Origin of the sequence: Providencia sp. NPDC089933 (assembly GCF_049545585.1) — a bacterium.
Taxonomy (GTDB): domain Bacteria; phylum Pseudomonadota; class Gammaproteobacteria; order Enterobacterales; family Enterobacteriaceae; genus Providencia; species Providencia huashanensis.
In genome coordinates this window covers 16,526-57,196 of sequence record NZ_JBMWDT010000022.1, presented here as the reverse complement: position 1 = coordinate 57,196, position 40,671 = coordinate 16,526, and the positions used below count along the sequence as shown (strand labels likewise).

The window sequence follows — 40,671 nt, the reverse complement described above, 5'->3', positions numbered from 1 at the left end:
AGCGACATCTGTATTTGCGTTGATGATTTTACTTATCGCTGCAGTGATTTTCGGGGCTGCAATATTAAATGAAGAAGATAAGTCAGAGGTTGTGAATAAAGGGGAATATTACTCAACAAAATGCCAACTCATTGAAACCAATAACGATAATGGATTATTTCAGTCAAATACCAATAAGCTCAAGTGTGGTGATGTGATTGAAAATGTCACTGTGAGTGATTACAAAGAAGCCATTGAAGCCTACCAGAACAGCAATGTACAGATGAATAAGCTAAATTAAAAGTTAATATGAAACGCAAATTAAAGATTAACTGGCTAGGGCGCTGCGTGGTATGTGGCAGTGAGAACAGTATTGTCGAAACCGAGTTTGGCTCAGAAGATTTCCTATTTGAAAAAGATAAAATTACCTGTGCAGGCTGTACTCATCAAGGCCTTGTAGTCGTTGAAAATGATGTTGCCTATGCAATTTGGAATACCCCTGAAATCAGGGAAATACCCGAACAATGCGAAGAGAAGGATTAAATTCATTTCAGCCTTCGGGTTCGTATTCAGTCATTCTATCCCATTCATTTAATTACGTACCTGTCACTTTGCTCAATTTGATGACTTTAATCAGTGAGATTACGGAGATATTTAATGTTTGATAAACACGAGACAAATCAATCGGTAGTCAATAACTCAGCCCATAACCCAAGGCATTTAGTGAAAGTTACCGATAGGGATGGCAAGGTCACAGTATTTCAAATTGAACGTATTCATATGATTTCGACCTTTAATGGTGGTGCGTTTATAGATTTGATAACCGGCAGTTATATTAAATTAAACCTATCCGTAGAGGAATTATTTGACCAAATTCAGTCTCACTTGGAAAAAATTCCAACATTGGATAATTAAGCGAATGGAGTAATCTCCTAATGACACTTTTAACTCAAATTACTCAACCGCATTTTTCAACTAAAAATACAATGACCGACATTGCGTTGATGATGAAAAGACAGCATATCCTCAATAACTATCATATTTCATTTTCAAACGAACTCGGCGAATGTGTTTGTCAGGCGTTATATAAAAATTCCGTTCTTGGTGTTGCAAAGGTTACCAGCCACACGGATATCGCACATATTCACAGTATTTCGATACACCCTTTTTTTCGGCAAGCAGGAATTGGACGAAAAATGATAGAACGTATCGTTAATGAGTTTTCTGGGGCGTTCACCACAGCCATTGCAGGGCGTGCGACTGACAACCTGAGTGTGAGCTTTTTTAGGGCGTGTGGGTTTGATGTTCAAAACAGTGGCGCAATAAAGCGGCGGCTTTCTTACGATAAAGTTGAGCATGCAAAAACCTTTTTAAACAAACGGTTTTACGATGTCGTAAGAACAAAAACCTTTACCCTTGAAAAGGCAATCACCACATTTTCCGATGAACAGAAAGTCCAATTGATGTCTGAAACGGTAAATTGGTGGCTCTATCAAAATAGTGATGTGGATATTCACATCATCAATATTGAGTCAGTCGACAATACGTCACCAGAATGGTTGTTGGCGAATAAAAATAACCCATTCTTTGGGGTTCGAGTCTGGTATCGGGTTAATAACCTGATTTAAATAGATAACGCTATGACCAATCCAAAGGAATATGTATTTCAATTAAAAGAGATGCGCACTTTTGAAAATGATGTTTATCGGAGAAATTCATGAAAATAATACCTAATCTTAAGTTGCGTTTAAATAAAAAACGAATGCTTCGAGATTATCGTACTTCTTATGTTCAAGATGGTGATAGCGGACTATGCCGAGCTGTTTACGAGGACTTTGTGTTAGGGAAAGCGGTTGTCTCAATACAAGGAGATGAATTATATCTCCACGATATTGTTGTTCACCCTCTATTTAGGCGAGAAGGTATTGGCAGCATATTAATAAAACGCCTTATTAACCAGTTTATAGACAGTGAAGTGCTTTGTTTTAAAGGAAAAATTGAAGATGAATCGATTTTAAGTTTTTACACGAAGCTAGGTTTTACCTTTGATAGTAATAACATGATATATCGCTCTTTAGAGGACAATACAGTGGAACAATTCATTAAATTTAAAGATTTTAATCCATTCACACTCTCGATGGAGCCCGATGGTTATTTTAGTGAGCAATTAGCGTGTGAAGCACTGAATTTATGGTTTGCAGAGAATAAGGCTTTGAATATTAAAATTATCAATATCGAAACAAAAGAAGATAAGTCATCCAGCTTTATCATGAGGACGGGACGATCGTTTCAAGGTATTCGCGTGTGGTATACGACAGGAATATAACATGCTCCCCAGCTTAAATTTAATTCTGCACAATCGTTAGAACCTTATTTATCACACAAATTGCATTATTACCCGTTACTTAACTTTGTTTCATTGGAGGGTGTTATGGCTAGCCTCGAGGAACGACTGTTTCAATTTAAAGTGATGCGTTGTTTTGTGATAGTTAATTTGTGCATCGTTGTCATTAACCTCATGGGATGCCTAGTTGATTATTTTACTTTGTCATTCAGGGATATTCCCTATATTTCTATATTGGTTTCCGTCAGTGCAATTATCGTCGTATTGATGATTGGTGACGATAGAAAAGCCAGCTTTATTTCAGGGAAAGTCGGATTTCCTTCACGCAAGAAAATGGTCCTATTTATCATCAAATGTCTTAGTGTTTATGTGTTTTTCTTTTCCGTAGGACTCGCCATTAGATTCAGTTAACTCACGTTTTTTATTCGATATTTCTTGTTGTTCTCTTCTTTTTACCCACTTCGTATTCAAAAAGGTTTAATTATGAAAAAGCTCCTCATTCTAGGCGTATTAACCCTGCTCGCTGGTTGTACTGCGGGCATGAAAGATTCCTTTGATTGCAATGCCACGGCGCAAGACAGCTGTATGACGATGGAAGAAGCCAACCAAAAAGCGGCACAGCAAAATGTGTCTTGGAACCATCCTGCTAATGGGGAGGGCACATCCCAAAAGCGAGCTGAGCTGCCGCGGTTAGCGCCGTTGGCAACACCTACCATACCTGTTGTAACAACTGCGTCTCCGGCTCAAACAGTTCGGACTGTGGTGCAGGATAATCGCGCTTCCTCACAGACAGTGAACGCGTTGGGGGCATTTGAAACAACATCCGCGCCCATAAAAAAATCTGTTCCGGCTAATTCATTACCTCCGATTTCACAGCCAACCCAAACGTGGTCGGGTTGGGCCGATATTGGTATGGCGCCCCCAGTTCGACTTCCCGCGAGTACCGCGCGATTATGGATATCTCCGTGGATTGATGAAGAGCAAAACTTTTATCAACCGGCCGTCGTTTCCTTTGTCGTGAAAGAGGGCCAGTGGAAGGAGCAGTTACAATGACCCAAAAACGTGGCTTCTTGCAAAAATTGAAGCAACTCGGCAATCCCCATGCAAAAGATGCGGGTGAATCCCCGTTTATGGAGAGTTTATTCAAAGGACTCCTCTCTAACTGGAAACAACCTGATGGGGCACGCAAAGCCCATGAAGCACTGGAAGAGATGGACTATCCCTCCTTTAGTAGCGTCTTACCCTACCGTTATTATGATGCTGATTCAGGGCTTTTTATTAACAAAGAAACAGCGGGCTTCGTGTTGGAATGTGCCCCCTTGATTGGTGCGAACGATAAAATTGTCGATGCACTGGATTATTTCCTGCGCAACAAACTGCCACGTAAAACGCCACTCACCTTTTTGTTGCTCGGCAGTAAATGTATTAGTGGCATGTTGGATTACGGTCTTAGGGACTTTAGCTGGGATGGGGAGTTGGCATCAAAATTCAATGCCATTACTCGCGCTTACTATGAAAACGGGGCGATGAATGGTTTAGCCAACAAGCAAGGTTTGCCATTAACATTGCGGAACTATCGCCTGTTTGTCATCTATGCCGAACCGGTTAAACGGGCGGATGCGTTGACGCTGCAAAACTTGAATCAAACCTTGAGTGTGGTGCAGCAATCTCTCCTCGGCGCCAGTATCGGTTCGGAGCGATTGGATGATAAAGGCTTAATCAAGTTGGTGCGGGAAATGGTGAATTTTCGCCATCACAATATTGCCGAGCCCTCCGATGAAATCGAACCGTATGAAGAACTCAACGCGCAGTGTGTTGACCGTTCGTTCGTTATGGAGTTGAAACCCGAAGCCATGCATCAGAGCTTAATAGATGAAAAGGGCAAAAAATCACATACGCGGATACTTAACTACAGCCTAGCCAAAAATCCGCAGCGGTTTGCACTCTGGCAAGGGGGCGATAATCTCAGCAATTTACTCGACCCTGCCGCTTCCGTGTCATGCCCGTTTGCCATTACGTTGACGTTGGAAGTCGAAGATTTAGTCCGAACCCAAAACGAATCGATGACCAAATCAGCCACCTTTAATAAACGTGCAGAATCCAAGTTCTCCAGTTGGGTGCCAGGTGTGAAGCAACAGGCAAAAGAGTGGACCGATATCCGTGAACGGTTAAGTAAAGGGCAATCAGCACTCACGCGTTACAGTTATGGCATTACGTTATTTTGTGAAGATGATGACGATAAAGCGCTAAACGCTGAAATGGCGCTCATGAATACCTTTAACAGTAATGGATTGACACTCACGCCCCCCAGTTTTATGCAGTTGCGCAACTACATGGCCTTGTTCCCGTTTGTCATGCAAGAGGGCTTATGGGGAGACATGAAACGCTCAAGTGGCACACTGCGAGCAGAGTCTTTCAACGTAGCCAACTTGCTGCCCGTGGTCGCCGATAACCGCATTTGTCGCAGTGGGTTACCTATTCCCTCGTATCGTAACCAGTTGTCTTATCTCGATATATTTGATGATGATTCGGGTCTCGGGAACGATAACTACAACATGGGGGTGTGTGGCACCTCGGGGGGCGGTAAGTCCTTCTTAGTGCAAGCCATTATTCGGCAAATCCTTGATAGCGGTGGATGGGCGTATGTGTTGGATATGGGCGCATCCTACAAAGGATTGTGTGAAAGTGTTGGGGGTGTTTACGTTGATGCGCGTGACCTTAAATTCAACCCGTTTGCGGGGGTCGTCAATATCAAAGAAGCGGCAGAAAGTATTCGCGACTTGCTATTGGTGCTGGCCAATCCGTCAGGGGACATGGATGACACCTCTAAATCTATCTTGTTGAACGCGGTTCAAGATGTTTGGGAGGGGGCGGCACCGAGTAAACGTCAGGGTAATGCGGTGCTTATCGATGATATTTCAGAGTACTTAACGTGGCAATTAGAGCACGGTGTTTTTGAAGACGCTGACTCTGTGCGCAATAAGATGCACGAAATTGTTGTTTCATTACAAAAATACACGACTAAGGGGCTGTACGGAGAGTATTTCAATAGCCCTAATCCTGCCCTTAATGACAATGTGCGGTTTACCGTACTGGAAATGGGCGGTCTGCAAAATAAACCTGACTTGTTAGCCGCCGTCATGTTTTCCATGATGATCTTTATTGAACAGCGCATGTACTTATCCCCACGGGACATTAAAAAAGCCGCCATTATCGATGAAGGTTGGAAACTACTCGACAGTGAAAATAGCTTTGTCGGTAACTTTATTGAAGGGGGCTATCGTACCGCCCGTAAACATCGTGGTGCTTACATTACCATTTCTCAAGGGATTGAGGATTTCGATGGTGAGGATGCGAGTGTGGCCGCGAAAGCCGCATGGAGTAACTCGTCGTACAAAATTATCTTGCGTCAGAACTTGGAGTCGTTCCGTAAATATAACCAGAAAAATCCTGACCAGTTCAACGTGCTTGAACGTACCGTGGTGGAAGGCTTCCCCTCGGCAAAAGAGGCGCACTTTAGTGCCTTTATGTTAAGGGTGGCAGGACAAGTGTCTTATCACCGCTTGTTGATTGACCCCATCAGTCGCACCTTGTTTTCCACCGATGGGAAAGACTACCAGTTCCGTGAAAATGCCGCGGCACAGGGACTTTCCCAGCAAGCCACGTTATTGGCGTTAGCCCAACAAAAATTCCCAAGAGAAATGGAGGCCTTATCCCAATGGCAGAGTCAAACACGACATTAGTCGATAACACGCAAAAAACGCCCGCACGGGGCACGAGCCGTCGGCGTAAAGCCTGCTTGAAGGCGATGAGTTTTTTTATGGTGATTGCGGTGGTACTGAGTTTCAGTATTTCGGTGTTCGTGGTGCGCTGGCTTGCCCCCGTTACCGTCACTTTCGACATGGCGGGCACGGTTAACCAATATCAGCAACAAATGGCCATGCAGTTTAACGCCGAAAATCCGCTGAGTGAGCAACAAATCGCCGATGCCACTCACCGTTTTCAAATGGCGCTCAGTGACAGTTTATCGGAGTACCAACAGACGCATCAGACCCTGATTTTAGTCACGCCTGCGGTGGTGATGGGCGCAGAAGATATCACGGTCGATATTCAAGCCGCGATCGCCGACAAAATGGCGCAATAAGGGAGGGCAGATGAAGCGAATTCGACAGCTTACGTTAGCGGTATTGTTCTGTTTACCCTGCCTTGTTACTGCCAAAGATCTCGGTGTATGGGGGGATGTCTATCCCGTTCAAGAGCAAAGCATGTTGGACTTTATCCAGGGGCGGTTAAAACAAATGGAGGGTACAGGGGAAATTGCGCAGATGCAGCAAGATTTTAAAGATCGTGTGATTGAAAATACCCTGCGTCCACCGCCTGTGGATTGGCTCAGTACCGATACGGAAGCACATACGCTGTGGTACGACCCGACGTTTACGGTTCAAGGTGATTATGCTGACCACAATGGTGTGATGTTTGCCCGTCAAGGCGACAAAATAAACCCGCTGAGTCACGTGGCACTCGGGCAAACCCTGTACTTTTTAGATGCAGATGATCCGCGCCAAATCGCGTGGATGAATGCACAGCAGCCCGCGACCTTGCGTTATAAAGTTATTTTAACCAACGGCAATATCAAAGAGGCGACGCAGGCACTCAATACCCGCGTGTACTTTGACCAAGGGGGCAGTTTAAGTCGTCAGCTCGGGCTTCAGTACATTCCGGCGGTGGTGACGCAAGAGGACGACAAACTCAAAATCGTTTCAGCCGCGATGCAGGAGGGGCGATGAATAAATTTACCCGTTGGCTATTGAGTGTGTGTGTACTGGGTTATGTAACAGTGACAACACCAGCTAAAGCCGATGCGTTATGTGAGGGAAATTTCGTTAACCCGATCACCGATATTTGCTGGGATTGTTTGTTCCCGATGACCATTGGCAATGTGCCTGTATTTCCAGGTGTGGCACCGGATACAGAAAACCCCTCGATGCCGATACAAATTTGCCCGATGGGGATTTTATACCGCATTGGTTTAGCGATTGGCTATTGGGAGCCATTTGCCCTGACCGATGTGACCCGCTCACCGTATTGCATGGTGAATTTGGGCGGCTTTAACATCAATGTCGGTAAAATGGGCGGGGGTAAAGGTACGCAAAATGACCCTGCCACTCAAGGGGCATTCTACCATGTGCATTGGTACAAATACCCACTGACCTATTGGCTCAATATCATTACCTCGGCAGGCTGTTTAGAGCGCGGGGATATGGATATCGCCTATTTGTCGGAGCTAGACCCCCTGTGGAATGACAGTTCGTTGTCGTCAATTATTGCCCCTGAAGCGTTTGTGTTTGCCAATCCTATCGCGCAAGGGGCGTGTGCTGCCGATGCGATTGCCAGTATTGGCAGCAAGCCCTTAAATGCGCTCTTTTGGTGTGCCGGTTCACAAGGCAGTATGTATCCGTTTACGGGGTATACGGGGAATGAATTTAGTCCGCAGGCTTCCTCGGTTCTGCTGTCTGAGCGCATGGCGTTTAAGTTACATCGGCAAGGGTTGGTGATGAACAGCGTCGGGAAAAATCAGGAGGTGTGCTACACCTATCCGTCGCCGATTATCCCGAAAGACCGTTATCGCTATCAAATGGTGAATATGTACCCGGATACCGCGCAATGTCACCCTTTTGGTCGTTCCGTGATGCGCTGGCAAACCGGTCATGCTTCACCCAACAGTCGTAAAAACTTCGGTTATCTCATCTGGCGTAAACGTAACTGCGTTTTCCTCTAATACGAGGTCCTTTTCATGAAATCCGTTTTCTTTTTATTCGCAAGCGTGCTGCTTGCGCCTGTTGGTTATGCCTTAACGGATGACCAACAGTTTTTAGAACAGCTGCGCGACCAAAGCGCGGCCATGCTCGAACAGTCCTTGCCGCCGGATGGCTTTAAGCCACCGGAAATCTCGGCCAAGGATAAAGCCTGGATTGATAGCTTATTAGCCAAACAGCAGCAAGCGCAGCAACAAGTTGCCGATGCGGCTAAAGCTCAAACGGCTAGGGAAACCCCATTTATCTATTTTGTGTCGTTTTCTATTCCTGAAGCCGGACTCAAACAGATGGTGCCGGAGGCGACACAACTCGGTATTCCCACCTTGATTAATGGCTTGATTGACAATGACTTTCGTAAAACGGCCAGTGCCGTGTTTGAACTGACGAAAGACAGTGGTGAAGGGGGCGTGCAAATCGACCCGAAAACCTTTGCACAATACGGCATTACCCAAGTCCCCGCACTGGTGGTGCGCTGTGAGCAAGGCTTTGATGTGATGTACGGCAATATTCGTTTGATATCAGCTATTGAGCGAGTTGCCAGCAGTGGCGATTGTCGTCAGGTTGCTCAAGATTGGTTGGTATCGAGGGCGCGGCAATGAAACGGTTATTGATTGCATTATGTGGTGTGGGGGTTTTGTCATTGGGGTTTGCGGCCAATGAGTATAAAGCGGGGTCGGAATTTGCCAGCGGCCTAAAAAACAAAGGCACAGACACCATAAAGAACACCAACCCCGCCAATATCATTCCGAACTATACCGCTAATCCATCCGAAAGTGGCTATTACGGCGGTGTGACGTCAGGCGCGGCCTCGGGGCTGGAAAATGCAGGTGTCAAGGCGATGAATGATACGGATGCAGGGCAAGCTACGATGGAGGTCATGAAAAATCGCCCGCCAGATAAGTTGGATTTGGACGCCCCATTCTTAAAAGCGGGCATTGATATGCGGGAAAAAGCGGAGTCAGAAAGCGGGCAAATTACGGTGCCTTGTCAGGATGTGACGCTCGATAAAACCGAAATCACGTCACACCAATGTGAGCGAACCCCAGCGGCCAGTTTAGCCTGTACTCGGACGGCGAAAATCACCTGGGAGGAGGTTGAAGGGTGGGAAAACCAAACGATTGTTGTGCCGCCCTCTGATTTTGCTTACCACTGGCATGGTGACCGATGGTCGTTTTCTTTTAAATCCCCCGTCACAGGCACCATTCAAAGTGCAACTTTAACACTGAACTCAGGGTTTTTATTTAATCAGCATGTCATTTTTATGAATACGACGTTTCAAATGTTAAATGCAAGTCGCTATACATTAAATGCACGAAATATGGCATTGAAAGAGGGGGAAATTATTGCCTCCAATCGGATTTGTGTCGGTAACAATGGCGAATTGTGCCGAGTGGGTATTCAAGAATTGGTCTATCAAGCTTTTGCGTCGACAAAAACCGCGACCTTAACCTTAAATATGATGGTGACGGTCAAAGTTAAAACGCCATCACCAAAAATTGAATGGGTTGAACATTGTCCGTTTGATAAGTCCGAAGAAGTGAAAGTGGAAACCCAATGTACGGAAAAAGGGAGCACTAAAACGGTCACGGTGGGCGGTAAAAAATACGATGTTTATAGCGAGTGTTGGCAGTACACAGATTATTACGCCAAGCAGTCAGCAGACAATGGCAGCTGTGGTGACTACATGAAAAATCCCGCCTGCACCATTGTGAAAACCACCTGTATTGAATCTGTTGGTAGTACCTGTTTGCGTGAGCAAGCGGTGTTTTCCTGTGAAAAAGGGCTGACGGGAGGTGGGAAAATGTGCGGTGTTGAACTGATTTGTGCCAGCGGCGAGTGTGACCAAATCAAGAATGACAAGGCGAACAGTTTCCAAAAAGCGGTATCGGCGTTAGCCGCTGTGGCTGCTGCTGGGGAAGATGTGGCAGAGCTCAATGACGTGAATGTTAGGGCTTTTACAGGCCAGCGTTATACCTGTCGTAAAGCGGCTGCGGGGTTTAATAACTGCTGTAAAAGTGGCGGTTGGGGGAGTGATGTGGGGCTGGCGCACTGTGACAGTGAAGAAAAAGCCCTCGGTAAAGCCAAAAGCCGCAATCTCACCATTTATGTCGGCTCCTATTGCTCAAATAAAGTCCTCGGGGTGTGTCTTCAGAAGAAAGAAGCCTACTGCGTGTTTGACAGTAAATTGGCTAAAATCGTGCAAGAGCAAGGACGTGGCGGGCAGTTACGCATTGGTTTTGGTAGCGCCAAAAACAGTGACTGTCGCGGTATCACCGTTGATGAATTGCAGGCCATTAACTTTGACCGACTGAACTTTGCGGATTTCTATTCCGATTTGGAATCGGGCACCGATATACCGGCTGACCAAGAACTGATTGACCGCGTAAAAAATCAAATCGCCAATGGCCTGCAAGGGCAAGGGGGGCAAGGATGACAAGACGGATTTTGATATTGTTCGTCAGTCTGGTGATATCGGGAAGCGTGTTAGCCAACCATAGCGAACAAGCAGAAACGCGAACCTATGTGGATGAACCTATCGTCGGTTGGCACTGGTATAACGAACCGCAACCCGAAGAAGAGAAAGAGCCGCCAGAGCCAGAGCAAATCCCGCTTTCGACGTTATCACCGACCTTACAAAAAAAGGTCATGCAAAAGCTAACCGCAGAAGCGTTAGACACTGCGATTATGCAACCAACCCCTGAGAATGCTGCGAAATTCGTGGCACTTCAGGGGTATTGGCTCAATCAATCTGGAAAGTTTGAACGCTCTGTGCAAAAAGCCCTGCTGCTACATCCTGCACTTGATTACAACTTAGAGCATTCCTTTTATAACAGCACGGTGCCTCAGCAGCTTTCTACATTACGCAATAAAGAAAAACAGGCTATTTCGCAGTTAGCGTCGCAGTACGGATTGTTTTTCTTCTATCGTGGTGGTGAGCCGTTGGATAACCAGTTAGCCAGTGTGGTGGCGCAGTTTGCTGAACAACACGGGGTTGTGCTTATCCCGATATCGGTGGATGGTCAGCGCAGCCAGCAATTGCCGAACACCAAGCCAGACAACGGGCAAGTGGCAAAAATGCAAATCACCCATTTTCCTGCCCTGTTCTTGGTTGACCCGAAAAACGAATCTTACCAGCCGTTGGCCTACGGTTTTATGACGCAAGATGCGCTAGAACGTCGCTTTTTAGATATTGCGACCGATTTTACCCCGAACTATTGAGAATAAAATGATGGAAAGAACCTTAAAAGCTCGATTAATTGAGAATGCGTTATTGTATGTCGGCATTGCGCTCATGATAGCGGCCGTGGTGTTTTGGGGCTTGATTGAAGTGTTACTGAAGGTGCGTAAAGCCAGTATCACTGACGATTTACTGTTAACCCTTCAATGGGTACAAGATATGGGGACGGTCTTTATCTTTGCCGTCGGTGTCGCAGTGGGTGTGGCCGGATTTTTGTATGCGGCTGTTCGTGCCTGGCAAGCTTTTCAGGGGGGAGGAAATAAGGAGAAACACCCATGAGAGCGTTACTTTTTTCCTTTTTGCTGTTTAGTTTCAGTGTGGCTCAGGCCAGTGTGATGGATGAAATTGCCTCGCTAGAGTCCCATAAAATGGAGGCCAACTCTCAATCTCACATTAGCACTGAAGCATCCAAGCTTGAAACTGTTATTCCCGCCAAACCGCCAGTGAAACCGTATTCGTTACCCAATGGCAACGTGGTGAATTTGAATGATTATACGTTGGTCCTTTTTATGCAGTCGAGTTGTCCGTATTGTCATCAATTTGACCCACAACTTGCGTTGTTATCTGCACAAACGGGATTAAGTGTCTTTCCGTATACGCTCGATGGGAAAGGGGATATGGCTTTTCCGAATGCCATTCCCGCGCCACCTGAGGTCGTGCAGTCTTTTTTTGGTGCGGGGTTACAAGTCATCACGCCCACGGTTTTTTTGGTGGACGTGAATACGCTACGCACTTATCCCCTTTTGCAAGGGCTGACCGATATGCAAGATGTGATGAATCGGGTTAACAGTAACTTAATGTTAGCGACGCAATAATCCTTTTTTATTTTGTTCTACCCCGTTTTATCCCACTTTAAAATTCAATGCCGACACGCAGCAACGTTGCGGGGAATGGCACTCAATAAGGTTTACCCACAATGAATGATTTAATTACCCCTATTCTATATTGGAATAAGGCGATAAACCCTGCCTATGTGATGTGTTGGCATGTTGATATTCAATGCGGAGGTCACAATGCGTAAAGGACTCATTGCTGTCATGTGCTCGGCGTTATTCAGTCACACGGTGGCGGTTGCCAATGTGAACAGTGATATGAACAATTTCTTTAATAAATTGGGATTTGAAGGGAATGCGACCGATGCTCGGGCGTGGCAGGGGCAAGCCGCAGGTTATGCCACAGGCGGGAATTTGTTTATCCGAAATCAAGTCAAACAGCTGCAAATTGCGTCATTTACCCCGCCATCACTTAATGCAGGATGCGGAGGAATTGATGCCTATTTAGGTTCATTCTCTCATATTAACGGTGAGCAGCTTCAGCAGTTTGTGAAACAATTAATGCAAAACTCCACGGGTTATTTCTTTGACTTGGCGTTGCAAACTACTGTTCCGGAATTAAAGTCGGCTAAAGATTTTTTACAACAATTAGCTTCTGATGTGAATAGTATGAATATTTCTTCCTGCCAAGCTGCACAAGGTATTGTAGGCGGCTTATGGCCAACTAATACTGTTCAATCACAAAAAATTTGCCAAGATATTGCAGGACAAACCAATATGTTTTCGGACTGGGCGGCATCGCGTCAGGGGTGTACTGTTGGCGGGCAAATGAATAACGCCTTTAATCGTGCTCCAGATAATATGAAAGATCAGGTTATCCAAAATAAAAATTTGATGTGGGAAGTGCTTAACAGTAACAAGATGTTGGATGGGGATAATGAGCTCAAAGAGCTGATTATGAATCTTACTGGCACCTTAATTTTTGGAAAAGATAATCAGGTTACGACAACAATACCCAAGGTTAATCGGCAAGAGCTGATTAAGGCGTTAATGTATGGAGGAACGATTAATATTGAAGGATGTGTCTCGGTCAATGGTTGTTTAGAGCTTAAAAAGAAAACGGTAACAGTCACAAAAGCAAATGGCTTAAATTCTTTGGTATCGAAAACCATTAGTCAAATACAAGGCAAGTTAAAAGACGACACAGCGTTAACGCCTGCGGAAAAAGGGTTTATTCAAAGTACGTCAATTCCAATTTTGCGATATTTGGTCGACCCGATGCAACTCAATCTAAATGTGTCAATATTACCTGCGCTGTCAGATTACATCGCGTATGACATTTTACTTCAGTATCTTTTAGAGCTGATTGACCAAGCCAAAATAGCAATGGCTAATCGAAACTTCCCTGAAGAACCGATGAAATTGTTACGAGAAAACGTTTCAGAGGCGAGCCGACAATTAGAAGACTTACAACGTCAAGTTGATGTGAAAGCCAATGTGTTAATGGAAATGGAGCGGCAGATGAGCTACTTGCGTCAGCAGACATCTAGTCAACTCCAAGAACGTTACCAGCGTAATTATCATTTCAATATGTTTACTCCAGAACAAAAATCAAATCAGGGAGGGTGATGAAGATGGCGTCTATCGATACGGTGTATGTTTTAGGCGGTGGTGAATACATGATGCAGGTCTTCAATGGTGTAGCGGCGATTGTGGGTTCTTCATCGTGGGAATCCATGTTCCGCATTGCGTTGTTAATTTCCGCTGCCTCCTTCTTTGTGGTGTATCTGCGAGGGCATGATCCGAAGGAGGTCATCAAGTTTGCCGCTTACATTATTTTGGTTTCCAGTGTACTCCTTGGGCCTAAGCGTTCTGTGCAGATAATCGACCGAACCGACCCCACAGGGGTTTATCTTGTCGATAATGTTCCGCTCGGGTTAGCTGCCCCTGCGCATATGATAAGTACCATTGGTACGAGTCTAACGGAATTGTATGAGTCAATTTTCCATATGCCTGACTCATTAAGTTACAGTAAAACGGGCATGTTATTTGGGGCAAATTTAGTCGGAAATGTCAGTGATGTCATGTCAGTGAATGGTGATATAGCTGAATTGATGAGTTTATACACCAAAAACTGTGTCATCGGCGACATCTTAATTAACCATAAATACTCATTCCAAGAATTGATGAACAGCCGAGACCCTTACACTGTAATTTTTCGAAATCCAAGCCCGCTTCGTGGTGTAATGGTGCCAGAGGGTAATAACGAAGCTTCACCTGCGGGTTTTTGGACGTGCCAAGATTTAGCTAAAAATGTACTGATGAACGCGATTAACACAGATACTAGTTCAACAGGGCAAACATGGCAATATACTGTTAGACGCATCTTTGGTGGACGCCCAAATTCGGATGTGCTTTTTGCTTCGATGCTTGGAGATAGTTACAATTATTATTATTCAGGCAGTGAAACAGCCAGTCAATTAATGCGTAGCTCTGTTGTGAGGAATGCACTTAAACAAGGGATTGCAGGGTACAGCGCACAGAGTGGCGATACGGCTAGTTTAGTGAATTTAGCCTCTACATCATCGTATAATAAAATGCGGCTTTCATGGGCCACATCGACAACGGTGGCGACCAATTTTACGCCGTTGTTGTATACCATTTTGTTTTCGTTAATTGTGGCATTGTTCCCCATTTTTATCTTGCTGATGACGGTTCATGCACTGACGACGCGCATGTTATTTAACTACATCATGTCGATTATTTATCTGCAATCCTGGGCACCGATGTTCGCCATACTCAACCATGCAACGAGTTTTTATTTGCGCGGGCAAACCAATGGATTGGATTTCAACCTAGCAAATCAGGCCCATATTCAGCAAATCCACAGTGATATCGGGTTAATTGCGGGTTGGTTAACGTTGTCTATTCCGTTTATTGCCATGGCGATTGTGAAAGGGTTAGGTCCTGCCGTCGCGCAGGCAGGAAATTATCTCGGTACGGCCATTAACAGTTCGGCTTCAGCAAGTTCATCGCAAGCCGCAGATGGAACGTGGGCGTTTAATAATATGCAGACCGACAATGTGGCAGGCAATAAGTGGGATACCAACTCGAGTTTCCGTGATGGCCAAATGTCTCGCCAGCTCGCTAGCGGTGCAACGAACACGGTGACCAGTGGCGGTCAAGAAATCATAGATACCAGCGGTGCAATGTCACGCTTACCCGTTTCCATTAAAGGCAGTGAGGCGATGGTGAGTTCGTTACAGCAAAGTGCTAAACATGCACAGGCAACGGCTGCGCAAGCAATGAGTGCTTTCCAAAGTTCGGTCAATGTGGCAACCAATCAATTAGCTCAATTTAGTAAAAACTTTGGTAACAGCGCGACCGTATCATCTATTACTGATAAGGGATCAAGTAGTAACGAAAGTGAAGGATATAGAAAAATTCAAAATGCGGTGGACTCACAACGAAAAGCGGACAACAGTAGCACAGAAGATGCACTCACTAAATTAATCAGTAATAGTTTTGATAAATCGAAAACTATTGGAGCTAAAGGTGAGGCTGGATTTAGTTTTGGTCCATTCGGTGGAACTAATGCATACATTGATGGTAACGCTAGAGATACAGATAGCAAAAATAGTAGTACACAGGAGCGTGACGCGCGTAATCAAGATGCAGGCAGTGAGGAAAGCGCTCAACGGACACGGGAATTTAATGAAGGGCTAGAGTTACTCAATAGCAGTAAAATATCAGACGGTACAAATCGTCACGATAATGAGGCTAGCTCGGAAATCAGTCAGCTCAGTGCAACGCTGAATACAGCTAAAAATCAATATGAGCAGTATTCTCGCAGTACGACCGAAAGCCAAGAGTACAGTGATATGGCCAGCTATGTGACGAATAATAGTGCGCAGATTGACAGTAACTTAGACCAAGAGTTTGCTAATTATGTACGACAAGCCGTGCCAAGTCGCGCTGATGCGATATTAAGTAATACGAGTGATTTAGCAATAGCAAGAGAACGTGAAGCGTTGGCAAAAGATTTTATTAATGACCGACTGCTTCCAAATGTTAAAAATGATTACGCACAAAATCGGGCGAGTGTCGTTACCATGAATAAAACGGCATCAGCGGGAAATATCCCATCAGGAGGTAGTCTAAAAGCTGAATATGATGGGCATGTGCAGGATGTTAATTCGCTCAGTCAAAATGCCGGAATAAAACATGACACTGCTCATAAAGTCACCGAAAAAGAAAAGGAATATCAAGATAAAATTGGTACAGTAAAAGAAAAAATAAACCAAGGTTCGGTGGGAATTCAACAACGTCATGATGAACTCAAATTAAACCACCAAGAAAAAATACAAGAACATGAAGTGAAAATGGAGAAAGAAAAGGAAAAACACATGGACACAGGGCTGATTACGGATACTCGGAGAGTTGAAAAGACACCTGATTCTAATGGTTTTATGAGTCAAAAAGATTATTATAAAAAGAATAGCGATTAAGAGTGGTGAAAACATGAAAAAATATCTTTTAATAAAAATATTTATAGTGTTTACTATAAATATTTTGTTTTTATTAAAATATCATAATGATGGGGACTATTTTTTGATAAGCTGCCTTATCATAAATTTTATTTTGTTTTTTTCTTTTTCTTTTTGTTATTTGTATAAAAATAGCTTTTTTTTCATATTTTTGAAAAAGTATATTGGTGTATCTTCATTGTTTTTAATAGTAGGTGCTATATTTGTTAGTATATATTATAAAGAGAAGAGCAACGACATAGGAATGCTTATCATATTGTTTACATTAAGTGATGTTGCATTTTTATTGTATTTCATTTTTCATGAGTATCTATATAAGAAACTAAAACTTATAAAAATAAAGAGGATAGCTAAAGAGATAAAATCTGATATGACTTTTAATAAATTGTCTAGTGATTTTTATTATCGAAAGTCCGATAGTAGTAATGAGCTAAAAACACCATTAAACAATCCTTCATCCGGCTTACCAATGATAAACAGTGGCATTGACATTGGCGGAAATGCTTACGGTTCACATCACAAGAAATAAGAGGATTATTCAATGAACAAGTATGTTAGTTTTGGTGTTTTATTTATTGCTTTTATATTATCAGGGTGCTCTGCTTTTACGGCAAATAAGGATAGCCGATATAATAATACTTTATCTTATGGTTCCAGCATAAAAATGGCAGAGTATCAATGTTATAAGTCATTAGGAATAATAAAAAATGGGGATTATAGTGAGACAAAAAGTGGAATTTTGGAATTCTATCCTAAGACCAGTTGTGCATTAGATGGATATCACTCTAGGATGTGTGAGCAGATGGGAGGAGAGATTGAAAAAAATGTAGAATATTACTGGTGTGTAGTTAACTCAACCCCCATATGGGGAGCTAATGATTTAATTATAATGGAAAAACATAAAGCATCCTTACAAGAATGGACCCTATATCTTAAAAAAAGAAACTATAAGACTAAAAATGAAATAACCAAAATATATGAATTGGATAATGAAAAAAAGGATAGTGAAAATACCTATTTTAATGAAAGGCTAAAGGGTGATTCTCATTTGATATCCAAAGTGAAAATTGGTGATAAAGTTTGTAAGATTGACAGTGAAGAAAGTCGACATTATATATCTAATCCTAATAAATGGATTTTCTATTACGGGTTTGTTGAAAAAATTGAGGGGAATAAAGTTTTAATCAGATATTTAGGTCACGGCAATAGTAAATTAACTATTAATGATATGGACAATAAAATAATCTGGGAATTGGCTCAAGGTTGGGCTATTTGCGAGTAAGGATAATTCTAACGCACTTCGTTTGTTAACGGTCTACTCCCCTAAATAATAAATTTTTCAGGGGAATAGACCCTCTCATTTCAAGAGGTTTCCAATGGCGGATGAAATTGATATTTCTCAAGCTGAGAGTGAGTTTTTGCTGTCTTTAAGATTGAGTCAACGTGCACAGTATCAAGGTAAAAGTGCAAAAGTTTGTGTCGAGTGCGGTGAGAGTATTCCGCTTGCACGCAGAATAGCCTTAACCGGTGTGCAACATTGTGTTAGTTGTATAGAGCGCCAAGAGTGTTCTCGCCTAAGATAATTACGTTTTTAAATTAACCCTACCTACGTTTAATATCGAATTCTAATTTGAGGTTATCATGAATAAATCAACACTGAATAAAGTGGGGATAGCATTGTTATTATTTTTATTTTCCCATACTTCTTTCTCATCAACATTAAAAGATGATGATACATATATCCCCAAATACACTGATTTTATTTTAGAGTGCAGTGATTATATTGTCGGTGAAAAACACCCCAATAATGCAACCGAAAAAAATCTACCGATTTATTTAAGCTACCACCAAGTCTCGGAGTCGACTGGTCGTCAAATAACGGAAGAACTGATGAAATTAAAACGGTTTTTACCGAAATTGAATTTACCCGCTTTTCTGAATGGTAGAGATCGTGAATATGCGATTACATTTTGTGCGGTTGTGACGCATGATAAAATCAAAGCGTTAGAAAAATCACTCAGCATTAAAAAATAACCCCTTTCGTTTTTTATCTTATATGTAGGGAGCACGTCTCTCTATATTCTCTTTATTTGACAGAGTGATCTTATTATGAGTTCAACCAAGCATATTACGCAGGGTGGACAAGTCTTTAGCTATATGCTCGGCATGTTCATGCAGGTAAATAAACGGATTTCGTTTTGGCTCGTTAATTTTTATTTAATTCTATTACCCTTAATTTTTTATTTAAAAGTCCCTCTACAAGAAATTAAAAATGGCGGTCTGTATTGGTGGCTGTATTTCACGTCGGCGGGCGAGAAAGCCTTATATCGAGTTCCGCCGCTTTATGATGTGCATTTTGATGGCCAACTCTTTCGATTTACGTCGGCCAATATTTTAAAAGATCCCTACATGATGTACGCAGGCGACATCTTTCTGCAAGAACTCTGGCTCTCTTTTGTATGGGCCTCCGTATTTGTCGGCATTCTCGCCTTTGTTATTTACCGTTTTTTGCATCGTTTAGGTCAGCGTCAAGCCAAAGACGATGTGATTGGAGGACGGACATTAACTGAAGATATTAAGCTCGTCCGCAATATGCTCCATGCTCGCCGTGAAGCCTCCCCGATTACCTTTGATGGGCTCCCGTTGAAACTCAACAGTGAAGTGCAAAACATGTTGATGCACGGTACACCAGGGTCAGGAAAATCCAATGCGATGAATAAGCTGCTTATTCAATTAAGGCAGCGGGGCGATATGGTGATTGTGTTCGATAAGGGCTGTTCTTTGGTCAAAAAGCACTATAACGAAAACATCGATAAATTACTCAATCCATTAGATGAACGTTGTGAAAATTGGGATTTGTGGCGAGAGTGTCTCACAACACCCGATTTTGACAGCATGGCGAATACGCTTATTCCCCAAAGTACGTCAGAAGACCCGTTTTGGACAGGCTCGGCGCGCACTATCTTTACAGCGGTATCCGCTAAACTCGGATCTGATGATAAGCGCAGTTATAACAAGTTATTGCGGACGTTATTGGCCATTGATCTCAAAACGTTACGCGCGTATGTGGCGGGGACGGAAGCCAGTAACTTGATGGAAGAGAAAGTAGAAAAAACCGCGATTTCAATCCGTGGTGTTCTGACTAACTACGTCAAAGCATTACGCTACCTGCAGGGGATTGAGCGCAACGGTAAAGCGCCATTTGCGATCCGTGAATGGATGAAAACCGTCAATGAGAAAAAGGCGCGTCACGGCTGGTTGTGGATCACCAGTAATGCCCGTCAACATGAATCCTTAAAACCTTTAATTTCCATGTGGTTAGCACAGGCCGCCAACTGTTTACTGGAAATGGGGGAAAATCCGGAGCGTCGTGTTTGGTTTATCTACGATGAATTAGCCTCACTGCATAAACTCCCTGAATTACCGCAAGTATTGTCTGAAGCCCGTAAGTTTGGAGGATGTTTCACGCTTGGCTTTCAGAATAAACCGCAGCTGGACTATACCTACGGCCGAGACTATGCCGATGCGATGATGGATTTACTCAATACCCGTTTTTTCTTTCGTTCACCGGATGAAAATGTGGCGAAGTGGGTACGTGACCAGCTCGGGCAAGAACGGATCAAACGGTTCAGTGAGCAATACAGTTACGGTAAAGAGACGGTACGTGATGGGGTTTCGTTTAATAAACAGCAAGAAGACAGCGACTTAGTTAACTACTCCGATGTGCAATCGCTACCGGATTTGACGTGTTATATCACATTACCCGGCCAATATCCTGTTGTTAAACATGCAATGCGCTATGAAAAAATCAAACCCGTTGCGGCCGAATTCACGGCTCGTGCGATTAATGACAGCTTAGACCAAGAGATTGAAGCTGAAATTAACGAGCGATTAAAAATGGGCGCTATCCCTGACGGTGTCAACCAGGTCATTGATAGCTTGATAAGTGGTCAGCCGATTGAATTGCCTGTTGAGACCACACCCAATAATACCGCTACAGGCGTTGAACAACCTCAGTCTATCGTTCAACCAACACCGAATTCAACGACGCCCAAAAACAGTCAGATAGCAACGGGAACCGCATCATCCGAAAACCTAACGGAAAGCCAAGGGGGGCGAGAAGTGGTTGTTGATAATTTGCGCGTCAACACCGATACGGGGGAAGTGTTGGGGGCGACCACGGAGCACGAAGAAAACCCACAAGACCTGTATGACAGCTATACACGCATGCGGCAAGAAGAAAAGGAAATTTTAGGCCATCCCAATGTTTCACATTCAAAACAGACTAACCGTAATGATACTCATGATGAACCGGAGATGTGGTGATGCTGACTGTTGCACCGATTGCCAATAATGCGGCAAATTATTATACCCATGAAGACAATTATTATTTTCTCGGCAACCTTGAAGCCCGCTGGATGGGTGAAGGAGCTAAATCGCTTGGGTTGGAAGGCGAGGTCACGAAAGACCAATTAGGTGAAATCTTGGAAGGGCGTTTACCCAATGGGCAAAGTCTTGAACGCATGGAAAACGGTAAAAATGCGCACCGTGAAGGGCATGACTTAACGTTTTCAGCACCCAAAAGTGTCTCGGTATTAGGACTTGTTCTTGGCGATAAGCGTATGATTGACGCACATAATCATGCCGTCGAGGTCGCCCTGAAAGAAGTGGAGAGCCTCGCGTCAACGCGAGTGATGGTTGACGGAAAAACTTCGCTGGAAATGACCAAAAACTTGGTTATCGCGGCATTTAACCATGATACATCCCGCGAGCACGACCCTTTAGTCCATACGCATGCCCTTGTGATGAACATGACCGAACACAATGGCGAGTGGCGCACGTTATCCAGTGATACACAGCAAAAAAGCGGCTTCAGTGAGGCGGTTTATGCATTGCAAGTGTCATTAGGGCAAATTTACCGCCATGCTTTACGAGAGCGAGTCGAAAGCTTTGGTATGCAAACTCATGAAACGGGAAAAAATGGGTTATGGGAAATCGTGGGTGTGCCTGTTGTGCCTTTTTCGCAGCGACATTACCAAATCATGGATGCGGTGGGGCATGAAGCTTCACTCAAATCCCGGGATGTGGCCGCCCTCGATACGCGTCAAGCCAAAACAACCCCTGAAAAAAGTGAGTTGCTAACTGACTGGTTTGACCGCTTGGATAAAAATGGCTTTGGCCCTGAAGAACGTAAAGCGTTTTACGCTGAAGCCGAGCAGCGCCTTGCCAAAGGCCAGATGGGTGATGCCTCTCGGGATATACAGCCCGATATTACCCGCGCTGTTACCGATGCGATTGCGTTACTCAGTGATAAGCAACTCAGCATGACCTACAGCCAAGTGTTGGCTAAAACGCTTGGGGGATTGGAAGCCCGTGCGGGCATGATAGCGCATGTACGTGAAGCGATTGATGTGGCGATTGAACAGCGTCAACTTATCCCCCTGGATGAGAAAAAAGGGTTGTTTACCTCGTCCATTCATTTAATGGACGAGCTGAAGCTGCAACAAATCGCCACCGACATGAAGCAACATAACCGTACCGTCAGTTTTCAGGCGCGGACAGAAACCCTCTCGCCAGTCATGGAAAAAGTGGCGGACACCTTACCCAATATTGCGATTGTGGCCAGTCAAGGGCTTGGTAAAGCGCAGCGAGACGGGGTATTAGACGGTGTCACGATGGCCCAATCACAAGGGCGTGACGTGGCGGTAATGACCCTTGATGCGACCAGCGGTAAAGCGTTTGCCAATGATAATCGCTTTGCCACTGTGCCAAAAATGACGCTGGGTGATGGTCAACCACTCAAGCCCAACAGTACCTTAGTGGTGGCTAATGCGGAAAAACTGTCATTGAAATCGGCCTTATCTCTACTGGAAAATGCTCAATCTGCCAATGTGCAAGTACTCATGATGGACAGTGGCGGGCGCAAAGGTACGGGGAACGTGTTAGCCACCTTGCAAGATGCGGGGGTTCCGCGCTTTCAGGGCGAATCTTCCGCTGTCTTGACGGTGAAAACAGCACATATTCCCGATAAAAATCATCGTTATGCGGCACTGGCGGCGGATTATGCACAGCTGCACAGCGACATGAAACCCGTGGTTGCGCAGGTCAGTGGCGTTCGGGAGCAAAAAATCGTGACCGATACCATTCGCCAAACGCTCACCGAGCGCGGGATGCTCAGTGAAAAAACGGTGACGGTGACACAACTCAAACCCGTGTGGCTCGACAGCCATTCACGCAAGCAAATCGACAGTTATCGTGAAGGCATGGTGATGGAGCGTTGGAATGCGGATAAAAAAGAGGTTGAACGTTACACCATTGACCGTGTGACGCCTGAAACTCGGTCGGTCACGTTGCTTGACAGTCAAGGGCAAAAACAGGTGATGAAACCGCATCAATTTGATGGCCAGTGGAGTGCGTATCAGCACCAAACGATGGACATCAAGCAAGGCGAGCAGTTAACGATATTGGCGAAGCAAAATAAGCTCTCTGCACGTGACAGGGTCACGGTATCGGGCTTTATGCCTAATGCGATAATGGTTAATTTCAACGGGAAAACGCATCGCATTGATGTACGGGACGGCGTCAAAGCCGATTATGGTTATGTTACCGCGCCAGGGCAACAGGCTAACGATACGGGCACGGTGTTATTGGCCGCCTCTGCGCGTGATACACAGCCCACCTTACTCAATACAGCGGCACGCAGTGGGGAACATATTACGGTGTATACGCCACTCGATAAGGTGGAAACCGAGCGTCGCTTATCGCGTTCGCCAGTCTATCAGCAAGCGCGGCAGTTAGCGGGGGTTGAAGGGGTAGACAGCAAAGCCATTGAACAAGCGGCCGATAAAGCCACGGAAGCGTTATTGTCTAAGCCCGAAAAAGCCCTGCAACAAGGCATGGAATTAGCGCAAGAGAGTCAGGTTTTTTTCTCGCGTATCGATGCGATTGCCAAAGCGTTGCCGTTACACGCCTCGCTCGACAGTCAATCGCTGGGGAAAGCCTTTGACCGCTTAGTCGCCCAAAAAGCCATCATCCCTGTAACCAGTGGTAAAGGTGCCGCCCAGCAACATTACGTGACGGCCAGTACGTGGGAGATGGAAAAGCAAATCCTGACCACCATTTTAGCCGGCAAAGGAACACAAACCCCGCTGATGGAGTCTGTCCCTGATGCCGTACTGGAAGGGCTAACGGAGGGGCAAAAGGCAGCGACCACATTGATTTTAACCACGCGTGACCAATTTGTCGGCATACAAGGCTATGCCGGGGTGGGGAAAACAACTCAGCTGAAGGCTGTTCTCAAGGCCTTGGAAACACTCCCTGAGACGCAGCGACCGGAAGTGATAGGTCTTGCCCCCACACACCGAGCGGTGGGGGAAATGGCCGCTGTGGGGGTGAAATCACAAACCTTGCATGCCTTTTTGATGGATGCGAATCAACGCCAACAGCAAGGGGAAGTGCTGGATTTTAAAAACACCCTGTTTTTAGTCGACGAAGGTTCGATGGTCGGTAATAAAATTATGACTGAGGTATTAGACGTGATTGGCCGAGGTGCCGGGCGAGCGCCAATTTCAGGGGATAGGGCGCAGTTATTGTCGGTGGACAGTGGTACACCGTTTTCCCTCGCGCAAGATCGTTCAACGCTGACGACTGCGGTTGTGAACGAAATTGTGCGGCAAAGACCCGAGCTTCGTCCTGCGATTGAAGCCATCATAGCCGGTAATATTCAAACTGCGATGGATACGATGAATCGCGTGACGCCGGATGTGGTTCCCCGTCGCGCGGGGGCGGAACACCCCGAACAGTCGGTGATAAATTCAGGCGACAAGGTCATCACACATATTCTCGATGACTATCGCGGGCGAACGGCTGAAGCCCAAAAAGAGACACTGATTGTGGTGCAAACCAACCGTGATAAAGATGAACTTAATCGCGGTATTCATCAAATTTTAGTCGAACAAGGGCAATTACAAGGGGGAAAAGACGTCCCGATATTGGTGCGTGAGAGTACGCGAACTGAATCCTTGCTATCAACAGCGGGAATGGCGGCACATGCGGGTAAAATTGCCCTCATTCAAGAACAGTACTATCGGATTGAAGTGACCCGAGAGGGCGTCAGTGATGGCGTTGTGACCCTGGTTGATGAACAAGGCAAAGGGCATTTACTTTCGGCCTTTGAAAGTAGCTTGCGAGATATTGGTATTTACCGCCAAGAAACCCGTCATATCGCCGCAGGGGAAAAAATCAACTTTACGCGCACAGACAAAGAGCGCGGACGCGTGATGAACAGTGACTGGACGGTTAGCGAAGTGAATGAGCACGGGCACATTACCATTACCAAGGGCGATGAATCGCGCGTGCTTGACCCGAATGGCGAATTGACAGACCAACATCTGGATTACGGCTATGCGGGCACGGCACACAAAGCCCAAGGAGCAAGTAGCCTATATGTGATTGTCCTTGGGGGTGTCGAGTCAGGACGACGTATGCTGGCCACCTTACGGGATGCATATGTCGCTTTATCCCGAACTAAAGCCCATGTCCAAACTTACAGTGATGACTTGGATAAATGGACAAAAGCCATTGAGAACCCCGGGAACCGAAAAACCGCCCACGATGTGTTGTTAGCTGAACAAGACTATGCCGCCAAAGTGGGTAATCAATTGTTTGACCATGCGAAACCCCTTAATGATACGGCGATTGGTCGCGCTTTAAGTCGGCAAATGGGGTTGGGCGAGTCCCATGAAGGGAAGTTTGTTTACCCGTCCGCCAAGCACCCCGAACCGCATGTGGCGTGGCCCGCTTTTAATGAACACGGTAAAGCCCAAGGTACGGTATTACAAGCCATTGAACTCGACGGGGATAAATTGCAGGGGCTTCGTGTTGAAGGGCGCTTACTGGGAAGTGAACAGGCGCAATTTATTGTCGTCAAACCGAGTCAAAACGGGCACACCGTGATTGTGAACAGTCTTGAGTCCGCCTTTGAGACGATGGCACAGCAACCCGAACAGGGTGTGGTGGTGCAACTCAATCCTGATGAACGTTTACACACGGCCATGATTGAGAAAATCACGCAAGGGGAAGTGGATAACGCCTATGCGAACCCGAATGCCGCGCAAACCGATAAAGCGGCCAGTGACCCGAAAAACCTGCAAACGCCAGAGGAGCAGGCGATGGATAAAGCCTTAAAAGAGGCTGAAGCTGCCCTGCGTCAACAAGTGAACAACGACACTAAGGCACCCGAACTGAACGAGGACGAACTGCGGCAAGTGATGGCGCAAGAGCGTGACAATTTACTGAAAGGTGAACATGACTTAATGGAGGCCAAAGCCAGTGTCATTGAAAAGGCTGTTCAACTTGAGCGGCAACATCAGCAGCAACAACAGCGGGAAGCCTTGCGCCAGCAAGAGCGTGAAATGGTGATGGAAAAATCCCGTGACCGTGAATTTGGTGATTAAGGATGTGAATTATCGATGGAAAAGCCAGTTACATCAGCCAAAACCCAATGGGCGTTTGTCGATTTAGAAAATGTCCCGCATTTAGATCCGATAGCGTTTGAGCAGTACCAACAGGTTTTTGTTTTTGTCGGCCCCAAGCAAGTTAGCCTCAAATTACCCGTACAAACAACCACGCGCTATATCCTCAACATCATTAAAGTGAGTCAAGTCAGCCAAAATAATGTGGACTTTCACCTTGCCTGGTACTTAGGGCAGGCACATGAGCAAGCGGATAAAACGTGTCACTTTACTGTATTTACCAACGATAAAGGGCTGATGCCATTAGTGAATACGATAAAACAACGCGGGCGATCTTGTACGCTGCAAGGGGTCATCCAAACCAAGCAAAAACTCACACTTTCGCTTGATGAGACCAAAAAAGTACTCAAAACACCTTTTTTTCAACGTAATAACGGTTTTCCGAAGCAACTTACAGGGTTGCGTCGTTGTTTAATCAATATCGTAGGCGCTGCTCGAGCACACACAGTCGAGGCGCATATTGCGAACTTGGTGACACTGAAGGTGATTTCTTATAATGGTGAAGCACTGGCTTGGTATCTTGCTGGGCTTGCTAAACACCGTAAATAACAGCAGTTAACCGCATTGATTGTTGGCGATTTCCGCCAGTTCTATTTAGTTTTCTCTCGCGTCAAACCTCAAGTTTTATCACAAATTTTGTGAATAAATCGCGTCTTTATCGTGAAGACGTTGCTTGAATGCGCATAGAGTGCTAAATTAGCCGACAATTGATGTGAATTTTGTGGTCGCCACGCCGAAAGGTGGCAAAAGAACTGGGAGTAGAGGCTTTTTACTCGAACCCAGAAATGGAAAACCCCCGAAATCTTCTCTATCTTGGCGGATGCGAAAGATTATCGGGGGCTCAACCAGCAAATCCGTTAGGACATTGTTGACTTCCTAGCGGGGAGTATAGAATTATGTGCAAAAAAATTCAACTCCTTCCGTACAACATAAGTGCGGAGAAGCATGAATAATGCGATATCAAATCCTGCAATCCCTTGTTCCGTCGGCAAAATTCATCGGCATTATGCGCCAAAATTTTTAGGGCAATTACCGAAATTAGTGCCTGTGCGTCGCTTTGCGGCGGCGTTAAAGCGTCACGATTGGAACCGCAACCCCCATATTTACCAACTGCGCTACAGCCGAAAGCAGCGGATATCCGTGCGTTCAGAGCGTCGGGAAACCTTTGATGCGTTAGCGATGGCCATGATCGCCTATGCGGATTACAACCCCGAAAGTGATGCGTTGTTCGAAGTAATGTGCTCCGTGGAAAAGTTGGCGGAGTTATGTGGACAGTTGTATCGCTATGACAGTGGTCGTAAAAGTTATGACCCCATCCTCCATGCTTTGCGCGACTGGGAACAAGCCAACCTCATTGTGATTGACCGCGATTTTGACATCGAGGCCAAACAATACAAAGCCATGCGTATTTGGATACGGCCTGAATTTTTCCATGGACTCGGATTTTCCGCGTTAGAACTGCGGGAAGTGGTCGCCAGTTTTAGCCGTTGGATGGAAAAAAAGGGATTAAAAGAGAGCTACCAAAAACGCTACGCCCAACATGTCTTGCGACTTGCGCGCGCGAATGTGGCATCACTGGATACTAAGCACAAACTTCGCAACCTACTCAACAAGCTCAAAACCCTCGTGGTTGGGAAAGATGAAGCGCTCAAACAAGAGAAGAAACATTTAGCCAAGGCCCTGAAAGAAAAGAAAGCGTTAGCCAAAAGCCTTGAAGCGCCAGAGAGTCCTGAACATGCTGCCTGGCGTCGCTTTGAAGCTTGGAAGGTGACGCAGCCTATTGCGGCCGTCATGGCCTTTGAGCGGAAAATGAAAGCCTTGTATCCGAGTGTTCAAGGGCAGGCTATTTACCTGCATTACCTGGAACACTTACCCGACTCCTAATTCATCCACCCTAAATTTACCGCCTTGACTGGCGGTGGTTTCGTTCGCCCTAAATCTGGATAGCGTGTTTTTTGAACAGTAAAATCGTTATCTCAATCTCTCCATTCATCTCGATGATGATTGTGGAAACATTTTAGCTGAATATTTACCCCATTAACTTCGAATGGGCTTATTCTCTGCAATTAACTTCGAATAATATTCGTGTTTTATAGTTAAATTCGTTTTTAGGTTCTGAACTAAACGTCCTTTTTAATAAAAGGAGTTGCGGCTCTGCTTTTTCAAGCCGCACACTCTAAAGAGATAAACCCAATAAAGCCTTCGCTTACAAGCCATAAATGGCTGTCGCTCAGATTACGGTGTCAATATCGTGCCGTTGCCCCCGTAAAGCTGGCCTTCGGCCACCTTAACGCGCAGCTACAGCCGTTCATCGAGGCTACGCCTCTTGCCCGTCTCACTGCGTTTTTCAAAGGGTCAAATAAGCAAAATGACGGTGTTAGTTTCAATCGGCTCAACCAGGACAGGGGGGAGATTGGGGTATTAAACAGCACGTAACCGCTCACGCGGGTCTCGACGGCCCTAACCCCTATTCGTTCTTTGTGACTATTTTTGCCGTCTACAGCCCTACGGGCGGGTGATTTCGGTTATATTTCATGATAATCTGCGATTAATGCATTGATGATAAACACGATTTTGGTGTGAGGTTGGAATGGAACGCAAAACACTGACGTTAAAACGTCCGGCGACAGAAAAAGACTCGGAAAGTACTGAACCGGTTATTCAACGTCGCCGTAAACAGGTGGTGGTTAATACACAGCGTAAACCCCATAAACCCGCCAAAACAGCGCCAACTCAATCGACTAAAAAAGTAACCCCTGCGAAAAAACAGAAAGCGGTTGTCATCCCGTTAGAAAAGAAAGTCATTCCGCCAACGCCACCAAAACAACATCTGCCGTTAGAGGAGGCGATTGCCAATATTTCAGCCTATTGGCCACACCTTTTTCCCGATGGACAACTTCGACCCATGGCAGTGGGGACACGAGAGGCCTTATTTGCGGACAAAAAAGTCCGTGAACTGCCTATTTCATATAAAAAATTGAAACGCAGCCTGGCGGCCATTAGTCACAGTGTCAAATACCGCACGACGATTATGCCTGGTGCAGTACGCTATGATAAAGACGGCCAACCTAACGGGGCTGTCACGGAATCGGATGTGGCCGATACGTTAAAACGCATACAAAGACTCGCTAAACAACAATTACGAACTGCATGACAAAGACAATCAATTCTCCGATTTGCGTTGGAGAAAAAAATTAGGCACTGTTGCAAAATTTGAATGACTCATTAAGTGTCCTGATTTAGTTGCGCAGAACACCTTAAAAGAAAGGATCCTTTACGAATCCTCTATATTTATTTTGAGGAGTCTGATGTTATTTTTTTCTTTTCTTTTGAGTGCTTTTAATAGCCATGTATGATGTTTCATATAAAGTTAAAAGCTTCCCCATCTGCCTATCTATAGCGTCATGTTTTTCGGGGCTTCTTAATTTTTGCAAAAGTTTAGATATATATTTCGCTGGCAATTTTATAATTAATGAATTATGAGATTGATACATTTCTTTTGTCCAATCTAAGTCTTTTCCTGATTTCAAATTTTCACTTTCCTCTCGGTTAATTATAAATCCTAACTTACCATATGGACCAGTTAAATATGATTGCAATTGCCTATACTCAGATGGGCCTAATTCTTCAAAGTTCTTAGCATCAAAAATAACTTGTCTTGTTTTATAATCTTCCAAAACTCTTTTCCAAAAATCTGACTTTCCGCCATTGGTACCTATGATATCTCTTCTCTGAACAGCATTACCGTTTGGATGAGGTTTTATATCTGTAAGATGAGATGCAAATACTATTTTTAAAGCATCTAAGCACCAGTGTTCAAATTCATTAGCTCCTTCTTTTCCTGTTGGAATCTGATCTAAATGAGTTGTTATTTGTCCTATTGTTTTATTTCTAATTGCTGAGTTATCGGAAATAATGTTGATATCATATTCGTCATTTATTTCCTCTGCTTCCTCTGGAGCTAATGCATTACGTTTTAGGTTTAACCCAAGCCAGTAACACGGATGAATTAATAGTTTTTCACTATTTTCAAATCCTTTATCTGGAGTTCTTCCATCATGACAGAATGAATAGGATGAGGTGTTTTTATCACGAATACCAACAAAACCTACGCTATATAAACTTTGCAGAATTCCACTTGCTTTTAGCAACTGTATTTCAGATATTATTTGGGGATCTTCATTTTCTTCTATTGATTCGAAAGATGCTTCTATTTTTTTTAAACATGTATATACCGTTAGTTCTGGTTCGATGCTACGAAATGCGCTAGTTATAACTTGTATCGAAGGAAATATTTTCTGATATTCTTTCCAAAGATCTTCAAGCCGAGCCATAGAAATAGACCTAGCAGCGTATTCAAGATCAGTACTGATGATTGTTTCTCTATTCTCTCTAAATGCTGAGAAAAAAGCTTCATTTAATAATGATAATAAATCTCTGGGACGATAAAGAGTAAATTGCAAACAGCGCTTAAAACCATTTCGCCCTTTAAGGTCATCAGCAGTACACCTATCCCAAACACGTTGATCTTTCTCAATATCAAGATTAAATGCGACTTTCATTCTTTTAGCCGATAGCATTAAAAGTTGTGCCCAATCCCAGTGCAGTCTTATGACCTGCCCCTCTATGTTTCTAGAATAATCTGGATCTTCTTTTGACAACGATCTAAATATATTGTCTCTTAGGAAAATTATTGGCCTAATACATTTTGCTTTTTGATTCAATTCAATTGAGGCGTATGCAAGACCCGCAATAATTCCGATCCCTATATTGTCAGGTTCATATGCCTCATCAAGCTTATCCATTAATATAACGACCTTTCTATCTGATCGTTCAAGAAGAGAAACTATCTTATTTTCTATTTCTGAAATATTTAAATTAAACTGAAGATCACCAATTGACTCTTCAGGATTTTTTTCATCCAAAAATTCTTTTGCTACAAGCCTACACTTTCTTAAAATATCACCTTGAACAGAACGCCATTTATTCAAATGTTGATTCAATAGTGTTTCCGCTGTAATTTGAGATGATAATTTATAATGGGATGAGATGTAAGATGCTATTTCCATTAACATGGCGTATCGCCATAATAACCTTGTTGCTGCTCTTGCTAAATTGAATGAGCCTGTGAATGGTTTTAACATCGATCTAAAACCAATGATTTGAGTGTCGTCTGGTGAAAAGCTTAGGATTAATATTTTCTTATCTTTCCTCCAGTGTTCATTCAATTGAATGAATAAGGCACTTTTACCAGTTCCACGCCTGCCGACAACAACAGTCCTATCATCTGTTTCTATTAGCGTCCTAAAATCAGCAGTTTCAACAAAAGCATGAATTAACATTTTTTTATCATTCTCTGCTGTTGTATCACCAAACGGATTAGACTTCGAAGTAATATTACATTCCATATTCAACCTTTTATGTTAGTTACTCTTATTTATCAGGGGCTTGTTGCCAATAATTAATTATCATGTTTTTTTGCCCAATATCTATAGAGTATTTCATACTAAAACCGTCTTTACATTGAATAATTGATTTATAAAGGCAGCTCGCTCCTGTAACCAATAGAAATTCGGGCTTGATGGTTAGGAAATTGGATGAACGATTTAATGAGTCTATAAGGATATGTTTGGTAGCAGAGTCAGTTAAAAGGTCTCTATCGTATTTAAATTTAACCATGCTAACGCGTAATCGCACTATTTTTAACCAAAAACTAAAATAATAGGCACACTGATCCTAGACTGCGGTTTGTAGCCATCGCTTTTTAGCTATTTTATCCCGCCTTTCTGACAGTAAAGTGACCGCGTGTACACCAGTGATGCATTCCGGCGTTGCATGAACGAACACAATGTCGTTTCTAGCATGAGTCGTAGAGGATATTGTTTGGATAATGCGATGACAGAACGCTTTTTTAGAAGCTTGAAGTCAGCGCGAGTTAATTACAGGAGATATCAAACACGTCATCAGGCAATAGCTGATATTATCGATTACATCGAACCGTTCTATAATCAAAAACGGTGACATACTAAACTGGGTAACTTATCCCCAGAACAGTATGAGCAAAGAAAACTTAAAACAGCCTAACTGGGTGTACAAGATTTTTAGACCCTTACAACTGTGATTATCTCTATGTTGAATACACGACCCATTTATTTGCCTTGCTGAAATTGACCATTCTTGGTACCTTAGTTATCGGAGCTGGTTGCCAAGGCTGTAAGTGACCTAAAAGACAGCAATAGAACTACCTGCCAATTACAGTTGATCTTTATTAACCTGCTGGCAAGCGTAGTGACTTAAACACTTACCACTACCTTTAAAGTCCGGCATTGTTAAAACAGGATCACTACTATGAATATCAATCTCTCAAAACTGTGTGCAGATTTCCTGCGTCAAAATCATGCTTCCCAATCCACTGAAAAACTAAAAGCTTCACATGCAAGAGAGCTGGTTGCAGCATATTTTGGTTACAAGAGCCATGCGGCACTTATGGCCGAGAAGACCTACTCACAGGTTCTGCTCGAAAAGGCATATATCTTCACTCCTAATATACCGTTGATGAATGACAGACGCTCGAAACTCAACGGTTTGCCAAATGACCTTCCCCAGTCAATCGACATCGCCAAACTTCTATCAGACATGCTTGCCGATGAAGGGCTATGTGGTGGAAATGTCTGGATTGACTCGGAGCCAAAGTATTGCAAACCTACTCAGAGCAGACTGGCAGCGGAGCTTGGCATAACAGACGAAGATCTTGAATCGCTGGAATGGGACACTAAGGAAAACAGCAGTGATGACGGTTTGATTTATGACTTTGTGTTGACCTTTGACAAAAGCTGTCCGTCTGAGATTTTGGATATGATCCAAGGATTATCGGATAATTTGACGATCCGTGTTTCTGCAAATGCGTTTGACAACCTTTATCCGGATGAAAACACGTATTATAAAGTACCTAATATTAGTAGCAAAGATCAAGACAGTGAAGGTGTCTGAAGCACAATGGAAAGAAAACGTACGCTAATTAGCGTACGTTTTTTCGAATGGTTGGCAGTTATCGCAGCTACTCAGTCACTGCCCCACTAGGTGAAATGCGTATTGTGAATCGAGTCTTTGGTGTGTAGCCCATTCCGAGTTGAAAAACTCAATCTCATCACTTTATTTGCAACAAGCCCCTATTTTTAGCCACCTTTTTTACGATAGTCAAATTAACTATACTTATTTTGGCTATAACAAATGAAAATTGCTCGCATCTATGAACGAGTCAGCACATCCGAACAAGCCCTTTTATAGAATGCTGATTATTTTTGTTGATAACGTAGTTGAATTCGACAGACTTGTGAACGACTATAGCCAGTAGCCTCAGCGGTTTCTCGAATACTCAGCCCTTTGTATTTTCGGTAATAAATCACTTTCTCATGACGCTCTTTATCCGCCTGCTTTCCTTTGTATTTACCTAAAGTTTGGGCACGTTCGATACCTTGTTTTTGTCGTTCTCGGCGACTGATCCAATCTTTGTGTGACATAGCCGCCATCAAATCAATCAACATGGTATTAATAGCAGAAAGTACAGCTTGTGTGATAGGGTCGCTCTGTGTGGGATCTTGGTTATTTAAGGCTTGCCAAGATGTTGGAATATCGAGGCTGACAATCCGTAACTCATGTTGCTCTATTTGTTTTTTTAATTTTAGCCAATCGGTATTGTTTAATCGAGTGAGCCTATCAATTTGTTCAACTAATAAAATATCACCGTGTTGACTATCACTGAGTAAACGTGAAAGTTCAGGTCGCTCTAATTTTGTGCCACTAATATGCTCGCGATAATAATTTGCAATTCGTCCTCCTCGTGCTTCAACAAAATCATTTAGCATATTTTTTGCTCTATCTGCATATTGATCTTCAGAAGAGGCTCTGAGGTAAGCTCGTATGAACATTTTTTCACCAATCTATCGCATTTAAATTATCTCATTAAAAGTATCGCATATAGGTTATAGCATTGATAGTGAATTGATGGTTTTTAGTATATCTCATTGGAGTATACCCTAAAGCTATAGATTGAATTGACTTGAATTTACAATATAGGTCAACTAAAATTTTTGTGTTAATAATTAACACAGAGGTAATTCTATGGCTCGTACAACAAGTGTAACAATCGGAGCTCAACTAGATGAGTTTGTTAATCAACTCATTTCGTCTGGAAGATACGGTTCAACAAGTGAAGTCGTTCGCTCTGCCCTACGCTTACTTGAGGTTCAAGAAAAGCAAACGGCAGCATTGAAAATGTTAATTGATGCCGGTGAACAAAGTGGTGAGTCGTCGTTAACACTCCAAGATATCGCTAAGAAAGTGAAGAACGCTCATAATGTATAAACTTTCCAATTTAGCGGCTAAAGACTTTGAAGGGATATTCGAGTATACCCTCGTGAATTTTGGTGTTAGGAAAGCGGGTGAATACACCAAAAATTTACACGATGTATTAGAATTGATTAGCTCCAATCCATTGATAGGAATCGAGTGTACAGAAATTGCAGTTGGGGTTAGGCGTCATAACCACTCTAAGCATGTAATTTTTTACCGATATAGAACGGATGATATTTTTGTTATCCGAATTCTTCATCAACAAATGGAGCCACTAAAACATTTTTTATTTTGACGAGTTTGAAAAGTAAGTTGACAAATATTTTAATAGCATTATTTTCATGCTGAAGATTAAAGTACCCTCTTTAGTTTTATCAGAAAGATAACCTAAAAAAGGTACTTATATTAATATTTAGCTATTATTTATTAATACAGCATTACATTTTATCATCTTTAGCCATGCTGTCATTAGCCATGCTGTCATTAGCCATGCTGTCATTAGCCATGCTGTCATTAGCCATGCTGTCATTAGCCATGCTGTCATTAGCCATGCTGTCATTAGCCATGCTGTCTTTAGCCATGCTGTCTTTAGCCATGCTGTCTTTAGCCATGCTGTCTTTAGCCATGCTGTCTTTAGCCATGCTGTCTTTAGCCATGCTGTCTTTAGCCATACTGTCTTTAGCCATACTGTCTGCATAAGAAGCTGCAGCTGTCATACATAACGCACTAGTTAAGATTACCAATATTAATTTTTTCATAACACATTTACTCTCTATCAGTTTATTTATATTAATACTACCATTATAACTATGGGTTATTGATTAAAAAATGATTACAAATTTGTCATAAAGCGAGGAGTAAGAAATATGGGCTTGTTGCAAATAATAAATTTGCGCATTTTTCACTCAGCGCTAAGAAAGTGAAGAACGCTTATAATGTATAAACTTTCCAATTTAGCGGCTAAAGACTTTGAAGGGATATTCGAGTATACCCCCGTGAATTTTGGTGTTAGGAAAGCGGATGAATACACCAAAAATTTACACGATGTATTAGAAGTGATTAGCAGCAATCCATTGATAGGAATCGAGTGTACAGAAATTGCAGTTGGGGTTAGGTGTCATAACCACTCTAAGCATGCAATTTTTTACCGATATAGAACCGATGATATTTTTGTTATCCGAATTCTTCATCAACAAATGGAGCCGTTAAAGCACTTTTATTTTGATGAGATTGACCTGTAAACTCGAAAACTTCAGTTAACTCATTTTTTATAAATCCCTTCTCATTAACTAGCTTAGTTTCTTTAAACGTACCGTGTGGAACTGGTTCTCTTTAAGTCGCTTTTTATAAGGAGTCCGTACGATATTGCTTAGTGCATAGACTGGTCCCTTAGATATCCAGACAGTTGGTATCACTTAAATTAGTGATAATCTTAATACTAGTTTTTAGACTAGTTCTTGGAGATAACATGATTCGAGATATTAGGCCCTTAACGCAGAAAACGACGTTCCCCATAAGAAAAAATGGCCATTGTTCAACAAAGCTTTGAGTCAGGTATGAGTGTTTCCATGGTTGCTAGACAACATGGTATCGCGGCAAGCCAGCTTTTCCATTGGCGTAAACAGTATCAAGAAGGAAGCCTAACCGCGGTAACAGCAGGTGAACAAGTTGTTCCTGCCTCTGAGCTAGCCTCAGCAATAAAGCAAATTAAAGAACTACAACAGTTGCTCGGAAAAAAAACAATCGAAAATGAACCTCTTAAAGAAGCAACCGAGTATGGACGAGAAATAAATTTGATAGTGCCCGTACTGCAGTACGTAGTTCACAAAGTAACGGTATTGCAGAAAGCTTTGTAAAAATCATGTAGCGAGACTACATAAGTTTAATACCAAAACCTAATGGATTAACGGCAGTCAAGAATCTTGCGGCAGTCTTCGAGCATTACAATGAATGGCATCCTAACAGTGCACTGGGTTATCGTTCTCCGTGAGAGTACCTGCGGCGTCGAACTCATAATGAAATAAGTAAAAAAAAGAGTCTGGAAATATAGGGTTAAATACAGTGCAGATAAGGTATACCTAAATTGCACCAATGAATTATTATCGTTTGATATCGATTGTAGAGGATGTAAAAAATAGTTAGCAGTCAGGTTTGTGCCAAATGCAGACATTCGTATCATTCACCAAATCTTATGCCTTGAAAATATTCAACCCTGTCCAGAATGCTGCCGGTGCCTGTTACACGGATACATCCAAATTAATTGAAAACGCAAATATTAACTTTACGGTTAAGTATCCAATATATTGATTAATGTCTTTTTTTAGCAAGTTTAGATAACTAACAAGAAAGATTAATTTCATGCGCTGAACAGAAGTTTTCTATAAAATGTTAGGGGGCTCTAAGATCTGTGATTTACATGCTGAATACATGACCAACTTTACCTATAACATGTTGTAAGTTATGAAAAAGCGATGTAGTGTTTCATACATTAAATTTACGCATACTCAAAGCGTGCACATCTATTTCTAGCATTAGTTGAATGATAAGGAAGGTTTTATATGACGGATCTAAAACATAATCGTGGTTCCGAGTGGCGGAAATGGGATCTTCATATACACACCCCTGCATCGTTTCATTGGGATGGACAACGATTTAATTCTGAACCCGACTGTCCTGAGAATATAGCTCTTGTCGATGAAATGATTCGCACCTTAAATGCTGCTGAACCAGCTGTATTTGCGATTATGGATTATTGGACATTTGATGGTTGGTTTGCACTTAAGCGTAGACTCGCCCAAACAGATGCTCCTAAGTTGGAAAAGACAGTTTTCCCGGGTATTGAGTTACGGTTAATGGCTCCAATGAAAGGACGGCTGAATGCTCATGTTTTGTTTTCTGACAAAATTGATGACCAAGAATTAATAGACTTCAAATCAGACCTTCTAATAGAGTTTCCCGGTCAATCTGCTAGAAAACTTTCAGATAACGCATTGATAGAATATGCTCGCTATGTTTCAGCCGAAAAATTAAAGCATCACTCCTTGGATAAAAATAAAATCATAGAAGATAATACTTATGCTTTGATGGCAGGTTCAATAATGGCTGAACTAAATTGTGATAGCTATAAGCAAGCTATTTCTAAAGTCAAATATAATCGGGCAATTGGTTTTATGCCTTTTGATACCAGTGATGGACTCACTGATATCAAGAGAAATGATCACTACGCATACGTATTAGGTCTATTTAAATCATCCCCTATTTTCGAAACGCGAAATATTAGTCTATGGGAAGCATTTTCTGGAATAAGGACAAATGAAAACTCCCGTTGGATTGATGAATTTCAATCCGCACTTAACAATATCCCGAGACTGGCGGTATCAGGAAGTGATGCTCACTGTTTTGTAGGGGAGCTTGGCAATAATGATAAACGAGGTTATGGAGATTATCCATCTGGAAAAGTCACTTGGATTAAAGCCAATCCAACTTTCGAGGGGCTACTGCAAGCAATTAAAGAGCCTGCCAAGCGTTCGTACATTGGGGAGCAGCCTCCTAAAATTAAACTTCTCAATTCTAATAGAAGTCTGTTTATTGATAAAATAGAAGTAAACAAAGTTGTAGGATCTACTCTTAATGATGAGTGGCTCAATAAAACTGATCTGAGTTTAAATCCTGATTTAGTAGCAATTATTGGAAATAAAGGAAGTGGTAAAAGCGCGTTGGCAGACATCGCCGCCTTGCTAGGAAACTCAAAGCAAAACCACCATTTCTCATTCTTGAAAGAGAATCGTTTTAGAGGAAAAACAGGCGAGCCAGCTAAACATTTCATGGCTAAGTCTACATGGATTGATGGTCAGAAGATGGAAAAAAACCTAAATGATAACCCAGCAATCGAAAGTGTAGAGCTAGTTAAATATATCCCCCAGGGACATTTTGAAGAGCTTTGTAATGCTCATGTATCAGGGAAATCGGACGCGTTTGAAAAAGAGCTTCGTGCTGTAATATTTTCTCACGCTGATGATACTGTTCGTTTGGGGGCACTTGATTTTGATCAGTTAATAGAGAAGCAAGAGCACTCGCTAAGAAGTCGTATTGAGGCATTAAGAAGCGAATTACATCGTATTAATCAGCAAATATATTCTATTGAAAAGCAAATGCAGCCCGAAATAAAGCGCTCAATAGAAGAGCTACTTTTACAGAAAAACAGGATTCTGGAAGAGCACTACAAGACAAGGCCTGAAGAGGTATCCCAGCCAAGAAGTGAATTGTCAGAGGAGCAAAAATCTGCTTCTGATAGTCTTGTTAAGATAGGGAACGATCTAAACTGCATAAAAGCAAAAAAAGAAGAAAATTATAATGAATTAAAAAAGTTAGCAGCCAAGAAAAAAGCTGGTAGAAATATCCGTGAAGGTATAGATGTAGTTAATCAGTCAATACAACAATTCATCACGACATTTAATGACGATGCTGAATTATTAGGATTAGATATAAAGGAAATAATTACTCTGAGAATACATGAGCAAAGGATAGCAAATGTCGATAATATTGTGATCGCTCGAGAAGCCGAAGTCAGAGCTGAAAATCAAGCTATTGAAGAACGTGAGCAGGCACTCTTATCGGCTCGCGAACCTCTGAATTTGAAATTAAACGCTCCACAACAAGCTTATCAAAATTACCTAGAAAAACTAAAAGAATGGGAAGAAAAGAGAATTGGCCTGCTAGGTAATAGAGACTTACCAGACAGCCTGAATGGACTGCAAACCCGAAAAGAGCAGTTAGACAAGTTGCCTGATCAAAGGAAGAGCTTGCAAAATGAAAGGCTGGCTAAATCAGCTCAAATATTTGAGCTGCTAGATGAGCAAAGATCTAGTAGAGAAGAATTATTTCATCCTGTTCAGAAACTTATTCATAGCAATAAGCTGATCAGGGATGATTACAAGTTACAGTTTAAAGCCGAACTAAGTACCACAGCCGAATTAATTACAGAAAAATTATTTTCGATTGTCAAACAAACGTCTAGTGAATTTAGAGGTGAATCTGGAAGTTTAGCGACCATAAAAAATTTAAAAGACAAGCATGACCTGAACAACAAAGAGTCTTTGCTCAATTTTCTATCTGAATTACATGATAAGCTAGAAGAATCCTCGGGTGGCTCCGTAGGTATCGAGCCGATATTACGTAAAGAACGTTCGGCAACTGAAGTTTATGACTTTTTATACGACTTGGAGTATCTGAAACCTAGATACACTCTGATGTTTCAAGATGCTCATATAGAGCAGCTTTCCCCGGGACAAAGAGGCTCTTTACTTTTAATTTTCTATCTTCTGGTAGACAAAGGTAATAATCCTATTATCTTGGATCAACCGGAAGAAAACCTAGATAACGAAACTATCGTTAGTTTGTTGGTGCCTGTACTAAACGATGCGAAGCAAAACCGACAAATTATAATGGTCACTCATAATCCAAATTTAGCTGTAGTCTGTGATGCGGAGCAAATCGTCCACTGTGAAATTGACAGGAAAAATGCACAAAAAATTACTTATACATCTGGAGCTATCGAATGTAGTGTAATAAATAGAAAGGTAGTCGATGTGCTTGAGGGCACAATGCCTGCTTTCAACAACAGAAAAATAAAATACCACTAACTAATTGCACGTAACATAAAATAACGCTTTCGGAAATTTAACTCGCTTCGCTCTCCGAATTCCAGAGAGCGCGGCGTTAATGTCTGCTTTTCGCTGTGAGTTCAATCGGTGGATGCAACACACAGCGAAAAGCCGACTGTCAGAATTGATTTTTTTCTGCGAGATAAGTTTGTTTAATAATATCAAATGACGTCAAACTTTATTCACTATCCCATTCAAGAGTCTTCCATTATGACTTAAATAATAATGTATCGTTTAAGGGTTAAATATAATTCAAATGATATGAAAATCGATAACTAAAATATACTTATCATATAGTTATACTTAAATGATATATTGCATGTAAAACTAGATACTCTGAATTGGAGTGCCCTACATTAATTTTCTAATACTTGTTATTCATATGGTTGAACTGAATTTTTATTATGTAATATACTAACTATCACA

37 protein-coding genes and 1 pseudogene are annotated in these 40,671 nt (G+C 42.9%); 36 read left to right on the top strand and 2 right to left on the bottom strand.

Translation table 11 applies throughout. The features are described 5' to 3' along the window. The 27 genes from ACPEH5_RS21460 to ACPEH5_RS21330 all read left to right on the top strand — a co-directional run. Positions 1–280 (top strand): hypothetical protein (locus ACPEH5_RS21460; RefSeq protein ID WP_423727171.1); only part of this gene is annotated, 280 nt, incomplete at its 5' end. Between the two features lie 8 nt (positions 281–288). After that, on the top strand, positions 289–522 hold the full coding sequence (locus tag ACPEH5_RS21455) for a hypothetical protein (RefSeq protein ID WP_110592863.1): 234 nt from the start codon (positions 289–291) through the stop codon (positions 520–522). 114 nt (positions 523–636) lie between these two features. After that, a complete protein-coding gene (locus ACPEH5_RS21450; protein WP_206276430.1) occupies positions 637–894 on the top strand; it encodes a hypothetical protein in 258 nt (85 codons plus the stop codon). A gap of 20 nt (positions 895–914) precedes the next feature. Continuing rightward, entirely contained in the window at positions 915–1,607 is a 693-nt protein-coding gene (locus ACPEH5_RS21445) for a GNAT family N-acetyltransferase (RefSeq protein WP_123382823.1), read from the top strand. Between the two features lie 89 nt (positions 1,608–1,696). Further along, complete coding sequence (locus ACPEH5_RS21440) at positions 1,697–2,305, top strand: GNAT family N-acetyltransferase (protein ID WP_094962772.1); 609 nt, start codon at positions 1,697–1,699, stop codon at positions 2,303–2,305. Positions 2,306–2,410: 105 nt separating this feature from the next. Beyond that, positions 2,411–2,734, top strand: coding sequence for a hypothetical protein (locus tag ACPEH5_RS21435; RefSeq protein ID WP_123382824.1), 324 nt, complete (start codon positions 2,411–2,413; stop codon positions 2,732–2,734). Between the two features lie 24 nt (positions 2,735–2,758). Continuing rightward, positions 2,759–3,376 (top strand): type IV conjugative transfer system lipoprotein TraV, encoded by a 618-nt coding sequence (traV, locus tag ACPEH5_RS21430; RefSeq protein WP_272688535.1) that lies wholly within the window; start codon positions 2,759–2,761, stop codon positions 3,374–3,376. Further along, entirely contained in the window at positions 3,373–6,066 is a 2,694-nt protein-coding gene (traC, locus tag ACPEH5_RS21425; RefSeq protein ID WP_265693363.1) for a type IV secretion system protein TraC, read from the top strand. Before traV ends, traC begins: the two co-directional genes overlap by 4 nt. Continuing rightward, the gene (gene trbI / locus ACPEH5_RS21420) at positions 6,042–6,467 is read left to right on the top strand and encodes a type-F conjugative transfer system protein TrbI (protein WP_123382826.1); all 426 of its coding nucleotides are present in this window, start codon (positions 6,042–6,044) and stop codon (positions 6,465–6,467) included. Before traC ends, trbI begins: the two co-directional genes overlap by 25 nt. A gap of 10 nt (positions 6,468–6,477) precedes the next feature. Further along, entirely contained in the window at positions 6,478–7,110 is a 633-nt protein-coding gene (gene traW / locus ACPEH5_RS21415) for a type-F conjugative transfer system protein TraW (RefSeq protein WP_123382827.1), read from the top strand. Beyond that, the gene (gene traU / locus ACPEH5_RS21410) at positions 7,107–8,102 is read left to right on the top strand and encodes a conjugal transfer pilus assembly protein TraU (protein WP_123382828.1); all 996 of its coding nucleotides are present in this window, start codon (positions 7,107–7,109) and stop codon (positions 8,100–8,102) included. The genes traW and traU overlap by 4 nt, the downstream gene beginning before the upstream one ends. 15 nt (positions 8,103–8,117) lie before the next feature. Next, positions 8,118–8,738: a type-F conjugative transfer system pilin assembly protein TrbC gene (gene trbC / locus ACPEH5_RS21405; RefSeq protein WP_184957502.1), complete on the top strand. Its 621-nt coding sequence runs from the start codon at positions 8,118–8,120 to the stop codon at positions 8,736–8,738. Beyond that, entirely contained in the window at positions 8,735–10,573 is a 1,839-nt protein-coding gene (locus tag ACPEH5_RS21400; protein WP_265693369.1) for a conjugal transfer protein TraN, read from the top strand. The genes trbC and ACPEH5_RS21400 overlap by 4 nt, the downstream gene beginning before the upstream one ends. Next, positions 10,570–11,358 carry a type-F conjugative transfer system pilin assembly protein TraF gene (gene traF, locus ACPEH5_RS21395; RefSeq protein WP_423727170.1) on the top strand — a complete coding sequence of 263 codons (789 nt, stop codon included), beginning with the start codon at positions 10,570–10,572 and terminating at the stop codon, positions 11,356–11,358. Before ACPEH5_RS21400 ends, traF begins: the two co-directional genes overlap by 4 nt. Positions 11,359–11,365: 7 nt before the next feature. After that, positions 11,366–11,656, top strand: a complete 291-nt coding sequence (locus ACPEH5_RS21390) for a hypothetical protein (RefSeq protein ID WP_110592959.1) — start codon at positions 11,366–11,368, stop codon at positions 11,654–11,656. Then, positions 11,653–12,192 carry a type-F conjugative transfer system pilin assembly thiol-disulfide isomerase TrbB gene (gene trbB, locus ACPEH5_RS21385; protein WP_123382831.1) on the top strand — a complete coding sequence of 180 codons (540 nt, stop codon included), beginning with the start codon at positions 11,653–11,655 and terminating at the stop codon, positions 12,190–12,192. The genes ACPEH5_RS21390 and trbB overlap by 4 nt, the downstream gene beginning before the upstream one ends. 198 nt (positions 12,193–12,390) lie before the next feature. After that, positions 12,391–13,779 (top strand): conjugal transfer pilus assembly protein TraH, encoded by a 1,389-nt coding sequence (traH, locus tag ACPEH5_RS21380; protein ID WP_123382832.1) that lies wholly within the window; start codon positions 12,391–12,393, stop codon positions 13,777–13,779. Next, positions 13,779–16,658, top strand: coding sequence for a conjugal transfer mating-pair stabilization protein TraG (traG, locus tag ACPEH5_RS21375; protein WP_206276436.1), 2,880 nt, complete (start codon positions 13,779–13,781; stop codon positions 16,656–16,658). The genes traH and traG overlap by 1 nt, the downstream gene beginning before the upstream one ends. 13 nt (positions 16,659–16,671) lie before the next feature. Further along, positions 16,672–17,226 (top strand): hypothetical protein, encoded by a 555-nt coding sequence (locus tag ACPEH5_RS21370; RefSeq protein WP_423727169.1) that lies wholly within the window; start codon positions 16,672–16,674, stop codon positions 17,224–17,226. A gap of 12 nt (positions 17,227–17,238) precedes the next feature. Further along, entirely contained in the window at positions 17,239–17,979 is a 741-nt protein-coding gene (locus tag ACPEH5_RS21365; protein ID WP_123382835.1) for a hypothetical protein, read from the top strand. A gap of 94 nt (positions 17,980–18,073) precedes the next feature. Then, on the top strand, positions 18,074–18,280 hold the full coding sequence (locus ACPEH5_RS21360; protein ID WP_123382836.1) for a TraR/DksA C4-type zinc finger protein: 207 nt from the start codon (positions 18,074–18,076) through the stop codon (positions 18,278–18,280). A gap of 58 nt (positions 18,281–18,338) precedes the next feature. Further along, positions 18,339–18,731: a hypothetical protein gene (locus tag ACPEH5_RS21355; RefSeq protein WP_123382837.1), complete on the top strand. Its 393-nt coding sequence runs from the start codon at positions 18,339–18,341 to the stop codon at positions 18,729–18,731. 75 nt (positions 18,732–18,806) lie between these two features. Then, positions 18,807–21,023, top strand: a complete 2,217-nt coding sequence (gene traD / locus ACPEH5_RS21350; protein ID WP_123382838.1) for a type IV conjugative transfer system coupling protein TraD — start codon at positions 18,807–18,809, stop codon at positions 21,021–21,023. After that, entirely contained in the window at positions 21,023–26,152 is a 5,130-nt protein-coding gene (gene traI, locus ACPEH5_RS21345) for a conjugative transfer relaxase/helicase TraI (RefSeq protein ID WP_423727168.1), read from the top strand. The genes traD and traI overlap by 1 nt, the downstream gene beginning before the upstream one ends. 15 nt (positions 26,153–26,167) lie before the next feature. Further along, positions 26,168–26,779, top strand: a complete 612-nt coding sequence (locus ACPEH5_RS21340; RefSeq protein ID WP_206276441.1) for a PIN domain-containing protein — start codon at positions 26,168–26,170, stop codon at positions 26,777–26,779. A 396-nt stretch (positions 26,780–27,175) separates the two neighbouring features. Next, entirely contained in the window at positions 27,176–28,114 is a 939-nt protein-coding gene (locus tag ACPEH5_RS21335) for a RepA family replication protein (protein WP_211889690.1), read from the top strand. Positions 28,115–28,820: 706 nt separating this feature from the next. Next, complete coding sequence (locus tag ACPEH5_RS21330; RefSeq protein WP_249215236.1) at positions 28,821–29,384, top strand: ProQ/FINO family protein; 564 nt, start codon at positions 28,821–28,823, stop codon at positions 29,382–29,384. 157 nt (positions 29,385–29,541) lie between these two features. Here ACPEH5_RS21330 and ACPEH5_RS21325 read toward each other — a convergent pair whose 3' ends face one another. Continuing rightward, the gene (locus ACPEH5_RS21325; RefSeq protein ID WP_211889689.1) at positions 29,542–31,638 is read right to left on the bottom strand and encodes a P-loop ATPase, Sll1717 family; all 2,097 of its coding nucleotides are present in this window, start codon (positions 31,636–31,638) and stop codon (positions 29,542–29,544) included. 427 nt (positions 31,639–32,065) lie between these two features. On the opposite strand from ACPEH5_RS21325, the gene ACPEH5_RS21320 reads away from it, so the two are divergent. Both ACPEH5_RS21320 and ACPEH5_RS21315 read left to right on the top strand, forming a co-directional pair. Further along, a complete protein-coding gene (locus ACPEH5_RS21320; protein ID WP_375372872.1) occupies positions 32,066–32,251 on the top strand; it encodes an IS3 family transposase in 186 nt (61 codons plus the stop codon). A gap of 327 nt (positions 32,252–32,578) precedes the next feature. Next, positions 32,579–33,220: a hypothetical protein gene (locus tag ACPEH5_RS21315; protein ID WP_211889687.1), complete on the top strand. Its 642-nt coding sequence runs from the start codon at positions 32,579–32,581 to the stop codon at positions 33,218–33,220. A 305-nt stretch (positions 33,221–33,525) separates the two neighbouring features. Here ACPEH5_RS21315 and ACPEH5_RS21310 read toward each other — a convergent pair whose 3' ends face one another. Next, entirely contained in the window at positions 33,526–34,158 is a 633-nt protein-coding gene (locus tag ACPEH5_RS21310; RefSeq protein ID WP_211889686.1) for a recombinase family protein, read from the bottom strand. Between the two features lie 193 nt (positions 34,159–34,351). Here ACPEH5_RS21310 and ACPEH5_RS21305 point away from each other — a divergent pair, with 193 nt between their 5' ends. The 7 genes and pseudogenes from ACPEH5_RS21305 (at position 34,352) to ACPEH5_RS21275 (ending at position 40,224) form a co-directional block, all read left to right on the top strand. Continuing rightward, positions 34,352–34,594, top strand: coding sequence for a type II toxin-antitoxin system ParD family antitoxin (locus tag ACPEH5_RS21305; protein ID WP_071548927.1), 243 nt, complete (start codon positions 34,352–34,354; stop codon positions 34,592–34,594). Then, on the top strand, positions 34,587–34,877 hold the full coding sequence (locus ACPEH5_RS21300) for a type II toxin-antitoxin system RelE/ParE family toxin (protein ID WP_196725502.1): 291 nt from the start codon (positions 34,587–34,589) through the stop codon (positions 34,875–34,877). Before ACPEH5_RS21305 ends, ACPEH5_RS21300 begins: the two co-directional genes overlap by 8 nt. Positions 34,878–35,007: 130 nt before the next feature. Then, entirely contained in the window at positions 35,008–35,304 is a 297-nt protein-coding gene (locus ACPEH5_RS21295; protein WP_423727172.1) for a pentapeptide repeat-containing protein, read from the top strand. Positions 35,305–35,517: 213 nt separating this feature from the next. Further along, positions 35,518–35,823, top strand: coding sequence for a type II toxin-antitoxin system RelE/ParE family toxin (locus ACPEH5_RS21290; RefSeq protein ID WP_196733006.1), 306 nt, complete (start codon positions 35,518–35,520; stop codon positions 35,821–35,823). 282 nt (positions 35,824–36,105) lie between these two features. Next, a pseudogene (locus ACPEH5_RS21285) lies at positions 36,106–36,366 on the top strand (transposase); the annotation flags it as partial. 92 nt (positions 36,367–36,458) lie between these two features. Beyond that, the gene (locus ACPEH5_RS21280; protein ID WP_375372873.1) at positions 36,459–36,572 is read left to right on the top strand and encodes an integrase core domain-containing protein; all 114 of its coding nucleotides are present in this window, start codon (positions 36,459–36,461) and stop codon (positions 36,570–36,572) included. 568 nt (positions 36,573–37,140) lie between these two features. Then, entirely contained in the window at positions 37,141–40,224 is a 3,084-nt protein-coding gene (locus ACPEH5_RS21275) for a TrlF family AAA-like ATPase (protein WP_196725504.1), read from the top strand. The last annotated feature ends 447 nt before the right edge of the window (positions 40,225–40,671 follow it).

Coding starts and splice junctions, on each gene's coding strand:
- ACPEH5_RS21330 (WP_249215236.1), top strand. CDS start 28,821: ATGGAACGCAAAACACTGACGTTAAAACGTCCGGCGACAGAAAAAGAC.
- ACPEH5_RS21320 (WP_375372872.1), top strand. CDS start 32,066: ATGAACGAACACAATGTCGTTTCTAGCATGAGTCGTAGAGGATATTGT.
- ACPEH5_RS21440 (WP_094962772.1), top strand. CDS start 1,697: ATGAAAATAATACCTAATCTTAAGTTGCGTTTAAATAAAAAACGAATG.
- ACPEH5_RS21360 (WP_123382836.1), top strand. CDS start 18,074: ATGGCGGATGAAATTGATATTTCTCAAGCTGAGAGTGAGTTTTTGCTG.
- ACPEH5_RS21335 (WP_211889690.1), top strand. CDS start 27,176: ATGAATAATGCGATATCAAATCCTGCAATCCCTTGTTCCGTCGGCAAA.
- ACPEH5_RS21275 (WP_196725504.1), top strand. CDS start 37,141: ATGACGGATCTAAAACATAATCGTGGTTCCGAGTGGCGGAAATGGGAT.
- ACPEH5_RS21365 (WP_123382835.1), top strand. CDS start 17,239: ATGAACAAGTATGTTAGTTTTGGTGTTTTATTTATTGCTTTTATATTA.
- traW (WP_123382827.1), top strand. CDS start 6,478: ATGAAGCGAATTCGACAGCTTACGTTAGCGGTATTGTTCTGTTTACCC.
- ACPEH5_RS21450 (WP_206276430.1), top strand. CDS start 637: ATGTTTGATAAACACGAGACAAATCAATCGGTAGTCAATAACTCAGCC.
- traC (WP_265693363.1), top strand. CDS start 3,373: ATGACCCAAAAACGTGGCTTCTTGCAAAAATTGAAGCAACTCGGCAAT.
- ACPEH5_RS21325 (WP_211889689.1), bottom strand. CDS start 31,638: ATGGAATGTAATATTACTTCGAAGTCTAATCCGTTTGGTGATACAACA.
- traU (WP_123382828.1), top strand. CDS start 7,107: ATGAATAAATTTACCCGTTGGCTATTGAGTGTGTGTGTACTGGGTTAT.
- ACPEH5_RS21435 (WP_123382824.1), top strand. CDS start 2,411: ATGGCTAGCCTCGAGGAACGACTGTTTCAATTTAAAGTGATGCGTTGT.
- trbC (WP_184957502.1), top strand. CDS start 8,118: ATGAAATCCGTTTTCTTTTTATTCGCAAGCGTGCTGCTTGCGCCTGTT.
- ACPEH5_RS21340 (WP_206276441.1), top strand. CDS start 26,168: ATGGAAAAGCCAGTTACATCAGCCAAAACCCAATGGGCGTTTGTCGAT.
- ACPEH5_RS21370 (WP_423727169.1), top strand. CDS start 16,672: ATGAAAAAATATCTTTTAATAAAAATATTTATAGTGTTTACTATAAAT.
- ACPEH5_RS21455 (WP_110592863.1), top strand. CDS start 289: ATGAAACGCAAATTAAAGATTAACTGGCTAGGGCGCTGCGTGGTATGT.
- traI (WP_423727168.1), top strand. CDS start 21,023: ATGCTGACTGTTGCACCGATTGCCAATAATGCGGCAAATTATTATACC.
- ACPEH5_RS21300 (WP_196725502.1), top strand. CDS start 34,587: ATGTATAAACTTTCCAATTTAGCGGCTAAAGACTTTGAAGGGATATTC.
- ACPEH5_RS21310 (WP_211889686.1), bottom strand. CDS start 34,158: ATGTTCATACGAGCTTACCTCAGAGCCTCTTCTGAAGATCAATATGCA.
- ACPEH5_RS21315 (WP_211889687.1), top strand. CDS start 32,579: ATGAATATCAATCTCTCAAAACTGTGTGCAGATTTCCTGCGTCAAAAT.
- ACPEH5_RS21305 (WP_071548927.1), top strand. CDS start 34,352: ATGGCTCGTACAACAAGTGTAACAATCGGAGCTCAACTAGATGAGTTT.
- trbB (WP_123382831.1), top strand. CDS start 11,653: ATGAGAGCGTTACTTTTTTCCTTTTTGCTGTTTAGTTTCAGTGTGGCT.
- trbI (WP_123382826.1), top strand. CDS start 6,042: ATGGCAGAGTCAAACACGACATTAGTCGATAACACGCAAAAAACGCCC.
- ACPEH5_RS21400 (WP_265693369.1), top strand. CDS start 8,735: ATGAAACGGTTATTGATTGCATTATGTGGTGTGGGGGTTTTGTCATTG.
- ACPEH5_RS21290 (WP_196733006.1), top strand. CDS start 35,518: ATGTATAAACTTTCCAATTTAGCGGCTAAAGACTTTGAAGGGATATTC.
- ACPEH5_RS21445 (WP_123382823.1), top strand. CDS start 915: ATGACACTTTTAACTCAAATTACTCAACCGCATTTTTCAACTAAAAAT.
- ACPEH5_RS21390 (WP_110592959.1), top strand. CDS start 11,366: ATGATGGAAAGAACCTTAAAAGCTCGATTAATTGAGAATGCGTTATTG.
- traF (WP_423727170.1), top strand. CDS start 10,570: ATGACAAGACGGATTTTGATATTGTTCGTCAGTCTGGTGATATCGGGA.
- ACPEH5_RS21355 (WP_123382837.1), top strand. CDS start 18,339: ATGAATAAATCAACACTGAATAAAGTGGGGATAGCATTGTTATTATTT.
- traH (WP_123382832.1), top strand. CDS start 12,391: ATGCGTAAAGGACTCATTGCTGTCATGTGCTCGGCGTTATTCAGTCAC.
- traG (WP_206276436.1), top strand. CDS start 13,779: ATGAAGATGGCGTCTATCGATACGGTGTATGTTTTAGGCGGTGGTGAA.
- traD (WP_123382838.1), top strand. CDS start 18,807: ATGAGTTCAACCAAGCATATTACGCAGGGTGGACAAGTCTTTAGCTAT.